This is a genomic window from Streptomyces sp. NEAU-174 (assembly GCF_052665095.1).
The window spans coordinates 467,310-524,116 of record NZ_JBQTCE010000002.1 but is presented as its reverse complement, the minus strand read 5'-3'; the positions used below and the strand labels follow the sequence as shown (position 1 = coordinate 524,116).

51 protein-coding genes and 1 pseudogene (2 of these 52 cut by a window edge) are annotated in these 56,807 nt (G+C 72.6%); 29 read left to right on the top strand and 23 right to left on the bottom strand.

Annotated elements, in window-relative coordinates:
• Positions 1–2,085, bottom strand: partial view of an AfsR/SARP family transcriptional regulator gene (locus ACT2CW_RS07035; RefSeq protein ID WP_445515933.1) — the 5' portion only. 780 nt of this gene lie to the left of the window's left edge; the window shows 2,085 of its 2,865 coding nt (coding positions 1–2,085); it begins with the start codon at positions 2,083–2,085; its stop codon lies beyond the left edge, outside the window.
• Positions 2,086–2,225: 140 nt separating this feature from the next.
• Between ACT2CW_RS07035 and ACT2CW_RS07030 the strand changes: the two genes are divergently transcribed.
• From ACT2CW_RS07030 to ACT2CW_RS06995, 8 genes are all read left to right on the top strand, one after another.
• The gene (locus tag ACT2CW_RS07030) at positions 2,226–2,777 is read left to right on the top strand and encodes a sigma-70 family RNA polymerase sigma factor (protein ID WP_445515932.1); all 552 of its coding nucleotides are present in this window, start codon (positions 2,226–2,228) and stop codon (positions 2,775–2,777) included.
• 100 nt (positions 2,778–2,877) lie between these two features.
• Positions 2,878–3,960, top strand: a complete 1,083-nt coding sequence (locus ACT2CW_RS07025; protein WP_445515931.1) for a LacI family DNA-binding transcriptional regulator — start codon at positions 2,878–2,880, stop codon at positions 3,958–3,960.
• A 131-nt stretch (positions 3,961–4,091) separates the two neighbouring features.
• Positions 4,092–5,411 (top strand): ABC transporter substrate-binding protein, encoded by a 1,320-nt coding sequence (locus ACT2CW_RS07020; RefSeq protein WP_233361470.1) that lies wholly within the window; start codon positions 4,092–4,094, stop codon positions 5,409–5,411.
• Between the two features lie 67 nt (positions 5,412–5,478).
• Complete coding sequence (locus ACT2CW_RS07015; protein WP_086885743.1) at positions 5,479–6,438, top strand: carbohydrate ABC transporter permease; 960 nt, start codon at positions 5,479–5,481, stop codon at positions 6,436–6,438.
• Positions 6,438–7,349: a carbohydrate ABC transporter permease gene (locus ACT2CW_RS07010; protein WP_164428299.1), complete on the top strand. Its 912-nt coding sequence runs from the start codon at positions 6,438–6,440 to the stop codon at positions 7,347–7,349. The genes ACT2CW_RS07015 and ACT2CW_RS07010 overlap by 1 nt, the downstream gene beginning before the upstream one ends.
• A 47-nt stretch (positions 7,350–7,396) precedes the next feature.
• Positions 7,397–8,377 carry a hydroxyacid dehydrogenase gene (locus ACT2CW_RS07005; protein ID WP_445516223.1) on the top strand — a complete coding sequence of 327 codons (981 nt, stop codon included), beginning with the start codon at positions 7,397–7,399 and terminating at the stop codon, positions 8,375–8,377.
• Positions 8,378–8,452: 75 nt separating this feature from the next.
• On the top strand, positions 8,453–10,408 hold the full coding sequence (locus ACT2CW_RS07000) for a DUF2264 domain-containing protein (RefSeq protein ID WP_445515930.1): 1,956 nt from the start codon (positions 8,453–8,455) through the stop codon (positions 10,406–10,408).
• Entirely contained in the window at positions 10,405–11,181 is a 777-nt protein-coding gene (locus ACT2CW_RS06995) for a sugar phosphate isomerase/epimerase family protein (RefSeq protein ID WP_445515929.1), read from the top strand. Before ACT2CW_RS07000 ends, ACT2CW_RS06995 begins: the two co-directional genes overlap by 4 nt.
• Before the next feature lie 489 nt (positions 11,182–11,670).
• Here the strand turns inward: ACT2CW_RS06995 and ACT2CW_RS06990 are convergent, their stop codons facing one another.
• Entirely contained in the window at positions 11,671–12,210 is a 540-nt protein-coding gene (locus tag ACT2CW_RS06990) for a hypothetical protein (RefSeq protein ID WP_445515928.1), read from the bottom strand.
• 243 nt (positions 12,211–12,453) lie between these two features.
• On the opposite strand from ACT2CW_RS06990, the gene paaK reads away from it, so the two are divergent.
• Complete coding sequence (gene paaK, locus ACT2CW_RS06985) at positions 12,454–13,761, top strand: phenylacetate--CoA ligase PaaK (protein WP_445515927.1); 1,308 nt, start codon at positions 12,454–12,456, stop codon at positions 13,759–13,761.
• Between the two features lie 178 nt (positions 13,762–13,939).
• Here paaK and ACT2CW_RS06980 read toward each other — a convergent pair whose 3' ends face one another.
• The 5 genes from ACT2CW_RS06980 to ACT2CW_RS06960 form a co-directional block, all read right to left on the bottom strand.
• The gene (locus ACT2CW_RS06980) at positions 13,940–14,797 is read right to left on the bottom strand and encodes a lysophospholipid acyltransferase family protein (protein WP_445515926.1); all 858 of its coding nucleotides are present in this window, start codon (positions 14,795–14,797) and stop codon (positions 13,940–13,942) included.
• Positions 14,794–15,549, bottom strand: coding sequence for a GNAT family N-acetyltransferase (locus tag ACT2CW_RS06975; RefSeq protein WP_164428311.1), 756 nt, complete (start codon positions 15,547–15,549; stop codon positions 14,794–14,796). The genes ACT2CW_RS06980 and ACT2CW_RS06975 overlap by 4 nt, the downstream gene beginning before the upstream one ends.
• 202 nt (positions 15,550–15,751) lie before the next feature.
• Positions 15,752–16,462 carry a peptide deformylase gene (locus ACT2CW_RS06970; RefSeq protein ID WP_445515925.1) on the bottom strand — a complete coding sequence of 237 codons (711 nt, stop codon included), beginning with the start codon at positions 16,460–16,462 and terminating at the stop codon, positions 15,752–15,754.
• A gap of 421 nt (positions 16,463–16,883) precedes the next feature.
• Complete coding sequence (locus ACT2CW_RS06965) at positions 16,884–17,330, bottom strand: DUF2267 domain-containing protein (RefSeq protein WP_182469305.1); 447 nt, start codon at positions 17,328–17,330, stop codon at positions 16,884–16,886.
• A gap of 60 nt (positions 17,331–17,390) precedes the next feature.
• Positions 17,391–17,939 carry a winged helix-turn-helix transcriptional regulator gene (locus ACT2CW_RS06960; RefSeq protein WP_445515924.1) on the bottom strand — a complete coding sequence of 183 codons (549 nt, stop codon included), beginning with the start codon at positions 17,937–17,939 and terminating at the stop codon, positions 17,391–17,393.
• A gap of 143 nt (positions 17,940–18,082) precedes the next feature.
• Between ACT2CW_RS06960 and ACT2CW_RS06955 the strand changes: the two genes are divergently transcribed.
• A complete protein-coding gene (locus ACT2CW_RS06955; protein WP_445515923.1) occupies positions 18,083–18,853 on the top strand; it encodes a class I SAM-dependent methyltransferase in 771 nt (256 codons plus the stop codon).
• A 50-nt stretch (positions 18,854–18,903) separates the two neighbouring features.
• Complete coding sequence (locus ACT2CW_RS06950) at positions 18,904–19,455, top strand: NUDIX domain-containing protein (RefSeq protein ID WP_445515922.1); 552 nt, start codon at positions 18,904–18,906, stop codon at positions 19,453–19,455.
• A 28-nt stretch (positions 19,456–19,483) separates the two neighbouring features.
• Here ACT2CW_RS06950 and ACT2CW_RS06945 read toward each other — a convergent pair.
• Positions 19,484–23,793 (bottom strand): annotated as a pseudogene (locus ACT2CW_RS06945) (glycoside hydrolase family 2 TIM barrel-domain containing protein).
• A gap of 492 nt (positions 23,794–24,285) precedes the next feature.
• Here ACT2CW_RS06945 and ACT2CW_RS06940 point away from each other — a divergent pair.
• Positions 24,286–25,998: a GAF domain-containing protein gene (locus tag ACT2CW_RS06940; protein ID WP_445515921.1), complete on the top strand. Its 1,713-nt coding sequence runs from the start codon at positions 24,286–24,288 to the stop codon at positions 25,996–25,998.
• 95 nt (positions 25,999–26,093) lie between these two features.
• On the opposite strand, the gene ACT2CW_RS06935 is transcribed toward ACT2CW_RS06940, so the two are convergent.
• Together ACT2CW_RS06935 and ACT2CW_RS06930 are read right to left on the bottom strand one after the other, a co-directional pair.
• A complete protein-coding gene (locus ACT2CW_RS06935) occupies positions 26,094–27,098 on the bottom strand; it encodes an Acg family FMN-binding oxidoreductase (protein ID WP_445515920.1) in 1,005 nt (334 codons plus the stop codon).
• A gap of 56 nt (positions 27,099–27,154) precedes the next feature.
• Positions 27,155–27,850: a response regulator gene (locus ACT2CW_RS06930; RefSeq protein ID WP_445515919.1), complete on the bottom strand. Its 696-nt coding sequence runs from the start codon at positions 27,848–27,850 to the stop codon at positions 27,155–27,157.
• Positions 27,851–27,997: 147 nt separating this feature from the next.
• Here ACT2CW_RS06930 and ACT2CW_RS06925 point away from each other — a divergent pair, with 147 nt between their 5' ends.
• A complete protein-coding gene (locus ACT2CW_RS06925) occupies positions 27,998–28,579 on the top strand; it encodes an Rv1733c family protein (RefSeq protein ID WP_445515918.1) in 582 nt (193 codons plus the stop codon).
• Between the two features lie 506 nt (positions 28,580–29,085).
• Here ACT2CW_RS06925 and ACT2CW_RS06920 read toward each other — a convergent pair.
• The 7 genes from ACT2CW_RS06920 to ACT2CW_RS06890 all read right to left on the bottom strand — a co-directional run bounded on the left by ACT2CW_RS06920 (position 29,086) and on the right by ACT2CW_RS06890 (position 35,942).
• Positions 29,086–29,751: a CBS domain-containing protein gene (locus tag ACT2CW_RS06920; RefSeq protein WP_164428332.1), complete on the bottom strand. Its 666-nt coding sequence runs from the start codon at positions 29,749–29,751 to the stop codon at positions 29,086–29,088.
• Positions 29,752–29,790: 39 nt separating this feature from the next.
• Entirely contained in the window at positions 29,791–31,164 is a 1,374-nt protein-coding gene (locus tag ACT2CW_RS06915) for a nicotinate phosphoribosyltransferase (RefSeq protein WP_445515917.1), read from the bottom strand.
• Positions 31,165–31,188: 24 nt separating this feature from the next.
• On the bottom strand, positions 31,189–32,076 hold the full coding sequence (locus tag ACT2CW_RS06910) for a universal stress protein (RefSeq protein ID WP_445515916.1): 888 nt from the start codon (positions 32,074–32,076) through the stop codon (positions 31,189–31,191).
• A gap of 18 nt (positions 32,077–32,094) precedes the next feature.
• Positions 32,095–33,180, bottom strand: a complete 1,086-nt coding sequence (locus tag ACT2CW_RS06905; RefSeq protein WP_445515915.1) for an alcohol dehydrogenase catalytic domain-containing protein — start codon at positions 33,178–33,180, stop codon at positions 32,095–32,097.
• A gap of 62 nt (positions 33,181–33,242) precedes the next feature.
• Positions 33,243–34,109 (bottom strand): universal stress protein, encoded by an 867-nt coding sequence (locus tag ACT2CW_RS06900; RefSeq protein WP_445515914.1) that lies wholly within the window; start codon positions 34,107–34,109, stop codon positions 33,243–33,245.
• A gap of 328 nt (positions 34,110–34,437) precedes the next feature.
• A complete protein-coding gene (locus tag ACT2CW_RS06895) occupies positions 34,438–35,343 on the bottom strand; it encodes a universal stress protein (RefSeq protein ID WP_445515913.1) in 906 nt (301 codons plus the stop codon).
• Positions 35,340–35,942 (bottom strand): CBS domain-containing protein, encoded by a 603-nt coding sequence (locus ACT2CW_RS06890; RefSeq protein WP_164428342.1) that lies wholly within the window; start codon positions 35,940–35,942, stop codon positions 35,340–35,342. The genes ACT2CW_RS06895 and ACT2CW_RS06890 overlap by 4 nt, the downstream gene beginning before the upstream one ends.
• A gap of 193 nt (positions 35,943–36,135) precedes the next feature.
• Here ACT2CW_RS06890 and ACT2CW_RS06885 point away from each other — a divergent pair, with 193 nt between their 5' ends.
• Entirely contained in the window at positions 36,136–37,068 is a 933-nt protein-coding gene (locus tag ACT2CW_RS06885; protein ID WP_445515912.1) for a universal stress protein, read from the top strand.
• 176 nt (positions 37,069–37,244) lie between these two features.
• Entirely contained in the window at positions 37,245–39,638 is a 2,394-nt protein-coding gene (locus ACT2CW_RS06880; RefSeq protein WP_445515911.1) for a phosphoketolase family protein, read from the top strand.
• A 19-nt stretch (positions 39,639–39,657) separates the two neighbouring features.
• Here ACT2CW_RS06880 and ACT2CW_RS06875 read toward each other — a convergent pair whose 3' ends face one another.
• Entirely contained in the window at positions 39,658–40,929 is a 1,272-nt protein-coding gene (locus tag ACT2CW_RS06875) for an FAD-binding protein (RefSeq protein WP_445515910.1), read from the bottom strand.
• Between the two features lie 228 nt (positions 40,930–41,157).
• Between ACT2CW_RS06875 and ACT2CW_RS06870 the strand changes: the two genes are divergently transcribed.
• The 14 genes from ACT2CW_RS06870 to ACT2CW_RS06805 all read left to right on the top strand — a co-directional run bounded on the left by ACT2CW_RS06870 (position 41,158) and on the right by ACT2CW_RS06805 (position 51,501).
• Complete coding sequence (locus ACT2CW_RS06870) at positions 41,158–42,000, top strand: MIP/aquaporin family protein (RefSeq protein ID WP_445515909.1); 843 nt, start codon at positions 41,158–41,160, stop codon at positions 41,998–42,000.
• 38 nt (positions 42,001–42,038) lie between these two features.
• The gene (glpK, locus tag ACT2CW_RS06865) at positions 42,039–43,556 is read left to right on the top strand and encodes a glycerol kinase GlpK (protein ID WP_164428350.1); all 1,518 of its coding nucleotides are present in this window, start codon (positions 42,039–42,041) and stop codon (positions 43,554–43,556) included.
• Positions 43,557–43,719: 163 nt separating this feature from the next.
• The gene (locus tag ACT2CW_RS06860; RefSeq protein ID WP_164428467.1) at positions 43,720–44,865 is read left to right on the top strand and encodes a glutathione-independent formaldehyde dehydrogenase; all 1,146 of its coding nucleotides are present in this window, start codon (positions 43,720–43,722) and stop codon (positions 44,863–44,865) included.
• Positions 44,866–45,007: 142 nt separating this feature from the next.
• On the top strand, positions 45,008–45,538 hold the full coding sequence (locus ACT2CW_RS06855) for a hypothetical protein (RefSeq protein WP_164428352.1): 531 nt from the start codon (positions 45,008–45,010) through the stop codon (positions 45,536–45,538).
• Between the two features lie 5 nt (positions 45,539–45,543).
• Complete coding sequence (locus ACT2CW_RS06850; RefSeq protein WP_445515908.1) at positions 45,544–46,611, top strand: SRPBCC family protein; 1,068 nt, start codon at positions 45,544–45,546, stop codon at positions 46,609–46,611.
• Between the two features lie 30 nt (positions 46,612–46,641).
• Positions 46,642–47,085 carry a gas vesicle protein GvpJ gene (gene gvpJ, locus ACT2CW_RS06845; protein WP_182469284.1) on the top strand — a complete coding sequence of 148 codons (444 nt, stop codon included), beginning with the start codon at positions 46,642–46,644 and terminating at the stop codon, positions 47,083–47,085.
• Complete coding sequence (locus ACT2CW_RS06840; RefSeq protein WP_445515907.1) at positions 47,085–47,888, top strand: GvpL/GvpF family gas vesicle protein; 804 nt, start codon at positions 47,085–47,087, stop codon at positions 47,886–47,888. Before gvpJ ends, ACT2CW_RS06840 begins: the two co-directional genes overlap by 1 nt.
• Positions 47,889–47,890: 2 nt before the next feature.
• Positions 47,891–48,142, top strand: a complete 252-nt coding sequence (locus tag ACT2CW_RS06835; RefSeq protein ID WP_037952520.1) for a gas vesicle protein GvpG — start codon at positions 47,891–47,893, stop codon at positions 48,140–48,142.
• A gap of 3 nt (positions 48,143–48,145) precedes the next feature.
• Entirely contained in the window at positions 48,146–48,586 is a 441-nt protein-coding gene (locus ACT2CW_RS06830) for a gas vesicle protein GvpO (RefSeq protein ID WP_445515906.1), read from the top strand.
• Positions 48,583–48,975 (top strand): gas vesicle protein, encoded by a 393-nt coding sequence (locus ACT2CW_RS06825; protein WP_182469281.1) that lies wholly within the window; start codon positions 48,583–48,585, stop codon positions 48,973–48,975. Before ACT2CW_RS06830 ends, ACT2CW_RS06825 begins: the two co-directional genes overlap by 4 nt.
• Positions 48,972–49,781, top strand: coding sequence for a GvpL/GvpF family gas vesicle protein (locus ACT2CW_RS06820; RefSeq protein ID WP_445515905.1), 810 nt, complete (start codon positions 48,972–48,974; stop codon positions 49,779–49,781). The genes ACT2CW_RS06825 and ACT2CW_RS06820 overlap by 4 nt, the downstream gene beginning before the upstream one ends.
• On the top strand, positions 49,778–49,996 hold the full coding sequence (locus ACT2CW_RS06815) for a gas vesicle protein (protein ID WP_138916177.1): 219 nt from the start codon (positions 49,778–49,780) through the stop codon (positions 49,994–49,996). The genes ACT2CW_RS06820 and ACT2CW_RS06815 overlap by 4 nt, the downstream gene beginning before the upstream one ends.
• Positions 49,993–50,298, top strand: coding sequence for a gas vesicle protein K (locus ACT2CW_RS06810; RefSeq protein ID WP_020866465.1), 306 nt, complete (start codon positions 49,993–49,995; stop codon positions 50,296–50,298). The genes ACT2CW_RS06815 and ACT2CW_RS06810 overlap by 4 nt, the downstream gene beginning before the upstream one ends.
• Positions 50,299–50,409: 111 nt before the next feature.
• Positions 50,410–51,501 (top strand): DUF5937 family protein, encoded by a 1,092-nt coding sequence (locus tag ACT2CW_RS06805; RefSeq protein WP_445515904.1) that lies wholly within the window; start codon positions 50,410–50,412, stop codon positions 51,499–51,501.
• Positions 51,502–51,534: 33 nt separating this feature from the next.
• Here ACT2CW_RS06805 and ACT2CW_RS06800 read toward each other — a convergent pair whose 3' ends face one another.
• The 5 genes in view from ACT2CW_RS06800 to ACT2CW_RS06780 are tightly spaced (at most 53 nt apart) and all read right to left on the bottom strand, a layout consistent with a single transcriptional unit that may run on beyond the window.
• On the bottom strand, positions 51,535–53,436 hold the full coding sequence (locus tag ACT2CW_RS06800; protein WP_445515903.1) for a CocE/NonD family hydrolase: 1,902 nt from the start codon (positions 53,434–53,436) through the stop codon (positions 51,535–51,537).
• A gap of 8 nt (positions 53,437–53,444) precedes the next feature.
• Positions 53,445–54,389: a transporter substrate-binding domain-containing protein gene (locus tag ACT2CW_RS06795; RefSeq protein ID WP_445515902.1), complete on the bottom strand. Its 945-nt coding sequence runs from the start codon at positions 54,387–54,389 to the stop codon at positions 53,445–53,447.
• A 53-nt stretch (positions 54,390–54,442) separates the two neighbouring features.
• Positions 54,443–55,696 (bottom strand): dipeptidase, encoded by a 1,254-nt coding sequence (locus ACT2CW_RS06790; RefSeq protein ID WP_445515901.1) that lies wholly within the window; start codon positions 55,694–55,696, stop codon positions 54,443–54,445.
• Complete coding sequence (locus ACT2CW_RS06785) at positions 55,693–56,481, bottom strand: amino acid ABC transporter ATP-binding protein (protein WP_445515900.1); 789 nt, start codon at positions 56,479–56,481, stop codon at positions 55,693–55,695. Before ACT2CW_RS06785 ends, ACT2CW_RS06790 begins: the two co-directional genes overlap by 4 nt.
• Positions 56,478–56,807: the 3' portion of an amino acid ABC transporter permease gene (locus tag ACT2CW_RS06780; RefSeq protein ID WP_164428373.1), read on the bottom strand. The gene runs 579 nt beyond the window's last position; only the last 330 of its 909 coding nucleotides appear in the window; its start codon lies beyond the right edge, outside the window; the stop codon is at positions 56,478–56,480. The genes ACT2CW_RS06785 and ACT2CW_RS06780 overlap by 4 nt, the downstream gene beginning before the upstream one ends.

Below are 56,807 nucleotides of genomic sequence, written 5' to 3'. Positions count from 1 at the left end.
CTGCCAGGCGTGGGTCGGGAATCCGTGGTCCCGCGCGTGCTCGACGACCGACAGCAGTACGCGGCGCTCGGCCGAGAGCCATGCCCCGGCGCGCTCCTGGCCGGCCAGGTGCTCGGGCGCCGCGTCGGGTCGGGCCGGGGACACGGGCAGCGGTTCGGTCCGGTGCGGGGTGAGCCGCGTGGCGGCGGTGCGCGCGGTGTGCAGATAGTGGTCGAACATCCGGTGCCGGGCGTCCTGGCGGATCTCCTCCGCCTCATGGTCCTGGACCAGCTCCATCGCGTAGGCCCGCAGCAGATCGTGGAAGGTGTAGCGGCCCGGGTCGTGCTCCACCAGCAGATGGGCCCGGGTGAGCGCGGCCAGCAGGGCCCGGGTGACCCGGAGCGGCAGTCCGGCCAGGCTCGCGGCCGCCGCGGTGGAGACCTCGGGCCCCGGATGCAGGGCGAGCAGCCGGAACAGCCGGGCGGCCTCCGGCTCCAGCGCCCGGTAGGACCAGGAGAAGACGCACCGCGCGTCGGTGCTCGGATCGGCGCCCGCGAACGCGTCGAGGTTGCCCTGGCTCTCGCGCAACTCCGCGGCGACAGAAGAAAGGGGAAAGGAGGGACGGGTCGCGGCGCGGGCGGCCACCACCGCCAGTGCGAGCGGCAGCCGCCCGCACAGCCGGATGATGGTCGCCACCGCCTGCGGCTCCGCGGCGACCCGGTCCGTGCCCAGCCGCCGGACGAGTGCCTCATGGGACTCGGCCGGGGACAGCGGCCCCAGAGTAAGAGGACGGGCCCCTTCGCCGGCTATCAGACCGTGCAGCTGATTGCGGCTGGTGACGATGGTCAGACAGCCGGGGGAGCCGGGCAGCAGCGGCCGTACGTGCTGGGAGTCCACCACATTGTCCAGCAGGACCAGCATCCGCCGCCCCGCCAGCAGACTGCGGTACAGCGCGGTCTTGGCGTCCAGACCCGTGGGCACCCGGCTGGGCGGGATCCCCAGCGCGTGGAGGAATCCGCGCAGCGCCTCGTTCGGCGACATCATCGAGCCGGTCGGATCGAAGCCGCGCAGATTGGCGTAGAGCTGTCCGTCCGGAAACCGGTGGGCGATCCGGTGCGCCCAGTGCACGGCCAGCGCGGTCTTGCCGATCCCGGCCATCCCGTCGATCGCGCTGATCACCAGCGGGGCCGGTGAGGCGATCCCGGAGCCCTCGGGCAGCAGGGCCTGGATACCGGCGAGTTCGCTGTGGCGTCCGCTGAACGCGGGCAGGTCGGGCGGCAGTTGCGCCGGGCGGACCGCCGGGGTGGGCGGCGTCTCCGGAGGGGGCGGCTGGACCGGCTCGGCGGGGGCCGGGGTCGACCGGGGCACCACCTCGCGGTGGGCGGCGCGCAATTCCGGGCCGGGTGCCACGCCGAGCTGGTCCGCCAGCCGGTTCCGCGCGGAGGAGAAGACCTCCAGCGCCTCGGCCCGCCGTCCGGTGGTGGCGAGCACCCGGATCAGCTGGGCCTGGAGGGTTTCGTCCAGCGTGTGATGGGCGGCGAACTGCTGGAGCACGGTGGGCAGTTGCTCCGGCACCGTAGAGGCCAGCGCCGTGGTGGCGGCCTCCTTGGCGATGGCCAGAAGTTCACGGTCGACACCGGAGAAGACGGGATGGGCCTGGATGTCGGAGGGGACCCCGGTGGCGGTCGGCCCCTGCCACAGGGCGAGCGCCTGGGCGAAGAGCTCGGCCCCCCGCTCCGGCTCCCCCTCGGCGGCGGTGCGCCGGGCCGACTCGCTCAGATGCCGGAAGCGCAGCAGATCCAGCGCGTCCGGGTCGGTGTTCAGCCGGTAGCCGCCGGAGCTGCGCACCAGCCGGCTGCCCTCCGCCCGCGCCGCCAGCCCCGGTTCCAGCAGCCGGCGCACCGAGCCCACATGGCGGTGCACCACGTTCACCGCGGTGCTCGGCGGATCCTGTGCCCAGAGGACGTCGACGATCTCGCTGAGCGCCACCGGCTGCCCCGCCCGCACCAGCAACAGCGCGAGCAGCGCTCGCTGTTTGGGCGGGCCAAGCTCCAGTTCGGCGCCCGAACGCCACGCCCTGACCGGGCCTAACACCGTAAATCGCACAACTGGGGATCTTAGTCGAGCCCGTTTCGGGCACCGTGCTCTTCCGGCCGACGTGTGGCGTCAGACTTTCGTCACTCAATCGGCGTCCCCTTCTTTTACGCTCCCGCCATTCACACATTCGCCTCGGGGGGAACGGGACGATGGACTTCAACGCGGCGGCCGTCATGACCGACGCCGACGCCTTCTTGACGACGCTGTACCGGCGCCACGGTTCGGCGCTGCACCGGCTGGCCGCCCGGCTGCTGGGTGGGGACTGGCACCGGGCCCAGGACATCGTGCAGGAGGTGGCGATCCGGGCCTGGCTGCGGCCGATGGACATCGGCCCCATGGACGCCTCCGCCCGCCATCGGCTGTTCACGGTGGTCGGCGATCTGGTCGGCGATCTCGTCGGCGACGCCCACCAGGACCAGGTGGAGCCGCGGATGGAGCCGGCCGGTGAGGCCGACCTGGCGGTTCCGGCCGCGCCGGACCCGGTCGATCAGGCGCTCACCGCCCGGGTGGTGTGGGACGCCCTGGCGGACCTGGCGCCCCCGCAGCGGGAGGTGCTGCTGCATCTGCACTATCTGGACCGCAGTGTGAGCCAGGCGGCCCGGGCACTCGGGGTGCCTCCCGGAACCGTCAAGTCGCGTACGTACTACGCGACCCGGGCGCTGCGGACGGCCCTGCGGGCGCGGGGGATCACCGACTGCTGACCGCCCCGGCCACCCGACGACTGTTTTCTGATCGAATGATCGCTACTATGGCGGTGTTTCGATACGAAAACCAAAGCCGATCGCGTCGGAGGTGGGGAACATGCGGGAGCCGGCGCAGAAGCGGCAGGCACGGATCGCGGCCCTGGTGGAGGCCCGGGGCAGCGCCCGGATCACCGATCTCGCGGATGAGCTGGCGGTGTCCGTCGTCACCGTACGGCGGGACGTGGAGGAGCTGGCCCAGCGCGGCGAGCTGCGCCGCGGCCACGGGGTGGCGCGCTCGCTGCGGCCCATGGCCCAGGAGTCCACCGCCACCGGCGACACCATCGGCATGGTGGTCCCGGAGCGCAACACCTACCTCACCGAGGCCGTCCAGGCGGCGCGCGAGGCCGCCGAGAAGACCGGGCTGCGGCTCGCGCTGCACATCGCCGCGGACGAGCGCGGGACCGAGCGCGCGGTCCGCCAGGCGCTGGACGCGGGCGCGCGGGGGCTGCTGCTCGCCCCGCGCTGGCGCACCGAGGCGGAGGCGCGGGCGGACCACGCCTGGATCGCCGGCTTGGAGGTCCCCGTGGTGCTGGTGGAGCGCAGGCCCCACCGGGGCAGCGCGATCTACGGGCTGGACTGTGTGCGTTCGGACCACGCCTACGGGGTGCATCTGGCGCTGGAGCACCTCATCTCGCTGGGGCACCGGCGCATCGTGCTCGCGGCGCGCGACGACAGCCCCACCGCACGGGTGATCCGGTCGGAGTTCGCCGCGCAGACCGCCGCCCGCGGCATCGGCGAGGAGTGCCCGGTGATGCTCAGCTCGCGCACCGCGGGGCCCGATCCCCGCCCGCGCGACGAGCGGGAGGCCGACCTGGCCGCCGCGGTGCGCCGCGCCCGGGCCACCGCCGCCCTGATCCACGGCGACATGGACGCGCTGGTGCTGGTCCAGCGGCTGCGCGAGGCGGGCATCGAGGTGCCGCGCGACTGCTCGGTGGTGGCCTACAACGATGTGGTCGCCGACATGGGGCAGATCGCGCTGACGGCCGTGGCCCCGCCCAAGGGGGAGGTCGGGCAGGCGGCGCTGGAGCTGCTGACCCGTCAGCTGGAGCGGACCCGGACCGGGCGGTGGGCCGGTGCCGCCCGCCATCTGGAGCTGCTGCCCGACCTGGTGGTCCGGGACTCCACCGCCTCGCTCCACTGAGCGTTTGACCGATTCAGTTTCCTCTGTTCGATGTATTGACGGAATTTCAGTCAAGCGATCAGGATTCCCCCTGACTCCACCGTTGAATCAGGGGAGGGTCCATGCCTGGCCACAGACGCCCAGGACGCCCGATGCCCGGACACCGGGCTACGGCGGGCACCACCGCACTGCTCACGCTGCTCGTCCTCGTCCTGGCGGGCTGCTCCACCAGCCGCGGCTCCGACACCGCCGGTGACGGCCCCGTGCGCCTGACCTTCTGGTCGGCGCTGCGCGGCAGCCAGGAGGTCGTCGACGAGTTCAACCGCACCCACACCGACATCAAGGTCAACTTCCAGCAGGTCCCCTCCGGCGAACAGGGCGGCTGGGCCAAGCTCAGCAACGCCGCCCGCGCGGGCAACTCCCCCGATGTCGCCACCGTCGAATACCCCCAGCTGCCCAGCTTCACCATCGACGGCGTGCCCCGGGACATCTCCAAGCTGCTGCCCGACTCGGTACGCCGCAAGATCCTGCCGCAGGCGCTGGACCTCACCACCTTCGACGGGCGCACCTACGCCGTACCGGTGGACATCGAGCCGATGGTCTTCCTGTACCGCAAGGACATCTTCACCAAGAACCACATCCCCGTCCCCAAGACCTGGGCGGAGTTCGAGAGTTCGGCCCGCGAGCTCAAGAAGGCCCAGCCCCGCTCCCGGATCGCCAGCCTCTTCACCACCGGCGGCACCCTCTACATGGCCGGGTACGCCTGGCAGGCCGGGGCCCAGTGGTACCAGACCTCCCACGACACCTGGCGCGTCTCCATGGACGACGCCCCCACCCGCAAGGTCGCGGGCTACTGGCAGCGGCTGAAGGACGAGGACCTGGTGCGCGTCGAACCGGGCTCCAGCCAGCAGTGGCGGGCCCATCTGCGCAGCGGTGAGACGGCCGGATATCTGGCGGGCGCCTGGGCCGCGGGCTCGATGATGGCGTCCACGCCCGACGGCAAGGGCAAATGGGCCATCGCGCCGATGCCGCAGTGGGACCCGGCGAAGCCCAAGGTGAGCACCCAGGGCGGCTCGACCTTCATGGTCACCAAGGACAGCCGGCACCCCAAGGAGGCCATGGAGTTCATCTCCTGGATGGTGACCAGCCCCGACGCGCTGAAGGCCAAGCTCGCCAGTGGCGTCAGCAGCGCCTTCCCGTCCGTGCCCAGCCTCGTCCCGGTCGCCCGAAAGGAGATGGACACCAGCTACTTCTCCGGACAGGACATCTTCGGCCTCTTCGGGAAGCAGGCCGAGTTGATCACCTCCAGCTGGAAGTGGGGGCCGCGGATGGTGTCGACCACCACCTCGGGCGACGACGGGCTCGCCCGGGCCGGGGTCGGCAGCGGCACCGTCCTGGAGGCCCTGCGCGAAGCCCAGAGCAGAACCATGCCCGACCTGAAGAGCCTCGGCCTGTCGGTCACCACCGGCTGAGCCCGCCCCGCCACCTCACCCCGCACCTTCACAAGCCGTACTCACCACGCCTGAGCCGAGGTACCCCGTGAGCACAGTCACGTCCTCAAGACGGACGGCGCCGCCACCGGCGGCCGCCGCCGACCCGCCCCGCAGAACCGGACGGCGCCAGCAGCGGATCGCCGCCACCGTTCTGCTGACCCCCTTCACGGCGCTGCTCATCGCCGTCTTCCTCGTCCCCGTCGGCTACGCCATCTACCTCAGCCTCTTCGGCGAGGACCACAGCGGGCTCGGCTTCGGCGGCGGGGAGACCGTCTTCACCGGGCTGCGCAGCTATCTCGCGGTGTTGCAGGACCCCAGCTTCCTCTCCGGGTTCGGCACCATCGCCCTCTACTGCGTGATCTTCGTTCCCACCGTGGTCGTCAGCGCCCTCGCGCTCGCCCTGCTGCTCGACTCGGGCCTCATCCGGCTGCGGCGGACCTCGCAGATGCTGCTCTACCTGCCGCACGCCGTCCCCGGCATCATCGCGGCCGTCATCTGGCTGTACCTCTACACCCCGGGGCTCAGCCCGGTCATCAAACTCTTCGCCCAGGCCGACATCACCATCGACTTCCTCGGCCTGCACACCGTGCTCCCGTCGATCGTCAACATCGCCCTGTGGAGCGGCCTCGGCTACAACATGATCATCTTCTACGCCGCGCTCCAGGCGCTGCCGCGCGAGGTGATCGAGGCGGCGACCATCGACGGCGCCGGCGGCATCCGCACCGCGCTCCAGGTCAAGGTGCCCATCATCAGGGGCTCGGTGGTGATGGTGTGCATGTTCTCCCTGATCGGCGCGCTCCAGCTGTTCACCGAGCCCATGCTGATGAACCAGGCCACCCCGATGGTCAACTCCCGCTTCACCCCGAACATGTACATCTACGACGCGGCCTTCCGCCGCAACAACTACGGACTCGCCTCCGCGGCCTCCGTCATCCTCCTGATCGTCACCTGCGTCCTGTCGTACGCCGTGACGCGCTGGTCGGGCCGCCGGGAACGGAGAGCGTGATGACCACGACCACACCCACCACCCCGGTGACCCCCTCCCGGGGACCGTCCAAGCCGCTCGGCAAGCCCTTCGGCGGCTCCAAGCTGACCAGCCGCGGCATCGCCAACGCCGTGGTCCTGATCGCCGCCCTCTACACCATGCTGCCCGCGCTGTGGCTGCTGCTGGCGTCCACCAAGAACGCCGACGCCCTCTTCGGCAGCGACATCTTCTCGCTCGGCGACTTCTCCTTCGGCCGCAACCTCTCCGATCTGTTCTCCATGGACGGCGGGCTCTACGGCGAGTGGTACGTCAACAGCCTGCTGTACGCGGTCGTCGGGGCCCTGGTCGGCTCGCTCATCAGCGTCGCCGCGGGCTACGCCTTCGACAAGTACGAGTTCCGGCACAAGGAGAAGTTCTTCGGGCTCGTCCTCACCGGCGTCATGGTGCCGCCGACCGTGCTGGCCCTTCCGCTCTATCTGGTGGCCTCCGAGATCGGGATGGTCAACACCTTCTGGGCGGTCTTCATCCCGGTGCTCTTCAACCCCTTCGGCGTCTATCTCGCCCGCCTGCTCAGCAGCGGCTATGTGCCCAACGAGGTGCTGGAGGCGTCCCGGGTCGACGGCGCGGGCGAGCTCCAGACCTATGTACGGGTCAGCCTGCGGATGCTCGGGCCCGGATTCGTGACCGTCTTCCTCTTTCAGCTCACGGCCATCTGGAACAACTTCTTCCTTCCGATGGTGATGCTCTCCGACCAGCACCTGTATCCGCTCAGCCTCGGCCTCTACACCTGGAACAGCGCCGCCACCGTCTCGCCCGAGTACTACCCCCTCGTGGTCATCGGCTCACTGCTCGCCGTCGTGCCGCTGATCGTGGCGTTCGTCCTGTTGCAGCGCTACTGGAAGTCCGGACTGACCGCAGGGAGCGTCAAGTGACCGCAAGCCACCTCTCCGCCCGCCGCCGCCCCCGCGCCGCCCTGGCCATGGCCGAGCGGTCGGCCCGGCAGGTGCTCGGGGCCGCGAGCCTGGACCGGCTCATCGACCTCCTCGACCTCGACCCCGGCCTCGTCATCGACGACTTCACCACCCCGGCCGCCCGCCGCGCACTCGCCGACACCGAACTGCTGGTCACCGGCTGGGGCTGCCCGCCCCTGGACCGCCGCACGCTCGACGCCGCGCCCCGGCTGCGCGCCGTGGTGCACACCGCGGGCACCGTGCGCCACCACATCACCGACGCCTGCTGGGAGCGCGGCATCGCGGTCTCCTCGGCGGCCGCGGCCAACGCCCTGCCCGTCGCCGAGTACACCGTCGCCATGATCCTGCTGTCCAACAAGCGCGTCCTGGACATCGCCCGGGACTACCGCGCCGAGCGGCGCACGATCGACTGGAACGAGCGCTATCCGGACGCGGGCAACTACCGCCGGACGGTGGGCATCCTCAGCGCCTCCGCCATCGGCCGCCGGGTGATCGAGCTGCTGCGCCCGTACGACCTCGACCTGCTGCTCTACGACCCGTATGTCACCGCTCAGGAGGCGAAGGAACTCGGGGCGCGCCCGGTGCCGTTGCGGGAGCTCTTCGCCGGCAGCGATGTCATCAGCGTCCACACCCCCCTGCTGCCCGCCACCGAGGGCCTGGTCAGCCGGGAGCTGCTGGCCGCCATGCCGGACGGCGCCACGCTCATCAACACCGCGCGCGGGGCGGTGGTGGACCAGGAGGCGCTCACCGAGGAGGTGGTGGCCGGGCGGATCCGCGCCGTCCTCGACGTCACCGTGCCGGAGCTGCTGCCCGCCACCTCCCCGCTCTACGACTGCGACAACGCGCTCATCACCCCGCACATCGCCGGATCCAAGAGCGGTGAGCTGCGCCGGCTGGCCGACCTCGCCATCGGCGAGATCGAGCACTACGTCACCGGCCGCCCCTTCGCCCACCCCGTACGACCGGAGATCCTCGACCGCTCGGCATAAAGGGGCGCGCCACCCCACCTGTACCTGTGCGCGCGCCCTCTCATGCCCCGCGACCCCCAGGAGGCCCACCCCGCCATGCCCGAGCTCCCCTTCCTCCTCCCCGCCGACGACCGCGCCCTCAGCCCCCACACCGGCTACACCCGCGCCCACTGGGAGGCCGCCGCGGACGGCATGCTGCACGCCGCCCTCCGCTACGCCACCCCCGGCCAGGCCCTGATCGACCTGCCCGGCCCGCCGTCCCAGTCCGGGGTGCGCTCCGACGGGCTCGAAGGGTTCGCCCGTACCTTCCTCCTCGCCGCCTTCCGCGCCGCCGGGGCCTCGGGCAAGGACCAGCACGGCATCCTGGAGCGCTACACCGCGGGGATCGCCCGCGGCACCCTCACCCCCGGGCGCGGGGACGCCGAGTCCTGGCCGGTGATCGGCCATCACGGGGCCCAGGGCCAGCCCATGGTGGAGTCCGCGTCCGTGGCCCTCGGCCTGCGGCTGACCGCGCCGTGGACCTGGGAGGCGCTGCCGCCCGACGCCCAGGACCGCACCGAGGAGTGGCTGCGCGGCGCGCTGCGCCACCAGCCCTCACCCAACAACTGGTACCTCTTCCCCCTCACCGTGGCCGGTTTCCTCGAGGCCGTCGGACGCGGCGACGCCGAGACGGCCCGCGCCATCGAGCGGGGGCTCGGCCTGCTGGAGGGCTGGTACCAGGGCCAGGGCTGGTACTCCGACGGCGACGGGCGGTCGTTCGACCACTACAACGGCTGGGCGCTGCACATGTACCCGCTGCTGCACGCCCATCTCGCGGGCGACGGGGAGCTCCTGGACCGGCTCGGCCCCCGGCTGCGCACCTTCCTCGAGGGCTTCTCGCTGCTCTTCGACGCCGACGGCGCCCCCATCCACCACGGACGCTCCCTCACCTACCGCTTCGCCGCCGGGGCCTCGGTGGCACTGGGCGCCCTCACCGGCCACACCCCCCTCGCCCCCGGCGCCACCCGACGCCTCCTCAGCGGAGCGCTGCGCCACTTCCTGGACCGCGGGGCGCTCACCGGGGACGGGGTGCTGAGCCTGGGCTGGTACGGGCCGCACGCCGCGACCCTCCAGCGCTACTCCGGGCCCGGCTCGCCCTACTGGGCCTCCAAGGGGTTCCTCGGCCTGCTGCTCCCGCCAGACCACCCGGTGTGGACCGCGACCGAGGAGGCCGCCCCCGCCGAGGGTCCCGACCGGGCGCTGGCGCTGCCCGCCGCCGGGTTCCTCGTCCAGACCACGGGCCGGGACGGGCTGGTGCGGCTGCACAACCACGGCAGCTACAAGCTCCGGCCCTGGGAGGCCGAGCACGCGCCCGCCGATCCGCTCTACGCCCGGCTCGCCTACTCCACCCGCACCGGCCCCACCAGCGCGGACAACACCCCCGACAACCACATCGCCCTCGAGGAGCGCGGTGTGCGCACCGCCCGGCTGCGCATCCACCCGCTGGCCGCGGGCCCCGACTGGCTCGCCTCCTCCCACACCCCCGCCTTCCCCGACGGCGGCCCCAAGGTGCCCTCGATCCGCATCGACAGCCTGACCCTCGTCCGCGGCCGGCTCGAAGTGCGTGTCCACCGCACCGTGGGCGTCCCCGCCGGAACCCGGATCCACCACAGCGGCTGGGCCGTCGCCCTGCCCCCGGGCACCCCCGCGGAGACCGAGGAGGGCGCCGAGATACGGCTGGACGGGGGAGAGGTGACCGGTCAGCTCCTCGGACTGCACGGCTGGCAGACCGCCACCGCGGTCCGGGCGCCGCAGGGCACCGCGTACGGGCCGTGGGCCCTGGTCCCCGAACTCACCGGCACCGTCGGCGAGGACCCCTCCGGCACCCTCTTCGTCGCGCTGGCCTCGCTCACCGGGGAGCGCGACCCGGCCCCGCTCGCCGATCTCGCCACCGCCGAGGTGAACGGGCTCGCGGTCACCGTACGGCCGGCGGACGGCGGGGCCTTCGTGGTGGACTTCGGCGCGGGCGACGCCCCCTCCGTCACGCCCACCGTCACGGAGGTGGGGGCGTGACGCGGCTCGGCATCTGCTCGGTGACCCTGCGCCGGCTCGCCCCGGACCGGGTGATCGCCGCCGTGGCCGGAGCGGGCCTGGAGTGCGTCGAATGGGGCGGTGACGTCCATGTGCCGCCCGGCGACGAGGACACCGCCCGGCGGGTCCGCGACGCCACCGTGGACGCCGGGCTCGCTGTCGCCTCATACGGCTCCTACTACCGCGCCGGGCACAGTGCCCCGGAGGAGTTCGACGCGGTGCTCCGCTCCGCCGTGGCGCTCGGCGCCCCGCGCATCCGGATCTGGGCGGGCGCCACCGGCACTGGTGAGACCCCGCCCGAGGGGCGCCGCGCGGTGGTCGAGGCCACCCGGCGCGCCGCCGCGCTCGCCGCGGACGCGGGGGTCGAACTCGCCTATGAGTTCCACCGCAACACCCTGACCGACGGCGCGGACCACACCCTCCGGCTGCTGGAGGAGGTGGACCGCGCCGATGTCGCCACCTACTGGCAGCCGCCCGTCGACATGCCCGACGCGGAGGCGCTGAAGGGGCTGGACGCGCTGGGGGACCGGATCGCCGCGGTGCACGCGTTCTCCTGGTGGCCCGGGACCACCCGGCTACCGCTGACCGCCCGCGCCCCGCTGTGGCGCAGCGTCTTCGAGCGCCTGCTCACGCACCGCACCGCGGTGTCGGGCGGCGGCCCGCCGCTCGATGTCCTGCTGGAGTTCGTCCCGGACGACGACGAGCGGCTGCTACCCCGGGAGGCCGCCACGCTGCGGGCCCTCGCCGCCGTCTAGCGCCTACGGCGAGCTGTTCCCCTACCCGCCCCTTCCCACAACTGGGGCTCCGCCCCAGACCCCGAACGGGGCTCCGCCCCAGGCCCTGGGCCGGGGTTCCGGTCCAGCCCCCAGACCGGGTGTGCGCCCCAGGCCCCGGAGGGCGTTCCGCTCCAGGCCCCGGAGGGGGTTTCGCCTCGGGCCCGGACGGGGGCTTCGCCCCAGGCCCCGGAGGGGTTCCGGGCCAGAGCCCGGACGGGGCTTAGCTCCAGGCCCTGGACGGGGGTTCCGCTCCAGGCCCCGGACGGGGCTTCGCCTCAGGCCTGGACCCGGGGGCCCGCCCTTTCCCGCGGGATTGATATGCGGCTCCGCCGCGTGGTGGGGCCGGGGTCCAGGGGCGGAGTCCCTGCCACGCGGCGGAGCCGCACATGCATGCCGCGGGAAGGGGCGGGGAGGGGAAAGACCCGCGGGCTGCGCATTACGGCTCGGCGTCGATCGATGGGCAGGTGGTCACTGGGGGGTGCGGGAGGCGCCGCCGTAGGAGGTGTCCTCCTCGATGGTGCCGCCGAACTTCTCCCGGAACTCCTCCATGTTCTTCCGGGGCGAGGACGACAGCACCCAGCGGTTGCCGACCAGATAGACGCCGCCGTACATCTGGGCCGTCTCCAGCCAGTCGCGCTGGTTCTTCGCGGTGACGAAGTCGAGGAAGAGGAACTTGCCCCTGGAGTTCTTGCAGACGGCCTGGCGGTAGTCGTCCACCTTGGTGGTGAACTCGGGTTTGCAGCCGGCGGCCGAGGCGAGTTGCTCCACCCGCGCGGCCTTGGGCGTGGGGCTGGCGCTCGCGCTCGGCCGGGTGGCGTTCCCTCCGGCCTCCGCCTTGGCGTCCGCCTTACCGTCCCCGCCCCCGCCGCCGCATCCCGCGAGGGCGAGCAGCGCGCCCACCGCCGCCGCGACCGCCACCGCGCGCGGACCCTGGCGGCGCGGGGCGCGGTCGGCGGCCCGGACCGGGTGCGGAGCGTCGGCGGCGGCGTCGGCGGCGTCGTCGTACATGAAAGGCCCTCTCGCATCGTCGGATCCGGGGTGCGGCTGCGCCCCTCGCGGCTACGGGTACGGGTACGGATGGAGGACGCCGATCGTTCACCGGCCTCGCGCCGGGCCGCGCCGTTCCCCACGCCGGGCCGGGCGCGCACAAGGTGCCCGGACCCTTGACAGCCAGGTCGGATGCTGGATTACTGGACCGCGCCCGAACGGTAACCGAATGTTCGGTCGGCATCCGGAGGTGGTGGACGGCCCATGGGGGAATCGCTGAGCGCGGCTCCGCTCGACGACGCCGAGCGGATGAGCCCAGAGGAGCTGAGGGCGCTTCAGCTCACCCGGCTGCGCACCACCTTGCGCCATGCGTACGACCACGTCGAGCTGTACCGCAAGAAGTTCCGCGCGGCCGGGGTCGGCCCCGAGGACTGCCGCACTCTGGAGGACCTGGCCCGGTTCCCGTTCACCACCAAGGCCGATCTGCGCGACAGCTACCCCTTCGGGATGTTCGCCGTCGAGCAGAGCGAGGTGCGGCGGCTGCACGCCTCCAGCGGCACCACCGGCCGCCCCACCCTCGTCGGCTACACCGACCACGACCTCGCGGTGTGGGCGGAGGTGATCGCCCGCTCGATCCGCGCGGCCGGCGGCCGCCCCGGCCACAAGGTGCATATCTCCTACGGCTACGGCCTGTTCACCGGCGGCCTCGGCGCCCACTACGGCGCCGAGCGGCTCGGCTGCACCGTCATCCCCGCCTCCGGGGGGATGACCGCCCGGCAGGTGCGGCTCATCCAGGACCTCAGGCCCGAGATCATCATGATCACGCCGTCCTATCTGCTGACGCTCCTGGACGAGTTCGAGCGGCAGGGCGTCGACCCCCGCTCCACCTCCCTCCAGGTCGGCATCTTCGGCGCCGAGCCCTGGACGGAGGAGATGCGCCGGGAGATAGAGGAGCGCATGGACATCCACGCGGTGGACATATACGGGCTCTCGGAGGTGGTGGGCCCGGGGGTGGCCCAGGAGTGCGTGGAGACCAAGGACGGGCTGCACGTCTGGGAGGACCACTTCTACCCCGAGATCGTGGACCCGCTCACCGACGAGGTGTTGCCGGGTGGCGAGGAGGGGGAGCTGACCTTCACCACCCTCACCAAGGAGGCGCTCCCCGTCATCCGTTACCGCACCCGGGATCTCACCCGGCTGCTGCCCGGCACCGCCCGCCCCGCCTTCCGGCGCATCCAGAAGATCACCGGCCGCTGCGACGACATGCTCATCGTGCGCGGGGTGAACGTCTTCCCCAGCCAGATCGAGGAGATCGTGCTGCGGGTCCCGTCGGTGGCCCCGCACTTCCAGCTCGAGCTGACCCGGCGCGGCCGGATGGACCATATGGCGGTGCGGATCGAGGCACGCCCCGGCGTCGGCCCCGAGCGGCGCGCGGACGCCGCCACGGCGATCGCGCGGGCCGTGAAGGACGGGGTGGGGCTCACGGTCGAGGTGGAGGTCGTGGACCCGGAGACGCTGGAGCGCTCCGTGGGCAAGATCCGCCGGGTCAAGGACCTGCGGACGGAGGGCTGAGCGGACCGGAGGGCTGAGCGGACACCAGGGCCGAGCCGACGCCAGGCCGAGCGGATACAGGCCCGAGCGGAGACCAACCCGAGCCGCCCCGGGGCGCCGTCCGTGGACAGGACAGGACGGGACCCGGGGCGCATGGGATCGGCCGGTGACCCCGAGGGCTTCTCGGCGTGCCAGTCGCTCAGCGTGCCAACCCGAGGGCGGTGACCTCGTGATGCAGCGGCAGCCGCGCCCCGCACACGGTCGCCTGCGCCTGCGCCGCGACCCGGCGCCGGTCGTCGACGTCGCGCATCGGCCGCAGCGGCCGGTGCACATTCACCCGCACCGTGAGTCCGTCGGCGCGGATCACCCGGCGCAGCGAGTGGCCGAAGTCGTCCTCGCCGACGAAGGCGGCCACCGTGGTCGGGGCGCCGTGCTGGACGTAGTCCAGGGTCACCGGGCGCACCGGCGCGCCCGCGTCCAGCGCGGCCTGGAAGGTGGCCCGGCGGAAGCTGCCGCCGGTGCCCGCACACCAGGTGATGCCCTGCGGGAAGGCCATCACCGACTGGCCGTCGCGCAGCCGGGCCGCCATCTCCCGTACGGTCGCGGGGAGTTCGCGCAGCGAGTCGCGGTCGATGTACAGGGTCCCCGCGCGGGTGACCATCGGGCCGATCAGCGGCCAGCCCGCGATCTCCCGCTTGGCCAGCATGACCACGGGCTCCATCGACAGCAGCGCGATGATGTCCAGCCAGGAGATGTGGTTCGCCACGATCAGCGTGCCGGTGGTCCCCGGGGCGCTGAGCGCGCTGTCGCCCGCCACCTCCAGCCGGACGCCGAGGGAGTCCAGCAGTGTCGCCGCCCGCGCCCGCAGCGTCTCGGGCTCGGCGATCCGCCGGCCGGAGGCCAGCGCGCCCAGCACCGCCCGGCCGAAGACCGTCGCCCGCCGGGCGACCCGCGTCGCCGGGACGCGGTCGGCGGCGTGGGCGACACAGCCGGTGGTGCACGGCGACCAGGCCGCCCAGGCGTGTGCGGGCAGACTCGTCGCGGCCGGGACGGTCACTGGGATTCACCCAGGAAGTAGCGGCGGTAGCGGTCGTTCATCCGCTCGGTGTCCAGCAGCACGAAGAAGTCGGCGTCGTTGAAGGCCCGGTCGTGCTGCGGCGAGCCGCACATCCAGGCGCCGACGCGCAGGTACCCGCGCAGCAGCGGCGGCAGATCGGCGTAGCCGGGCTCGCCGTCCAGCGGCCGCGAGGGTATCCAGGGGTCGAGCGGGTGGACCCGCATCTCCGGCGGGGCGGCGTGCTTGGTGGTGCCGAGCAGCCAGGCGTTGGCGGCGGCCTGCTCGCCCTCGGCCAGCGGCACCGAGGCGCAGCCCGCGAGATAGCGATGGCCGGACAGCAGTACGTAGCGGGCCAGACCGGCCCACATCAGGTTGATCACGGCGCCCGAGCGGTGGTCGGCGTGCACACAGGCGCGGCCGGCCTCGACCATGGACGAGCGGACCTCGGCCGGAAGCCCGCGCAGATTGAACTCGGTGTCCGAGTAGAGCCGCTCACTGCGCCCCGGGGGAAGCAGCCGGTAGGTGCCGACCACGGTGTCCGTCGCCGTGTCCGTGACGATCAGGTGGTCCATGACCTCGTCGAACTCGTCCACGTCTCGGCCGTCGACCGCCGCGTCCAGCCGGCCGCCCCTCTCCTCGCCGAACACCTGGTAGCGCAGCCGCTGCGCGGCGTGGATCTGCTCCCGGGTGTGGGCGATCGAGGTGACGTACGAGCTGGTGGGCGCCGTCGTGGACGTCGTGAGCACGGGCATTCCTGTTCTCCGTTCGAGGGAAGTCAGGAGCGGTGGGGACTGGGGAAGAGCGGAAGAAACGCCTCACTCGCCGTGCGGTACGCGGAGGCGGCGCGTACCGGGGCGTCCACCAGTCTTGCCGTGGCGACGTACGTCACAGTGTCCGTGCGGTGATTCGGCGACTGCCAGTCGATGACGAAAACATGCCGCAGGTCGGCCCCGGTTACGGAGCGGTAGCGCCGGTGCCGCCGCTGTCATCGGCGGCGTCGGTGACAGCGGCGGCGCCGGTGGCATCGGTGGCGCCCGGGAGCGGGAACCCCAGCGAATGGGCCGCGGTGGCGGGGGTGGGTTGGGACCAGTAGTCGCTTACCGCCTCGGCCGAGGACAGGGAGCGGGTTTCGGCCAGATCCAGATAGAGGACGCCGTCGAGGTGGTCGGTCTCGTGCTGGACGATCCGCGCGGGCCAGCCGGTGAACTCCTCGTCCAGCTCCCGCCCCGTCTCGTCCTGCCCGCGCAGCCGGATCCGGTCCGGGCGGCCGACCACGGCCTGCCAGCCGGGGATGCTCAGGCACCCCTCGAAGAACGCCGCCCGGCCGTCGCCGACCGGTTCGTAGCGGGGGTTGACCAGCACCCGGTACGGCTGCGGCACCCGGCCGCGCGCCTCGCGTACCTCGGCCGTCACCTCCGCCGGGTCCTCGATCACCGCCAGCCGCAGCGGCACACCGATCTGCGGGGCCGCGAGCCCCACTCCGGGCGCGGAGTGCATGGCCTCCCGCATCGCCGTCAGCAACTGGTCCAGCTGGTCCGCGGCCAGCTGGCCCTCGTACGGCAGGGCCGGTTGCCGCAGCACGGGGATGCCCGCGGAGAGGATCGGCAGCGGGCGGGTCCCGGAGAGCAGTTCGTCGACGAGCTCGGAGAGGGTGGTGGTCGGCATGGGGGACAGCCTGGCAAGACGATCACGCCACGGCAATTCGGGGGCGGGGGTTGGGGTTCTGGCGCCCTTGGGTGCGGGTGCTTCGGGTGCTCACCATCGGACAAAGGTGAACAGGGCACCGATGGGGTCCGTAGCACCTGAGGAGCCGCCGGGGAACATCCCACGCCCCCGCGGCTCGGCCGAGTCTCCCGGCTCGGCCGCTGCCGCCCCGCGGTGCTCCCCCGTTTTGCACGCGGGGCGGCAGCTTTCCCCGGCCCCCCGGCCGGGGCTTCGCCCCTTTGTGTGGCGTCGATATGCGGCTCCGCCGCGTGGCGGGGCTTCGCCCCTTGATCCGGGGTGCAGGGGCGGAGCCCCTGGTATCGGGAAGGGGCGGGGTGGGGAAAGACCCGTCGCCCACCCCGTAGGCGTGCCATGAGCAGCCCTACTCGCTCCGCGCGTTCTGCTCGGCCCGGGACTCCGGCAGCAGTTCCCGGATGTCGTTCGGGAGCACGCCGTACAGCTTCTCCATCAGCTCCGGGTCCACGGCCGAGTCCAGCACCTCGAAGAAGGCGGCAGCCTCGCGCAGGGCCTCCTCCTCGGTGTGCTCGGTGCGCCAGGCGATCCGGCCCGCGAAACCGGTGAGGTCGAATCGCTCGCCGTGGTCCCGCCGGTACGCCCGCTCCTCGGGCGAGCCCTCGTGGGAGGCGGCGACGCGCCGCAGTGGCTCCGCCGCCTCCTGGGGCAGCTGGGCCGCCATATGGTTCGCCAGCCCGTCCGGGATGCGTTCGGCGAGCGTTTCGAGCGTCGCCCGTACCGCCCGCTCGGCGGACTGCCGGTCGGGGAGCTGGGCCCGGGCCTGGACCAGGCCCGTCATTTCTTCGTAGCGCATGGTCGGCGCTCCTCGTGGTCGGGTGCCCGGCTGCTGTGCCGAGTGCCCCGTGCCCTTCGCTCAAACCGCCGCCGGGCGCCCGCCGGGCTCCGGGGCGTTCTCCCGCCGGTCCTCCCGCGCGGTGAGCAGCGGGCCCAGCACCCGGGTGCCGGGCCCGGTGTGCCCGCCGGGGCCCGGGAGCTGGGTGGTGTTGCCGACCGTCAGGGGCTCCCCGCAGTGCGCGCACGTGGTCACCGGCGTGGTGTCCCGCCCGCAGCCGAGATGGCGGATCCGGGCCGGGGGCCCGGCGGGGCCCGCGTACCAGCGGTCGCCCCACTCCATCAGCGCCAGCAGCACCGGATAGAGCTCCTCGCCCTTGGGAGTGGCGCGATAGTGCTCACGCGGCGGCCGCTCCTGGTATCGCTCCCGGACCAGTACCCCCTCCTCGACCAGCCGGGACAGCCGGGCGGCCAGGACCTTACGCGATATGCCCAGGTCATGGGCGAGATCGTCGAAGCGGGTGACCCCGGTGAGCACATCCCGCATGATCAGCGCCGTCCAGGCGTCGCCGAACAGATCGGTGGCGCGGGCAATCGAACAGGCCACATCGGCGAGCGGCGTACGGGTCATGACACGACCCTACCCGAGTTCCCCGAGGGAACTTAAGGGTGTTAGGTTTCCTCGGGGAACCCGGCGCGCCCCCCCCGGGCCGCCAGGGCCGCCCCAGGCACCGGTGAATCCGCGAATCCGCGCACCCCGTGAGGGAGAAGACGATGGCCGCCGCCCCGCACATCGAACTGGACTCACGGTCGCCCGAGGCCGTCGACGGCCGTCAGATCAGGGCCGTCACCTTCCAGGACAGCCGTCTGGAGTACGTCCGCACCACGCTCAAGAGCGTGGACCTCTCCGCGTCCGGAAGCCGCGCCGTGGTCGTGGGCAGCGGCCGCGGGCTGCTGTCCCGCGGGCTGGCCGGTCTCGGCTTCGACGTCGTCGCCGTCGACCCCTCCGCCACCGCGACCGAGATGGCGCGCGAGGCGGGCGAGCGCGAGCACCCCGGGATCGACTACCGCACCGCGCCCGCCGAGCGACTCGGCCTCGCCGACGGCGCGTTCGACCTCGCCTACTACGCGGACACCTTCGAGATCACCCCGGATCTCGACCGGGTGCTGGCCGAGGCCGCCCGGGTGCTGCGGCCCGGCGGGGTGCTGATCTACGACACTGTCAACCGCACCTTCCTCTCCCGGCTGATCTACCTCGGCGCCTTCCAGCGCTTCCCGATGACCCGGATCATGCCCGCCGGCCGCTACACGGCGGCCCGGCTGCGCACCCCCGCCGAGCTGACCGCCGCCCTGGAGCGGCAGGGGCTGCGCAACGAGGACATCTGCGACTTCAAGCCCAAGGACCCGCGCAGCCTGGTCAAGGCCACCATGGCGCGCCGCCGGGGGCGGATCACCGATGAGCAGATCCCGCCGATCGTCGACTTCGTGCTCGCGCCGGACGCCCGGCCGCTGGTCACCTACCTCGGCTACGCCCGCAAGGGCTGAACGGTGCGCCCGGCGCCCCGCCCCGGCCGCGTGGGCGCACACTGGGCACCGTGACGCGTAAGCGCAGCGCCGGACTCCTGCTGTACCGGGGTGGTCCGGGCCCTGCCGTTGAGGTTCTGCTCGCCCATATGGGAGGCCCGTTCTGGGCCACCAAGGACGCGGGCGCCTGGACGGTGCCCAAGGGGGAGTACGACGAGGATGAGACCCCGGAGGCCGCCGCGCGCCGGGAGTTCCAGGAGGAGCTCGGTGTGCCCCCGCCCGGCGGGGAGCCGGTTCCGCTGGGCTCGGTGACCCAGACCGGGGGCAAGCTGGTCACCGCCTGGGCGCTGGAGGGCGATCTCGACCCGGCGGGCATCACCCCCGGGACGTTCGCCATGGAGTGGCCGAAGGGCTCCGGCCGGATGCGGGAGTTCCCCGAGATCGACCGGGTCGCCTGGTTCGGCCTGGACGAGGCCCGCCGGAAGATGGTGACGAAGCAGCGGGCCTTCCTGGACCGGCTGGAGGAGCTGCTCCGGAGCGCGGAGGGTGCGGAGAGCGCGGGGGATGCGGGGGACGCGGAGGGTACGGAAGGCGCGGAGGGCGCGGGCCCCGGCGGCGCATGACCGGGACCCGCGCCCACCAGCCGTCAGGTCATGCGGAGCCACCTCCGCAGTGCACCGTGGCCGCTCCCCAGTCCGCGTGGTCATGCGCGTTGCCGTCGCCGCCGTCGGTGACCCGCAGCCGTAGCCGCCGCGCGCCCTCGACCCGGGCCTCCACCGGTACGGCCGCGTCCGGGCCGCGCACCGTCTCACCCCGGTACACCCGCTCGCCGTCGGCGTAGACCTCGAAGACGACGCTGCCGTCGGACCCCACCTCGTCGTCCAGACCAGTCTTCGCGGTGAACGTCGAGCAGTTGCCGCCCAGGAAGACCTCGACCGTGGAGTCGGCGTGAGTGCCGAGGCCGCGCTCGTAGGCCGTGCCGTCGATGGTGAGGGTCTTGCCGTCGCCCGGCGCGGACTCGCCGTTGCTGCGGTCGCGTTCGACCGGGCCCCAGCCGTTGTCCGCGGTGATGAAGTCGAGCGCGGACACCGCCGCCTCGCCACGCGGCGGGGGTGGTGTGCCGTCGAGCTCGGCCGACGCCGAGCCGCTCACCCGCGCGCCACCGGCCGAGGTCGCGCGGACATCGGCCACGGCGGGCCGCGGACCGTCCGGGCTGCCCTCACCACGGCTGATCGTGGTCCGTACGGTCGCGGTCCGGCCCGCCGCGAGGTCGCCGAGGTCGAGGGTGCCGGGCTCGGCGGTCCACCCCTCGGCCAGGCCGAAGGCGGCCGAGACATCCCGCAGCGGGGTGTCACAGGGGTTGGTGACGGTCAGCTCGGCCGAAGTGGAGCCGCCCGCCGGCACCGTGGTGTCGGCGGCGGTGAGCTTCGCCCCGGGGGCGCAGACCACCGGGCCGCGCGGGGTGCCGGTGCGGGCCTCGGCGCCGGTCAGCGGGCGCAGCCGCAGGGTGTAGGCGTACTCCTTGGCGGGCCGCACCTGGTACTCGGGCAGCACGGTGTGGAACGTCTCGCTCACCCCGCTCACCGCGTGGTCCAGGTGCAGGGTGTTGCCTCCCGGGTCCTGGCGGAGGGCGAACGGGTAGGCGGCGCGGTCGATCCCGGTGTAGGGGGTCACCCCGGCCGAGAAGTCCCCGGACACCAGGAGTCCGCCGCTGCCGTCGGACAGCGAGGCCCAGCGGACGTCCTCGTGGTTCCCGTAGTCCTGTGGCTTGGTGTATCCGGCGAACTGCTCGTCCACGTCGGTGGAGTAGACCCCCACGGGGGCGCCGTCCGCACGGTCGTTGTAGTTCTCCTGCGGCCCGCGCCCGTACCAGCTGAACCGGTCGTAGCGGTCGGGTATGCGCAGCGAGAGCCGATACGGGGGAGGTACGGCACCTTGCGCGCCGCGCCCCGGGCCTCCACCCGGTGGTCGAGGCGCAGCTCCCCGGTGCCGCTGACGGTGTACCGCAGGGTCTGGGCGAACGAGGAGTCCTTGACGCCGGGCGCGGCGGCCGAGGAGGGCACGGTGACGACGACCTCGCCGTTCCGCTCGTCCACCGTGACCTTGCCCGGCTTCGTGCGCAGCCGGTCCAGGCCCGCCTCGCGCCAGGGCCCCTCCTCGGAGCCGATCTCATTGCTGACCGGGGCGCGCCAGGCGTCCAGCTCGGGGCCGGAGCCGAGGAGTTCCCGGCCGCCGGACTTCATGGAGACGAGCTCGCCACTGGCCCGGTCGAAGCCGTAACGGAAGCCGTCCCCGGTGACGGTGAGGCGGTCGCCGGAGGTGGTGGCCCGCACCTTCCCCGGCGGCCGCGCGGGCGTCGTGCCCGCGAGCTGGTGGCCGCCGATGTCGAACTGCTCGACCGCCACCCGGTGTCCGGCCTTCGCCCAGGCCGTGTCCGCCGCCTGCACCGCCTCCACGGTCAGCTGCCGGTCGGCGTCCCTAGGGTTGGCGGTCGGCTTGGGCAGCTGGAGGGTGCTCCGCTCACCGGCGGCGAGGTCGAGGCTCCGGCTGCCCCGGGCCAGGGTGCGGGCGCCCTCGGTGACGCGCCAGCGCAGCCGGAGGTCGCCGGTGCCGGTGAAGGACCGCTCGTTGCGCACCTCGACCCGGCCCGCGCGGGCCTCCTCGCCCGAGATCCGGATCGGGGCGTGGACGGCCGCCATGGTGCGGGCCTCCGGCTGGACGGTGCGGTCGGAGGAGACCACCCCGTCGACCCCGCCGGTCCCGGCGCCGTAGGACAGGAAGTCCCCCTTGCGGTCGAGCCGGTCGAAGTCGAGCGCGAGCACCGCGTCCGCGCTGGGGTCGGCGGCGAGCTGATCGGGGCTCAGCGCCTTGTGGTAGACGCGGACCTGGTCGACGGTGCCGTGTGCCATCCGGGTGCGGATGTTCTCCTGGTCGGTCTCCGGGTTGCGGCCGATGTTCACCGGCTGCGCGGAGTAGCCGACCGAGCCGGTCCAGTCGGCCGACGCGGTCTGCTTCCCGTCGATGAGCAGCCGGAGCGTCCGGCCGTCGAAGGTGGCGGAGACGCGATGCCAGGAGCCGTACCAGCCGGCGGGGACATCGGCCGCGACGGTGTGCCAGTCCCCGTCGCCGTAGACAGAGAACTCCAGGGTGTCCTTGTCGCGCATCTTGAGCGCATAGCTGTGGTCGCCCTTGGCGATCATGGTGAAGGAGCCGGTCCAGTCGGCGGGTTTCACCCAGGCGTCCAGGGTGAGCGCGTCCGACACCGCGTCCAGCTTCGGATCGCGGTAGACCTCCACGAAGTCGTCGAGACCGGACAGCTCCAGCGCCTTGCCCCGGTGTCCCGCCACCAGGGCGGGCTTTCCGGAGACGTACGACAGGATGTCGTTGCCGGAGGTGTCGGGGGTGGTGAGCAGCGGCTGGGTGATGTTCTGCTCCGCCCAGTCCCAGATGTAGCCGCCCTGGACCTGGGGATACTTCCGCACCACATCCCAGAACTCCCGGAAGTTGCCGAGCGAGTTGCCCATGGCGTGGGCGTACTCACCCATGATGATCGGCTTGGTGGTGGCCTTCGCCTTCTCCTCCAGGCCCGAGGGGGAGGGGTAGCGCGGGCCCCAGACATCGGCGAACGGGGCGTCGCCGTCCGGGACGTTGGGCTGGTGGTAGACCGGCCGGGCCGGGTCCTCGCGGTCGAGGAAGTCGGCCATCGCGTAGTGGGCCTTGCCCAGTCCGGCCTCGTTGCCGGTGTCCCACATCAGCACGCTGGGATGGTTCTTGTCCCGTTCGTACATCGCGGTGAGGCGGTCCATGAACGCCGCCTGCCACTCGGGCCGTTCGGCCAGGCAGTCGTCCGGGCAGGCGTCGTGGTGATGGGTCTCGATGTCCACCTCGTCGTCGATCCACAGACCGCGCGCGTCGGCCAGCTCGTAGAGGTACGGATCCGAGGGGTAGTGCGAGGTGCGCACGGAGTTGATGTTGAGCTGCTTCATCAGCGAGACGTCGGAGGCGGTGCGCTCACGGGTGGCGTGGCGGCCGGTGTCGGGGTCGGTCTCGGAGCGGTTGACGCCCTTGACGAGGATGCGTTTCCCGTTGACGAGGAGCTGTCTGTCCTTGATCTCTATCTCGCGGAACCCCACGGGCTGGGCGGTGGTGTGGCTGACCGAGCCGTCGGCGCCGGTGAGCCGGACGACGAGGGTGTAGAGGTGGGGCGTCTCATCGGTCCACTTGGCCGGGTCGGCCACATCGGCGGTGAGGGTGGTGGAGCCACCGCCGCCGCCCACCGTTCCCGACATCGTTGTCACCTTGCGTCCGCGCTCGTCGTAGAGGGTGCCGAGTACCTTGCGGTCGCCGAGTGCCTCGCGGTCGTCCGAGGCGCGCTCCGGGCCCTTGGCGGCCACATCGACCTCGGCGGTCAGCCGGGCGTCGCGGTACCGGGCGTCCAGATCGGTCTTGACGGTGATGTCCCGCAGATATGCGGCCGGGGTGGAGTACAGCCCGACCGAGCGGAAGATGCCCGAGAACCGCCACTGGTCGTAGTCCTCCATATGCGACCCCGAACCCCAGCGGTGGACCTGCACCGCGATGGTGTTGCGGCCCGGGTGCAGCCGGTCGCTGATGTCGAACTCGGCGGGGGTGTAACCGCCCTGGTCATAGCCCGCGTAGGAGCCGTTCACCCACACCAGATAGCCGCTGGTGACGCCCTCGAAGCGGAGGACGGTCCGCCGCTCCTCCCAGCTCTTCGGCAGCTCGAAGGTCTTGACGTAGGCACCGGTCGGATTGACGTCGTGCGGGACCTTCGGGGGGTCGTCGGGATACATCTCGGTGGGGATGTTCCGGAACACCGGATGGTCCAGGCCGTCCGTCTGCCAGGTGTGCGGCACGCTCACGCTGCGCCAGCCGCTCCCGGAGGTGTCGTAGCCCTCGGTGAAGAAGTCCTTCGGCACCTCCTCGGGGCGGTCGGACATATGGAGCTTCCAGGTGCCGTCGAGCGAGGCGGTCCAGCGGGTTTTGGCGCCGCCTTCGAGGGCCTCGGCGGCGTCGGCGTACGGGGTCAGCCGGGCGTGGGCGGGCTCCTGGCCGACCGCGGTGACCTCGGGGTCCTCCAGCAGCTTGTAGACATCCGAGGGAGGTTCGGGGGTGTCCGCCGCCGCCGGGGCGGCGGGGACGGCGAGCGCGAGGGCCAGGGCGACGGCGGCGAGCCGGGGAAACCGGGAGAGCGCGGGGAAACGGGGGAGAGGGAGGCGACGTCGGGGGCGTCGGGGCATCTGGTGGTCCACCCTTCTGTGGGGTGTGGAAACGCTCCAGAACGAACAGGCCCGCACATTAGCCAACGCACCCCCTCGCGCCAAGATGTCCCGCAGCACTCACCGTCGGCCCGGCGCGGCTACCGTGAAAGGAGTGAGGGCCGTGCGGAATGCCGTGCCGAGCACGGTGGGGCCGACGGAGGCACCGTGGGTATGGAGAGCACGAGGAGTACGGAGTACCTGCCCCGGCTGCGCCTGGACGAGCTGCTGGAAGAGCTCCAGGTGCGCATCGACGGGGTGCGTGGCACCCAGGACCGGGTGCACAGCCTGCTGGAAGCGGTGCTCTCGGTCGGCCGGGAGCTGGATCTGTCGCATGTGCTGCGGAGGATCGTCGAGGCCGCGGTGGTGCTGGTGGACGCCGAATACGGGGCGCTGGGCGTGATCGGCGAGGACGAGCGGCTGGCCGAGTTCCTGCCGGTGGGCGTCGGCAAGGAGCGGGCCGAGGCGATCGGGCGGCTGCCGTCGGGCCACGGGCTGCTCGGCGAGCTGATCCGCCACCCCCAGCCGCTGCGGCTGGCCGAGCTCTCGGAGCACCCGGCCTCCTACGGCTTTCCGCCGAACCACCCGCCGATGCACTCCTTCCTCGGAGTCCCCATCCGGGTGCGCGACGAGGTCTTCGGCAACCTCTACCTCACCGAGAAGCGCGGCGGTAAGGAGTTCGACGGCCAGGACGAGACGGTGCTGTCGACCCTCGCCGTGGCCGCCGGGGTGGCCATCGAGAACGCCCGGCTGTACGAGGAGGCCCAGCACCGCCAGCGCTGGCTGGAGGCGAACGCCGAGGTCACCCGCAGCCTGCTGTCCGGAGTGGACGAGACCAGGGTCCTGGAGCTGATCGTCGAGCACGCCCGCCGGATCCTCTCCGCCGACCTCGGTGTGCTGATGCTGCCGATGGCCGGTACCGACGAGCTCCAGGTCGCGCTGGCGGCGGGCACCGACGCCGAGGCCCACCGTGGTCTGGTGCTGCCCCGCCGGGGCACCTTCGGCGGTGCGGCCTTCACCGCCTCCGAGCCGGTCACCAGCACCGACGTCCAGAACGACCCGCGGATCACGGTCGGTCCGCAGCGCTGGGAGGGGCTCGGCCCGGCCGTCGCGGTGCCGATGCGGACGCGGGACGGGGTGGGCGGGGTGCTCGCGCTGGCCCGGGTGGTGGACAGCCCCGTCTTCACCCAGATCGAGACCGACACCCTGCTGGGTTTCGCGGGCCAGGCGGCGATCGCGATGAAACTGGCCGAGCGGCGGCGCGACGCCGAGCAGCTCGCCCTGCTCGAGGACCGCGACCGGATCGCCCGCGATCTGCACGACCTGGCCATCCAGCGGCTCTTCGCCGCCGGGATGACGCTCCAGTCCACGCTGCGGTTCGTCCAGCACCCGGAGGGCTCGGAGCGGCTGCTGCGGGTGGTGGACGACCTGGACGACACCATCAAGATCATCCGCTCGACGATCTTCGGGCTGCGCTCGCACGAGGCGGGCCCCGCGGTCCAGGGGCTGCGGGTCCGTACCGCCAAGACCATCGAGGAGGCCGTGCCCGCGCTCGGCTTCACCCCCTCGCTGCGCACCGAGGGCCTGGTCGACACCGATGTGCCGCGCTCGGTCGCGGACGACATGGTCGCCGTGCTGGCCGAGGCGCTGTCGAACATCGCCCGGCACGCGGAGGCCGGCGCCGCAGAGATCTCGCTGATCGTGGCGTCCGGACGGCTGACCCTCACGGTCACGGACGACGGGGTGGGCATCCCCGAGGGCGGCCGTCGCAGCGGACTGCGGAACATGGCCGAGCGCGCCGAGAAGCTCGGCGGTGAGCTGGAACTCGCCGAGCCCCCGGGCGGCGGCACCCGCCTGGTGTGGTCGGTACCGCTGCCGGAGCGGTAGGCGGTGGCCTTTTGCGCGACGGTCGGCGGTGGCCCGTGGCGCGGCGACAAGCGCCGACCGTGGCGCCGCTGTGTAGGTGATGGCCTGTGCCGCGTTCAGCGGCCGCCGTCCAGGGCCTCGGCCGCGTCGTTGCGCGGGGTGGCCGGGCCCACCGGTCCGTAACCCAGCCGGATCAGCATCTGCACATGGCCGGGGGCCGGGTGGGCGTCGCCCAGCGACCACCGCAGATCGGACCACTCCAGCGCCTGGTGCAGCAGGGACGCCCGGACCGCGTGCGAGGTCGCCAGCAGCAGGACGTGTTCCAGCGCCTGCCCGGCCCGCAGCCAGTCGGTGCGCCGGTCCTGGTCCGTGGTCAGCACGGCGATGGTCGGATGGGACTCGAACGGGGCGGCGGCGGGCCGGTCGTCGCCCCAGCGGCCGTCGGGCCGCGGCCCGAGGAAGTCGCGCAGCGGCAGCCGTCCGGTGGCGTCCCGTGGTCCGAGGGCGGCCGGGGGAATTCCGTACGGCCCGGTGTCGCGGATCCAGGTACGGCTCTCGGCGAGCCGGCGTGGGTCCCCGGAGAGGCGCCGCTCCGCCTCGGCGGTCAGCCGCAGCAGCCATGCGGTCTCCTCGGGGTCCGCCAGCCACAGCGTGGCCCCGTTCGCGCGCGCGGCCTCCGTCAGGTCGCACAGCACCCGTGCGGGCAGCCGGCGCGCGGAGTAGGGCGAGCGGCTGCTGTGCCGCCGCCAGATCACGTCGTACAGGTCGTCGTGCCCGCCGTCACGCCGCCCGGCACCGTCGGTGGGTGACGCGGCCAGGCGCACCGTGGCCAGCAGATCCGGCTGCGACCGGTACGGCAGCAGCCGGACCACCGGATCCCAGCCGAAGTGGGCCACGGCGACCCGCAGATTGAACACGGCGGCCCCGGCGGAGACGCTCAGCGCCCGGCCCATCGGATCGGCGTACCGCAGCGCCCGCTCGGGGGCGGCCCGGACCTCCAGCGTGACGGTGTCGGGGTTCAGCCGGTAGCGCCAGGGCTGGGTGTTGTGGATCGAGGGAGCGGCCACGGCCGCGGAGATGAGCTTCTCCAGGATCGCCGCGTCGAGCATTGCGGGCTGCATGGGGTCCTCTCCTCGCCGGTGGGCCGTCAGTGGTGGTGCGCCGTCCGTCAGGGTGGTCATCGCGGATGGCCGTCGTCGGGGCGCGGGGCCGAGTGGGTCGCCAGCACGGCCGCCTGGATGCGGCGCTCCACGCCCAGCTTGGCCAGCAGCCGGGAGATGTGGTTCTTGACCGTCTTCTCGGACAGGAAGAGCCGCTTGCCGATCTGCCGGTTGGTGAGCCCGTCGCCGATCAGCACCAGGATCTCCCGCTCGCGCGGGGACAGCCCGGCCAGCACCTCGTCCCGGGGCTCCTGCGGGGCGGTGTCGCCCCGCAGGGTGCTCATCAGCCGGGCGGTGGTGGCCGGGTCCAGCATCGACTGGCCGGACGCCACGGTGCGCACCGCCGAGACCAGGTCCGACCCCTTGATCTGCTTGAGTACATAGCCCGCCGCCCCGGCCATGATCGCGTCCAGCAGGGCATCGTCGTCGTCGAACGAGGTCAGCATCAGACAGGCCAGACCCGGCATACGGGAGCGCAGCTCACGGCAGACCGTGATGCCGTCCCCGTCCGGCAGCCGGACGTCCAGGATGGCCACGTCGGGCCGCAGCGCCGGACCCCGGGCCATCGCGTGGTCCACGGTCCCGGCGTCGCCGACCACCTCGATGTCCGGTTCGGCGTCCAGCAGATCGTGCAGTCCGCGCCGGACGACCTCATGGTCGTCGAGGACGAACACCCTGATGGGCGTCGCTCGTGTCGCTTCGGTCTCCGTCATGGGCTCTCGCACCGTTCGTCCGCCGTCCGCCCGGCCCCCGGTGGGAATCGTGGCGCAGCAGGTCAGCGCGGTACCAGGGCCGAACGGGCCCCCAAGGGGGCTGCCCGGCCCTCGTCCCGCCCGCCCCGCGCGTGCGACGGTCACGACATGGGCACGCAAGTGCGGGGGCGGCGGTTGTGGCGGTGGCGGCGCAATCCGCTCAGACGCCGCTCGGACGTGATCGAGGCGTGGGTCGTGCTCGTGACCGGCCTGGTGATGGCGGTCGGCGGCCCGGCGGCCGGGGTGGCCGCGGGCACCGCCGTGGACGCGTCACTGCGGCAGGAGCGGGCGGACCGGCACCGGGTGCCCGCGGTGCTGAAGGAGGACGCCCCCGTCGCACAGCCCGCCGCCGACGGCTCCACCACCGGCCTGGTGCGCGCGATCGTCCGGTGGACCGGCCCGGACGGCACCGTCCACACCGGTACGGCACGGGTCCACGAGGGGAGCAAGGCGGGCTCCGCCACCCAGATCTGGACCGACAGCCGGGGCCGCCTGGCCCAGCGGCCGCCCACCCCCGAGCAGATCGCCACCCGCGCGGTGCTCGCCGGGACCTCCGCGGCGGCGGGCGTGGGCGCGGTGTCGCTGGCCGGACGCGGCGTGGCGCGCTGGCGCCTGGACCGCGCCCGCACCCAGGAGTGGGGCCGCGCCTGGGCCGAGGTCGGCCCCCGCTGGAGCCGCCACATCCGCTGACGCGGTGGCCGTGCCCGGACGCCCAGGACCCGACGCGGCGGGCCCGGCGGGCCCCTGGACATCGCTTGATGGGATAGTTGCGTCAGATCAAGCATTTTTCGGAAGGGGGTCCGTACCCCCGCCGACCCGCAGTCCGGAGGGGCTCCGGCCACCGAGCACGGAAGCCGCCACCGCCCCTGCCCCCACCGGCCCGGCGGTCGGCGGCGAGGCCCGCGCTCCCCGCCCCCTGCCCCGCTGCTCAATGGCGCCGAAGGCGCGAAACGAAACCCGCACTCAACAACCGATCGATGCCCGTGCGCGGTTGATCGAGCGGGCCCGCCGCCCAGGGCCCGGGCCCGGGCCCTGGCCGCGTGGCCCGCTAAGCGCTCCGCCGGAAGTGCCCTGACCTGTCGTCGATCGTCCGCGGCGCCGTCGTGGCTGGTCGCGCAGTTCCCCGCGCCCCTTCGGGGCGCACCCAAACGCACCGGACTTCAATGAGGCCGCTTAGGGACCGCCGGACGGCGCTGCTACCGCCGCTGGGTCGTATGCGGCACGGCCGTGAGCTGATTGTCGAAGTCGACCACACCCTCGATCGCGCGGATGAGGCGAGCCGCCGCCGGGATGAGAACGGCCTCCTTGACCCGTCCGGCCAGGGTGACCACGCCCTCGTTCACGCTCACGCGGACGGTTTCGCCCTGCGCCGGGAAGAGGTGGGTCACCACCTCACGGCGTACCTCGTCCTCGATGTCGTCGTCCGGCCGCAAGAACACCTTCAGCAGGTCGGCGCGGCTGACGATGCCCTCGAGCCTCCCCTCCTCGTCCACCACCGGGAGCCTCTTGACCCGCTTGTGGGTCATGATCCGCGCGGCCTCCGCGAGCGTGGCGCCCGCGTGCACGGTGATGGCGGGAGACGTCATCAGCTCATCGGCCGTCACCGCGCCCGCCTTGGCGACACCGGGAAGGTCGCGCAGCTGCGTCACCCGCGCGGGATCGCTGTCGCGGAACTCCTCCTTGGGCAGCAGATCCGCCTCGGAGACCACGCCGATGACCCGGCCCTCGCCCTCCAGCACCGGCAGGGCGCTCACCCGCCACTGCTCCAGCGTTCTGACGATCTCCTTGAACGGCGCTTCGCGGCCGACGGCGACGACGGTATGGGTCATCACATCGCTCACGATGTGCGCACTCCGGGGCACGGCATCCTCCTTCGTCACGCTGCCTGTCTTCCGCCTACGTCACGCTGCCTGTCTTCCGCCCACCTTGCCCCCGCCCATCTCGCCCCCGGCCGCCAGCCGGACCTCGATCCGGCGGCGCACCCGCCCCGCGAGCCGGGCCAGCCCGGCGGAGGTGGCGGGCCGGGGCGGGGCCGGGTGGCGGATTCGCCGGGCGTGCGGCGGCAGCCCCGCGAGATCGGTGTCGAACCGCCGCCGGGCACGGTCGAGGGTGTCGGGGGCCGCGGTCCGTACGCCCTCCCGCATCACGGTCTCCAGCAGCGGCGCGCCGCCGCGGGGCGGAAGTTCGTCGCGCTCGCCGATCACATCGGCGAAGCCGGGGCGCCGCCACACCTGCTTGCCGCCCGGGGCCGTGGCCTTGGCCGAGGACAGTTTCATCACCGGCCGCCCGTCGTAGGCGACCAGCTTGTACGCGGTGTCGAGGGAGGCGGCGTCGGCTGACACGCCCATCCGGGTACCCACGGCGTAGACATCGATCGGCGCGCCCGAGTGGATCAGCTCCTCGATGGCGTACTCGTCGAGCCCGCCGCTCGCCACGATCCGCACCTCCGGCAGACCGGCCGCGTCGAGGATCTTCCGGGCCCGCACCGCCTCTTCGCCCAGGTCACCGCTGTCCAGCCGGATCGCGCCCAGGGGCCCGGACTCCAGCTCGCGCAGCACCCGCGCCGCGGTGGCCACGCCGGTCGCCGTGTCGTAGGTGTCCACCAGGAAGGTGACCGGGCCGGAGTGGGTACGGGCGAACGCGCGGAACGCGGTCTCCTCGTCCGGGAACGTCTCGATGTACGAGTGCGCCATCGTCCCGGTGGCCTCGATCCCGTAGGCCGTGGCCGCCGCCACATTGCTGGTCGCCGTGAACCCGGTCATCGCGCCCAGCCGCGCCGACTGGAGCCCGGACCAGGGGCCGTGGGTGCGGCGCAGCGAGAAGTCCACCACCGGGCGCCCCTCCGCGGCCACCACGCACCGGGCCGCCTTGGAGGCGATGGTGGTCTGGTGGCTCAGCTGCCCCAGCAGATACGTCTCGACCAGCTGGGCCTGTGGCAGCGGCGCGGTCAGCTCGAGCAGCGGCTCCCCGGCGAGGACGATCCGCCCCTCGGGCACCGCCCGCACCTCGCCGTCGAAGCCGAGCCCCAGCAGCGGTTCGAGGTCCTCGTACGGACGGCCCATCGCCGCGGCGTACGCCGCCACGTCCTCGGGCCCGACGCGGAAGCCGGACAGGAAGTCCAGCGCCGGTTCCAGGCCCGCGGCGACCAGGAAGCCCCGCTCGGGCGGCAGATCGCGGACGTAGAGGTCGAAGGTGGCGGGGGCCGTCATGCCCTCGCGCACATACGACAGGGCCATCGTCACCTCGTAGAGGTCGGTGGTCATCGCCTCCGACACGTCACTCTCGCCTCCCTCCGGACATCAGCCGCGCGGGACGACCGCCACCGGGCACGGCGCGTGGTGCACCGCCGCGTGGATCACCGAGCCGAGGTGGGGGACGGGGCCCGGCTCCGTCTCGTCGCGGCCCAGCACGAGCAGTCCCGAGCCCGGCGCGGTGTGCACCACGCCGAGCGCCGGGCGCTCCGAGGTGAGGGCCTCCGCCACCGGCACCCCGGGGTACCGCTCCCGCCAGGGCCGCAACGCCGCCTCCAGCGCGTCCTCCGCCCCCGGCCCCTCCTCGTCCGCCGCTGCCTCCACGTGCCCCACTGCCTCCCCGTGCCCCGCTCCCCCCTCGTGCCTCACTGCCTCCCTGTGCCCCGGCCCGCTCGTGCCCGCGTGCACGGCGCGCAGCACACCGCCGCGCCGGGCGGCGGCGTCGAAGGCGAACCGCAGCGCCTCCTCGTTCGGCTGCCGCAGGGACACCCCGACGGTCACGTCGGCGGTCAGCGGCTGGTCGTCGGCGTGCACCATGATCACCGGGTGCACCCCGTGCGCGAGGATCTGGCGGCCGGTCGACCCGAGGAGGAAGCCGCCGGGGGTGTCGCGCCCGCTCGAGCCGAGCACCAGCATTTCGGCGTCCCGGGCCGCGTCCAGCAGGGCGGGCACGGTTTCGCGCGGCACCAGTTCCGCCGAGACCCGCAGCCCCGGGTGGGTGTCGCGCAACTCGTCCACCAGGTCGGCCAGCAGCCGCTGCGACCAGTAGCTCGGGTCGTCCTCGTGGGGGAGGGCCGGGGCCGGGGGCGACGGCGGGTTCCAGGCGTGGATCAGACGCAGCCGCAGATCGCGCAGCAACGCCTCACGCGCCGCCCAGTGCGCGGCCGGCGGGCTCTCGGCGAAACCGTCGACCCCGACGGTGATGGGTGCTCCCATGCGCATCGGCCTCCCCGCTCATGTCTCCCGGGCCACCAGCGGACGGGCGGCCACCAGCGGACGGGCGACCTCGCCGAGCGCGATCTTGATCGCGCCGGTGTCGGCGGCGCGGGCGAAGACGTCGTACGCCTCCTCCATCTGGTCCAGCTGGAACAGATGGGTGATCAGCGTGGACGTGGGCAGCCGCCCGGCGCACAGCAGGGAGAGCAGGGTGGGGGTCGAGTAGGTGTCGACCAGCCCGGTGGTGATCGTCACGTTCTTGATCCACAGCTCTTCGAGATGCAGCGTCGCGGGCTGGGCGTGCACCCCCACGTTGGCGATCCGGCCGCCCGGCCGCACCATCCGGGTGCAGGTCTCGAAGGACCGCGGGCTCCCCACGGCCTCGATCACCACATCGGCGCCGAGCCCCTCGGTGAGATCGTCGACCAGCCGCTCCGGGTCCTCGGCGGAGTCCGCCACCGCGTCGGCGCCGACCCGCTTGGCGGCGTCCAGCCGGGCCGTGTCCGGATCGACGGCGATGATCCGGCCGGGGGAGAAGAACTGCGCCGTGGCGACGGAGGCCAGCCCGACGGGCCCGGCGCCCACCACGACGACCGTGTCGCCCGGCCCCACCCGGCCGTTGAGCACGCCCACCTCGTACGCGGTGGGGAAGACATCCGCCAGCAGCACGGCGTCATGGCCCTCGACCGACCCCGTCAGCGGATGCGTGGACAGATCGGCGAAGGGCACCCGCACATACTCGGCCTGGGTGCCGTCGACCGTACGGCCCAGGATCCAGCCCCCGCCGTCACGGCACTGCCCGTAGCCGCGCTCCCGGCAGAAGCGGCAGTGGCCGCAGGCCGAGATGCAGGAGATCAGCACCCGGTCGCCGGGACGGATCCCGCGGACGTCGGCACCGGTCTCGACGACCTCGCCGACCCCCTCGTGGCCGAGCACCCGGCCGGGCTCGATGTCCGGCACCTCGCCGCGGAGGATGTGCAGATCGGTGCCGCAGATGGTCGTGGTGTCGATCCGGACGATCGCGTCGGTGGCGGCCACGAGTTCGGGGTCGGGCACCTCCTGCCAGGAGGACCGCTCCGGCCCGTGGAAGACGAGTGCTTTCATGGCCGTTTACCTCTCCTCCGGTTTCCTTTCTTCCGGATTCCTCTCCTCCGGTTTCCTCCGATTCATCGCTGGGGCACGACCGCGACCGGGCAGGCGGCGTGGTGCGCCACGGCCTGGGTGACCGGTCCCAGCCGGGGGCCGAACCCCACCCGGCGCGGACCGCGGCCCACGACCATCAGCGCCGTCCCCGCCGCCGAGGCCACCAGCCGCCGGGCCGGGCTGTCCGACGCGACCTCCTCGAAGACCCGCAGTTCGGAGAACTTGTCCCGCCACGGCGCCAGCACCTCGCCCAGCGCGTGCTCGGCCTCCTTGCGCGCGTCGCTCAGCCCCACGTCCACCACCCAGGGGGCGTCGCCCCGGATGGCGGGGACCCGGCTGGCGTGGACGGCCCGCAGCACACCGTCGCGCCGCGCCGCGGCGTCGAAGGCGAACTCCAGGATGTCGTCGCACGGCTCGTGCGGCTCCACCCCGACCACCACATCGCCGTGCCGCTCGCCGTGCCGCTCCTCGTGCCCGTCCGCCCGTACCAGGACCACGGGGGTCATGGAGCGCGCGGCGAGCTCCAGGCCGACGGAACCGAGGAAGAAGCCCGCGACCACGCCGATCGAGCGGGACCCCACCACCAGCAGCTGGGCCCGCTCCGCCTCGGCCAGCAGCACGGGCGCGGGCAGGCCGGAGACCTGGGCGGTGACGATCGTCGTCTCGGGCTGGTCGGCGTCCAGCTCGGCGCGCGCCGAACGCAGGGCGCGCTCGGACCAGTACTGCCAGGCGGCCTCCCGGCCCGGGGTCAGATCCGTCTGCTCGGGCCCCGGCCACGCGTTCACCAGCCGCAGGGGCGCTCCGCGCGAACCGGCCTCATGGGCCGCCCAGCCGGCGGCGGCCAGACTCTCGTCGGAACCGTCCAGTCCGACGGTGACGGGGCGCGCCATAGCTGCCTCCTTCCCGGCAGGCCCACTCGGCACCTCGGTTCGCCATCGGCGCGTACGGGCCGCCGCGCCGCGCGGGCTCGCGGGGAGGGTGCCCGGCCCGAGGCGCGGCGCCGGGGGCGCCCACTTCTCGCGGGCCCTGATTGCGCGGTGCGCGGTAGTGGGACGTCCGCTTCTCCGCGTCTACCGGTTGCCCCCGGTGCCATCTCCAGCGGACCATGGCCAGGCCCCGGCCGACAGGGCCGACCGGTCCCGGGGAGGCCCCGGGGACCAGGCCTTACGGCCCTTTCCGCCGCCCGGAGGCGGGCATGGCGTCCATTCCGCCCGGCGGCTATTCCACCGGCACCAGCACTACCGGACAGTGCGCATGGTGCAGCGCCGCATGCGTCACGGGGCCGAGCTGCATCCCGAGCCGGGGTGTCCGCCGGTGGACGGCCAGCACCAGGACGTCCGCCGCCCGCGACGCCTCCACCAGGGCCTGCGCGGGGGCGCTGTGAGTGGTGTGCTCCCGCACCCGGATGTGCCCGAACTCCTCGCGCAGCCCGGCCACCATCCCGTGCGCCACCGTCTGCTCCCGCTCGGCGCGCAGCGCCACCACCTCGCGCGCGGGCAGGGCATGATCGCCCGCGAAGACCCGCGGCTTCGGCCAGGCGTAGAGCACCCGCAGCCGGGCCCGGCGCCGGGCGGCCTCCTCGAAGGCGAAGCGGGCCGCCGCCGCGTCCGCGCCGCTCTCCACCCCGACCAGCACCTTGCCGTGGCCCTCCGGCCCGTACGCCCTCGTGGACCCGCCGCGCACCACCAGCAGCGGGCGCCGGGTGTGGGCGGCCAGCCGCAGCCCGACCGAGCCGAGCAGCAGCCCGGTGAAACCGCCAAGGCCCCGGGTGCCGATGACGATCAGCGAGGCGTCCTCACCGATCCGCAGCAGCTCGGGCACCGCGTCCTGGGCCGTCAGGGTGGGCACGATCCGCAGGTGCGGATCCTGCTCCTGGGCCCGCGACATGGCCAGCCGCAGCACGGTCCTGGCGATCTCCACCGCGGGCCGCCGCGGTTCGCTGTCCGGGTCGAAGGCGAGCGGGTCGGTGCGGGCCCACGGCCAGGCGTGCACGATCTCCAGCGTGGCGTCACGGCGATGCGCCTCGGCGACCGCACGGTCCAGCGCGGCCCAGGCGCTGTCGGAGCCGTCCAGGCCCACCACCACCCGGCCGTCCCGCAGCGGCTTGCCCGCCGGGCGGGTCATGGCCGCGCACCTCCCCGGCCCGCGGAGTCGTCGACCCGGTAGCTGAGCCGGTCGACCACGGCGACCACGCCGTCCACCTGCCCGGTCATCCGGACCGCGATGGGGATCTCGCTGTGCCGGTCCAGCTGCCCCTCCAGCCGTACGACCCCGTCGGTCACGGTGACCGCGACGGACTGCGGGCCGAGCCACAGCGAGCGGACCAGCACCTCGTCGATCACCTCGGCGCGGATCTCGTCGTCCGGGCGGAGGAAGACCCGCAGCAGATCCCGGCGAGTGACGATGCCGATCAACCGGTCCTCCTCGTCGACGACGGGCAGCCGCTCGACGCGATGGCGGTCCATCGCGCGGGCCGCGTCCACGATGCTGTCCTGGGGGCGCACGGTGACCGCGGGGCGCGACATCAGCTCTCCGGCCGTCGGGGCGGGTTCGCTGAGATCGGTTCCAGTGATCATGCCGACCACCTTGTCGTCCCCGTCCACCACGGGCAGTCCGTTGAAGCGGTGCCGGGAGAGCAGCGCACCGACCTCGTCGAAAGAGGTCCTGGAGCTCACCCGGACGACGTCGTCGGTCATCACGTTGCCGATCTTGCGGTGCTTCATCCATGCCTCCCCGGTCCGCTCCCAGCGTGGGACGGCGCTCCGGCGCCCTTCTTGGGCTGCCCGGGGTCCGCTCGGGACCGTTCGGCCCGCACGGGTGCCCTGGGCCGAACGACCCCCGGCGGGGCCGAATCGCCCCTCGCGCGGGATCCCGGACGGGCGCGAGGGTGAAGGCGTCGGGACGGGGGGCGGAGGCATGCGTCGGAAGGTGGTGGACACGGTGGAGCTCCCCCTCGTGGTGGGCGTCGACGGCTCGCACCACAGCCTCCAGGCGGTGGACTGGGCGGTGGACGCGGCGGCCCGGCACGCGGTGCCGCTGCGGCTGGTCCACGCCTCGCTGTGGGAGCGGTACGAGGGCATCGCGCCCGCCGCCGACCCCGAGCGCCCCTGGGAGCAGATCAGGGACGAGGAGATCGCCGCGTCCGCCGCGGAGCGCGCCCGCCGCCGCGGCCCCGATGTGAAGGTCGCCGCCGAGGTCCTGCCGGAGGACCCGGTGGACGCGCTGCTGCGCGCCGGGCGGGAGGCGTCCGGCGTGGTCGTCGGCTCCCGCGGCCGCGGTGAACTCGCCGGGCTGCTGCTCGGTTCGGTGAGCCTCGCGGTCGCCGCCCGCGCCGGCTGCCCGGTGACCGTCGTACGCGGCGGCGAGCCCAACCGGGGCGGCGCCTTCGGCCGGATCGTGCTCGGCGTGGGCGAGCCCGGCGGGACGGGCGGTCCGTCGGCCGCGGCCCGGTTCGCCTTCCAGGAGGCCGAGGCGGGCGGCCGCACGCTGGAGGCCGTACGGGCCTGGCGCGCGCCCGCCGGTGAGGTGACGGATGATCTGCTGCTGGAGGGGGATCCGGTACGGGCCCACTGGGCACGGGCGGAGCGGACGCTGGAGGACGCCCTGCGGACCCCCGTACGGGACCACCCCGAGGTCACCGTGCACCGCGCGACGGTCGAGGGCACGGCCCGCAAGGCGCTCCTCCACGCGGCCGCCACCGCCGATCTGCTGGTCCTCGGCGCTCACCGCGGCCACGGACACATCGCCGGGCTGCAACTCGGCCGCATCGCCCACGCGGCCCTGCACCACGCGCCCTGCCCGGTGGTGATCGTGCCGGAGCGGGACCGCATCGTGCCGGAGCGGGACTGAACGGCAGGCGGCACGACCGGCGCGTACACAACAGGCGGTACGCAACAGGCAGCACGACCGGCCGTACGCAACAGGCCGTACGACCAACCGTACGCAACAGACCGTACGACCGGCGGGTACACAACCGCACACCACGAGACCGGCAGGTCACAGGAGACCATGAGGGAGAGAGGTCCATGCCAGACGCACCGACCATGACGGGCTCGCCGGGCGGCGGGCTCGCCGACGACCGGATCCGCGCCCTGGACGCCCACTGGCGCGCCGCCAACTACCTCGCGGCGGGCCAGATCTATCTGCTGGCCAACCCGCTGCTGACCGAGCCGCTGCGCCCGGACCACATCAAGCCCCGGCTGCTGGGCCACTGGGGCACCTCACCCGGGCTCAACCTCGTCCACACCCATCTCAACCGCGTCATCAAGGACCGCGACCTGGACGCCATCTGCGTCTGGGGCCCCGGCCACGGCGGCCCCGCGGTGCTCGCGGGCTCCTGGCTGGACGGCAGCTACTCCGAGGTCTACCCGGACGTGAGCCGGGACGCGGCGGGCATGGCCCGGCTCTTCCGGCAGTTCTCCTTCCCCGGCGGGGTGCCCAGCCATGTGGCCCCGGAGACCCCCGGCTCGATCCACGAGGGCGGTGAGCTCGGCTACTCCCTCGCCCACGCCTACGGGGCCGCGCTGGACAACCCCGGGCTGCTGGTCGCCTGCGTCATCGGCGACGGCGAGGCCGAGACCGGCCCGCTGGCCGGCTCCTGGCACGCCAACAAGTTCCTGGACCCGGTCCACGACGGCGCCGTGCTGCCGATCCTCCATCTCAACGGGTACAAGATCGCCAACCCCACGGTGCTCGCCCGGCTGCCCGAGCCCGAACTCGACGACCTGCTGCGGGGGTACGGCCACGAGCCGATCCACGTCGCCGGCGACGAACCGCTTCAGGTGCACCGGTCCATGGCGCACGCCCTGGACGAGGCGCTGGACCGGATCGCCCTGCTCCAGCGCACCGCCCGCGAGGAGGACATCGCGGAGCGGCCGCGCTGGCCCGTCATCGTGCTCCGTACGCCCAAGGGCTGGACCGGGCCCGAGGAGGTCGACGGGCTCCCGGTGGAGGGCACCTGGCGCGCCCATCAGGTCCCCCTGCCGGGCGTCCGGGAGAACCCGGAGCATCTGCGGCAGCTGGAGCGCTGGCTGCGCTCGTACCGCCCCGAGGAGCTCTTCGACGCCGACGGGCGGCCCCGGCCGCACCTGCTGGCCGAGGTGCCGGAGGGCGACCGCCGCCTGGGCGCCAATCCGCACGCCAACGGCGGACTGCTGCTGCGCTCGCTGCCCGTGCCGGACCTGGAGCGGTACGCGGTCCCCGTGGACAAGCCCGGCGCGACCCTGCACGAGCCGACCCGGGTGCTCGGCGGGCTGCTGGAGAAGGTCATGGAGGACACCGCCGACCGCCGCGACTTCAGGGTGGTCGGCCCCGACGAGACCGCCTCCAATCGGCTGGAGGCCCTCTACCGCGCCACCGGCAAGGCGTGGCAGGAGTCCGTCGCGCCCACCGACGAGCACCTCAGCCGGGGCGGCCGGGTCATGGAGATCCTCTCCGAGCACCTCTGCCAGGGCTGGCTGGAGGGCTATCTGCTGACCGGGCGGCACGGCCTCTTCTCCTGCTACGAGGCGTTCGTGCACATCGTGGACTCCATGGTCAACCAGCACATCAAATGGCTGAAGGTGTCCCGCTCACTGCCCTGGCGGCGCCCGGTGGCCTCCCTCAACTACCTGCTGACCTCCCATGTGTGGCGCCAGGACCACAACGGCTTCTCGCACCAGGACCCCGGCTTCGTCGACCATGTGCTCAACAAGAGCCCGGAGGTGGTGCGCGTCTATCTGCCGCCGGACGCCAACACCCTGCTCAGCGTGGCCGACCACGTCCTGCGCAGCCGCGACTACGTGAATGTGGTCGTCGCGGGCAAACAGCCCTGCTTCGACTGGCTCGATCTCGACCAGGCGCGTGCCCACTGCGCCCGCGGCGCCGGGACCTGGGACTGGGCCGGTACCGAGAACGGCGCGGGGGAGCCGGACGTGGTGCTGGCCGCCGCGGGCGACGTGCCCACCCAGGAGGTCATCGCGGCCGCCGGGATCCTCCGCCGCCACCTGCCCGATGTGGCCGTGCGGGTGGTCAACGTGGTCGACATGACCCGGCTGCTGCCGAAGGAGGAGCACCCGCACGGGATGACGGACCACGAGTTCGACGCCCTGTTCACCCGCGACCGGCCGGTCATCTTCGCCTACCACGGCTATCCGTGGCTGGTGCACCGGCTGTCCTACCGCCGGGCCGTCCACCCCAACCTCCATGTGCGCGGCTACAAGGAGATGGGCACCACGACCACGCCGTTCGACATGGTGGTCCGCAACGACATGGACCGCTACCGGCTGGTGATGGACGTCATCGACCGGACCCCCGGGCTCGCGGTGCGCGCCACGGCCGTACGGCAGCGGATGCAGGACGCCCGCACCCGCCACCAGGCCTGGATCCGTGAGCACGGCACCGATATGCCCGAGGTCGCCGAATGGTCCTGGACCGGCTGACCACCGGCCGGTGCCGCTCTCACCCGGTGGGGAAGTAACCCTCGAGATAGGCGTTGCGGAACTTCCCCGCCGGGTCCTGCTCGGCCAGCAGCCGCGCGAAGTCGCCGGCCCGGTCGTACGAGGAGAGGATCCGCTCCGGCGCGGCCGTCGTCAGCTTGCCCCAGTGCGGCCGCGCCCCCAGCGGCAGCAGCGCCTCCTCCACCGCGGCCACCACCTCGATCACCGCGTCGTGGTCCGGGACCCAGGTGAAGTGGAAGGCCACGCTGTCCCGGCCGTACGCGGGGCTCAGCCACAGCTCGTCCGCCGCGACCGTACGGACCTCGGACACCTGCACCACGGGCGCGATCCGGTCGCCGAGGCCGCGCAGCGCCGCGAACGCCGCCGAGGCGGACTCGCGGGGCAGCAGCAGCTCCGACTGGAGCTCATCGCCGTTGCTCGGGGTGAAGTCCGGGCGGAAGTGCGGCAGCCGCTCATGCCACGGCCCGGGCGCGCCCAGCTGCTCGGTGCAGTGCAGCGGCGGCATCGCGGGCACCGGGTGGTGGTGGCGGTTGGCCGGGCGGGCCCCCAGCCACGGCTGTCCGGGTTCCGGGGGATCGGGCAGGTCGGTGCGGCACTTCAGCCACACCACGCCCTCGCCCGAGCGCCAGTCGGTGAAGACGCTGACGCTGTAGGCGGCGCCGAAGATCTCCTCGAAGCTGTCGTCCAGCCGGTCCAGCGGCAGCCCGGTCCACACCCACTGGGCCACGTCGAAGGTGGGCTCGATGTCCAGCGTCATGGCGGTGACCACGCCGAGACCGCCGAGCCCGACCACGGCCCCGTTCAGCCGGTCCCGGTCCTCGTCCCGGCCGAACCGGGTCAGCTCCCCGTCGGGGCCGACGATCTCCAGTCCCGCGACCGCCGCCGCCAGACAGCGCTGGTCGCTCCCCGAGCCATGGGTGGCGGTGGCGCAGGCCCCCGCGACCGTGATGTGCGGCAGCGAGGCGAGGTTGGCCAGTGCGAACCCCTCGGCGTGCAGGGCCTGGGCCACATGGGCGTACCGCATGCCCGCCGCGATGGTCGCGGTGCCCTTCCCGGGGTCTATCTCCACCCGGTGCGGCAGCCGGTCCAGGTTCACCAGATCGCCCTCGGTGTCGGCGATGCGGTTGAAGGAGTGGCCCGTGCCCAGTACCCGTACCCGGTCGGCGGAGCTGACGATCCGCCGCAGCTCGTCGACGCTGTCCGGATGGTGCAGCCGGGCGGCGGAGAAGGTGATGTTCCCGGCCCAGTTCGTCGGGGCTTGGGTGGTCGGCATCCGTGTCGTCCTGTTTCGGCTGGAGGGCGAGGGGCGAGGGGCGAGGTGAGGGCGATGGGTAATGGGTGGTGGGTGATGTTGTCAGCACCTTCGTACAGGTCCGCACCCTGATCCGTACAGACCCGGATGCGCCGTCCATGACCCGCCCTGACTCGTCCATGATCCGTCCATGACCCGGACGGCCCAGCAGGACGGGCCGCCGCGCCGAAGCGCCCCCACGATGGGCCCATGACCGCCCCGAAGCCACAGCGCCCGAGGCCGGCACTGGCCGGCGAGCTCTGCGCGGAGTTCGCGGGCACCATGGTGCTGATCCTCTTCGGCTGCGGTGTGGTGGCGCAGGTCGTGGCGGGCGGCGCTCTCACCAAGCCCCAGGGCACGCTCGGCGACCACGACTCCATCTCCTGGGCGTGGGGGCTGGGCGTCACCTTCGGTGTGTATGTGGCGGCGCGGCTCAGCGGGGCCCATATCAACCCGGCGGTCACCCTCTCCCTGGCGGCCTTCAAGGGCTTCCCCTGGAGCAAGGTCCTGCCGTACACCGTGGCCCAGACGCTCGGCGCGTTCGTCGGGGCCCTGCTGGTGCGCTGGAACTACACCGAGGCGCTGGGCCACGCCGACCCGGGCCACACCTTCAAGACCCAGTTCGTCTTCTCCACCCTCCCCGGCAACGGGGTCCTTCCGGTCAGCGAGTGGGGCGCGCTGCGCGACCAGATCATCGGCACCGCGATCCTGGTGCTGCTCATCTTCGCCGTCACCGATGTGCTGAACTCGGCCCCGAAGGCCAATCTGGGACCCTTCGTCATCGGGCTGATCGTGGTCGCGATCGGCATGGCGTGGGGCGCCGACGCGGGGTACGCCATCAACCCGGCCCGTGACTTCGGCCCCCGGCTGGCCAGCTTCATCACCGGCTATCGCAGCGCCTGGCGGGACCAGTACGGGGATCTGTACTTCTGGGTGCCGATCGTGGGCCCGCTGATCGGCGGGCTCGTCGGCGCCGCCCTCTACAAGGCGCTGATCAGCCGCTTCCTCCCGGCGGCGGAACCGGAGGTGGGCCGCACCCCGACCCCCGAGTAGCCGATCCGGGCCGTACCCCACCCACGAGAGGCGGCAGCATGCCGGAGTTCATCGGTGCGGTGGACCAGGGAACCACCAGCACCCGCTTCATGATCTTCAACCACGACGGTGACGAGGTGGCGCGGTACCAGCTGGAGCACCGCCAGATCCTGCCGCGTGCGGGGTGGGTCGAGCACGACCCGGTGGAGATCTACGAGCGCACCAACTCGGTGATGCAGAACGCCCTCCGCGCGGGCGGGCTCTCCGCCTCCGACCTGGCCGCGATCGGCATCACCAATCAGCGCGAGACCACGGTGATCTGGGATCCGCGCAACGGCCGCCCGTACTACAACGCCATCGTCTGGCAGGACACCCGCACCGACGCCATCGCGGCCGCGCTGGAACGCAACGGCAAGGGCGAGGTCATCCGCCGCAAGGCGGGGCTGCCGCCCGCCACCTACTTCTCCGGCGGCAAGATCAAGTGGATTCTGGACAACGTCGAGGGCGTGCGCGAGGCCGCGGAAGCCGGCCACGCGCTCTTCGGCAACACCGACGCCTGGGTGCTGTGGAACCTCACCGGCGGACCCGGCGCCGGTATCCACGCCACCGATGTCACCAACGCCAGCCGCACCATGCTGATGGACCTGGAGACGCTGGACTGGGACGACGAGCTGCTGGAGATCTTCGGCATTCCACGGGCGATGCTGCCGACGATCAGCCCCTCCTCCCACCCCGAGGCGTACGGCCAGGCCCGCACCTCCCGTCCCCTGCGCACCGCCACCCCCATCACCGGCGTCCTCGGCGACCAGCAGGCGGCCACGGTCGGCCAGGTCTGCTTCGCCCCCGGCGAGGCCAAGAACACCTATGGCACCGGTAACTTCCTGCTGCTCAACACCGGAACGGAGCTGATCCGCTCGACCAGCGGACTGCTCACCACCGTGGCGTACCAGTTCGGCGACAGCCCTCCCGCCTACGCCCTGGAGGGCTCGATCGCCGTCACCGGCTCGGCCGTCCAGTGGCTGCGCGACCAGATGAAGATGATCGACGACGCCCCGGGCAGCGAACGGCTCGCCCGCACCGTCGAGGACAACGGCGGGGTGTACTTCGTGCCCGCCTTCTCCGGGCTCTTCGCCCCGTACTGGCGCTCCGACGCCCGTGGCGCGATCGTCGGCCTCACCCGCTTCAACACCAACGGCCACATCGCCCGCGCCACCCTGGAGGCCATCTGCTACCAGAGCCGGGACGTGGTCGAGGCCATGGAGCGGGACGCCGACATCCACATGGACGTCCTGCGGGTGGACGGCGGGGTCACCGACAACGATCTGTGCATGCAGATCCAGGCCGATGTGCTGGGCGTACCGGTCAGCCGCCCGGTCATCGCCGAGACCACCGCCCTGGGCGCCGCCTACGCCGCGGGGCTGGCCACGGGGTTCTGGCGGGACACCGATGAGCTGCGCTCCCACTGGAGCGAGTCCAGGCGGTGGGAGCCCCAGTGGGACGAGAGGACCAGGAAGGAGGGGTACACGGGCTGGAAGAAGGCCGTCCAGCGCACCCTGGACTGGGTCACGGTCGAGTAGGCCCGGCGGGGCCCGGGGCGGGATGACCGCGGCGGACCCGCTTGCGCCGGGCGTCCCGCGGCGGTTCGCTGGAAGTACCCGGTGGTGGCCGAGACACCCTGGGATCGTGTGCCGTGTCCGCCACCACCGCCGCTTGTCAGTGATCGACGCGGAGGTGATCCAGGTGAAAGCCGTCGTCTACGAGAAGCCCTACTCGGTGGCGGTGAGGGACGTCGACGATCCTCGGATCGAGCATCCGAACGATGTGATCGTGCGCGTCACCTCCAGCGCGATCTGCGGCTCCGATCTGCATATGTACGAGGGCCGGACGGCGGCCGAGCCCGGCATCGTCTTCGGGCACGAGAACCTCGGCGTGATCGAGGAGACCGGCTCCGGCGTCGTCTCGCTGTCCAAGGGCGACCGTGTGGTCATGCCGTTCAACGTGGCCTGCGGATTCTGCAAGAACTGCCTCGCCGGCGACACCGGCTTCTGCCTCACCGTCAACCCCGGTTTCGCGGGCGGCGCCTATGGCTACGTGGCGATGGGCCCGTACAAGGGCGGCCAGGCCGATCGGCTGCGGGTGCCCTTCGCCGACTTCAACTGCCTGAAGCTGCCCCAGGGCGATGAGCTCGAGACCGACTTCATCCTGCTCGCCGACATCTTCCCGACCGGCTACCACGGCTGTGAGCTGGCCCAGGTCTCCCCGGGCGAGAGCGTGGCCGTCTACGGCGCGGGCCCGGTGGGGCTGATGGCCGCCTACTCCGCGTTGCTGCGCGGGGCCGCCACGGTGTTCGTCGTGGACCGGGTGCCCGAGCGGCTGGAGAAGGCCAGGGAGATCGGCGCCGTCCCCATCGACTTCAGCAAGGGCGACCCGGTGCCGCAGATCATGGACCGCACCGGCGGCGAGGGCACCGACAAGGGCATCGACGCGGTGGGCTACCAGGCCCAGGCGCACGACGCCAGTCATGAGGAGCCCGCGTCGGTGCTCAACTCGCTGGTCGACACGGTGCGGCCGACCGGACGGCTCGGCGTGCCGGGGCTGTACGTCCCCTCCGACCCCGGCGGCCCGGATGAGCACGCCAAACACGGTCAGCTGCTGGTCTCCATCGGCCGGATGTTCGAGAAGGGCCAGCGCATGGGCACGGGCCAGTGCAACGTCAAGCGCTACAACCGCCAGCTGCGCGACCTGATCATCGCCGGGCGCGCCCGGCCCAGCTTCGTGGTCTCCCACGAACTGCCGCTGGACCAGGCCCCGCAGGCGTACGAGAAGTTCGACAAGCGGGTCGAGGGCTACACCAAAGTGGTGCTGCATCCGGCGCTCGCCGCCTGACGGCCCCTCGGTCTGAGCCGAGCTCCAGTGGTCCCCAAGGCCCCAGGCGACCCAAAAGGTCACTAAATGGGGTGATATGCACCATAATTGGTTTTGTGCACCCGAACGGCTGTCTCGTTCAGCTCCGGGAGGAGGAGCGATCATGAAGAACTCCCGGGTGGCACTGGCCTTCGTCAGTGGCTATCTCTACGGGCGCGGCCACAGGGGGACCCTGGTCCTCGGCCTCGCCGGTCTCGCCGCGGGCAAGCGCATCACCTCCGGTATCAGCCCACCGGGCGCCCAGCAGCTGAAGTCCTCCGAGCTCGGCAAGCTCGGCCAGGACATCGGCAGCCGGCTGGTCTCCGCCGGCCGGGAGGCCGCCATGTCGGCGGCCAGTCACCGCATGGACGCCCTGAGCGACCGGCTGGAGCGGCGCGCCGAAACCCTGCGCACCGGCGGCGCCGGGCGGCAGAAGCCGGAGACCGGAGAGCACGAGGAGCCGGAAGAGCACGAGGAGCACGAGGAGCACGAGGAGCGCGGCGAGCGCGGCGAGCGCGAGCGCGGGAGCGCCGCACGGACGCGCGAGGACGGGCCGCGTGAGCGCACCGGCGGACAGCGCAGGCCGACCGACCGTCCGGCGCAGGCCAGGAAGCGGACCGGCTCCGAAGGGTCCGCGCGGCGAAGCCAGAGGTGAGGGCCATGGCTGAGGAAATCAAGGGGCGGACCGGCGGGCGCTCGCTCGCCCAGGAACTGCCCACCGACCGCCTGCTGAAGGAGGCGCAGAGCCTGCTGGCGGCGTTGGGCGAAAGAGCCCTGGAATCGGCCACCCACCTGGGCGAGAACCCCGGGAAGGGCGCGCTGAAGGGCGGTCTTGAGGAGGTGAAGGACAAGGTCGTCGACACGGCCAAGGAGCAGATGAAGGACCAGGTCAAGGAGAAGGTCAAGGACCAGGTCAAGGAGAAGGTCGTCGACAAGGCCAAGAGCATCATCCCGGGCCTCGGCGGCGGCGGTGACGGCGGCAAGGGCGGCAAGAAGCTCAAGGTCACCAACATCGTGGAGCAGATGGACGTGGGCGCGCCCCTCTCCCTCACCTACAACCTCTGGACGGAGTGGGAGAACTTCCCCTCGTACATGAAGAAGGTCGAGGACGTCCGGAACGAGGAGGGGGACGGGGACGAGGACGGAGCCGGTACGGAATCCGAGTGGAAGGCCCAGGTCTTCTGGTCGCACCGCAAGTGGCGGGCCGAGGTCGTCGAGCAGATCCCCGACAAGCGCATCATCTGGACGTCGCGGGCCGACAAGGGCCATGTGGACGGCACGATCACCTTCCATGAGCTGGCCCCCGAGCTCACCCGCATCCTGTTCGTCCTGGAGTACTACCCGCAGGGCTTCATGGAGCGCACCGGCAACCTCTGGCGCGCCCAGGGCCGCCGGGTGCGCCTGGAGATGAAGCACTTCCGCCGCCACCTCATGCGCGAGGTGCTGCTGGAACCCGACGAGGTCGTGGGCTGGCGCGGCGTGGTGCGCGACGGCGAGATCGTCGAGGACGACGAGCGGGGGCGGGAGCGCGAGGAGGAGCCCGAGGAGGGCGAGGAGCCGGAGGAGGGCGAGGAGCCGGAGGAGGGCGAGGAGCCGGAGGAGGGCGAGGAGCCGAAGGGCGAGTACGAGGACGAGGAGCCCGAGGAGTACGAGGACGAAGAGCCCCGGGACGCATACGAGGAGGAGTACGAGGACGAGGAGCCCGCACGGCGCCGCGCGCGCCGCTGACGGACCCCGCCCCCGGAACGGGTGAGCGCGGTGACCGTAGCACGGCAGCAGCAGAGCCAGTATCTGGACCGGGCGAGTTCCAGCGCCCTGGTCGACGTGGTCGACCTCATCCTGGACAAGGGCCTGGTCATCGACGTGTATGTGCGGGTGTCCCTGGTGGGCATCGAGATCCTGACCATCGACGCCCGTATCGTCGTCGCCAGCGTGGACACGTATCTGCGGTTCGCGGAGGCGACCAACCGACTCGACCTCGCCCGCAGCGGCACCGAAACGCATGGTCTGCCCGGTCTCATGGACGAGATCCAGGAGAGCGGCGGCAAGAAGAAGACCAAGGGCGCGCTGGAAGGCGTCAAGGAATCGGTCTCGGATCTGCTGCGGGACGATGACGACGAGGACCGGGAACCCGAGCCCGAGGAGCGCGAGCGGCCCCGGCGCACCAGGGGTTCCCCCAGCCACAGGGAGCGCGAGCGGTGATGGCCGAGGACGGACGTGCCTGCTATGTCTACGGGGTCGTCACGGACGACCGGCCCGATGAGTCGGTCAAGGACCTGCCCGCCGTCGGGGACCCGGAGGCCCCGGTGACCCTGGTCCGCCAGGGCGGCCAGGCCGCGGTGGTCAGCGAGGTGCCCGTCGACAAGCCGCTGGGCACCCCCGAGGATCTGCGCACCCACGCCAGGGTGCTGGACCACCTGGCCGCGCAGGGCTCACCGGTGCTGCCGTTCCGCTTCGGCACCGTGGTGCGCGACACCGCGGCGGTGGCGGACGAGCTGCTGGTCGAGGGGCATGACGACTTCGCCCGTGGCCTCGACCGGCTCCGCGGCCGTACGCAGCTCACCGTGCGGGCCCGCTATGACGAGGACGCGGTGCTGCGCGAGGTGGTGACCGAACAGCCGGAGGCCAGACGGCTCCGCGACGAGCTGCGGGGGCTGCCCGAGGACGCGGGCTACGAGCAGCGGATCGAGCTCGGCCAACTGGTCATGGACAGCATCGCCGCGAAGCGGAGCGTGGACGCGCTGGAGCTCGACCGGCGGCTGGCGCCGTACGCGCTGGGCTCGGTGTCCGAGGAGCCGGCGTCCCCCGAAGGGCTGATCAACGCCTCGTTCCTGGTGGAGGACGCGAAACGGCAGGCGTTCGAGGAGGCGGCCGAGGAGCTCGCCGCGCACTGGCACGGCCGGGTCCGGATGCGTCTGCTCGGCCCGCTGGCGCCGTACGACTTCGTGGCCGACGCGACGTTCGAGGGGGACGCGACGCTCGAAGGGAAGGAAGGCGACGAGTAGCCATGGGACTGTTCACCGGCCTGGCCACGCTGCCGCTGGCCCCGGTGCGGGGCGTCGTCTGGATCGCCGAGCGGATCCATGACGAGGCCCATCGGCAGCTGTACGACCCCGAGGTGATCAAGCAGCGGCTTGAGGAGGTCGCGGAGGCCCGGGAGAGCGGGGAGCTCACCGAGGAGGAGGCGGCCCGGGAGGAGGACGAGCTGGTCCGCAGGCTGATGTCCCAGGGGCCGCCCGACGGGGGCCTGGAGGTATGAGCCGTGCCCCGCGAACGGCCCCGCGAGGAACGCCACCGCGAGGAGAGGCCACGCGCCCGGCCCCGTGCGGAGCGGGAGCGCCGCGAGCATGAGCCGGAGCGGGAGCGGCGCGAGCATGAGCCCGAGCGGGAGCGGCACGAGCCCGAGCCCGAGCCCGAGCGGGAGCGCCGCCCCCGGCGTCCCGCGCTCGTGGCCCGTGACGCCGCGCGCAGCGCGGCCCGCCATGTGCGGGGGCTGACCGGGCGGGCCCCGGAGGGCGTCACCTCGCTGGAGCGCACCGAGGACGGCTGGACCGTCGGCATCGAGGTGGTCGAGACCCACCGGATCCCCGACTCCACCGACATCCTCGCCGAGTACCGGGTCGAGCTGGACGACCGCGGCGAACTCGTCTCCTACCGCCGCGCCGAGCGCTACTACCGGGGCAGGGCGGAGAACCGGACATGAACCAGAGCTCCGACTGGAACCCGCCGGTCCGGCGCACCGGCGCCGCACGCGAACCCGCCCGCCGGGGCGCCGAGCCGTCCAGCCTGGCCGACATCCTGGAGCGGGTGCTGGACAAGGGCATCGTCATCGCGGGCGACATCCAGATCAATCTGCTGGACATCGAACTGCTGACGATCAAGATCCGGCTGCTGGTCGCCTCCGTGGACCGGGCCAAGGAGATGGGCATCGACTGGTGGGAGCACGACCCCTCGCTCTCCTCCGGCGCCCGGGACGTCCTGGAGGAGAACGAGCGGCTGCGGCGGCGCGTCGGCGAGCTGGAGGACGGCCGCGGCGCGCGCCGGGAGGACGACCACGGGACCCACGGCGCGGAGCGGGAGGACGAACGGTGAACGGCTCCCTCGCCACCTGGCTGTACGCGGTGACGGCCGCCCCGGAGGACGGCACCCCGCCACGGGGGCTCACCGGCGTGGCGGACGAACCGGTGCGCCTGGTGGAGAGCGCGGGGCTGGCCGCCGTCGTGGGCTCCGTACCGCTGGAGGACTTCGGCGAGGACGCGCTGCGCGACCATCTGGAGGACCTGGAGTGGCTGGAGCGCACCGCCCGCGCCCACCACCGGGTGATCAACGGCGCGGCCGGCCACGGCCAGGTCATCCCGCTGCGCTTCGCCACGCTCTACCACGACGACGACCGGGTCCGCGCGATGCTCCAGGAGCGCCGGGACGACTTCACGGCCACGCTGCGGCGGGTGGCGGGCCGCACCGAGTGGGGCGTCAAGGCGTATGTGGACCCCAGGTCCTTCCTGCCCGACCCGGAGGAGCCCACCGGCGGCGAGGAGAGCCCGGGAACCGCCTATCTGCTGCGGCGCCGCGCCCAGCGGCAGGACCAGGAGACCGCGCATCTGCGCGCGACCGAGCGGGCGGAGGAGATCCACGCCTCGCTCGCCGCGCTGGCGGTGGCCACGGCCGCCCATCCACCGCAGGACACCGCGCTGGCCGCGTACGAGGGGTGGATGGTGCTGAACAACTCCTATCTGGTGCCCGACGCCCTCGGTGAGGAGTTCACCGCCCTGGTGACCGACCTGGGGCAGCGCTACCCCGCCATCACCCTGGAGGTCAGCGGCCCCTGGCCGCCGTACTCCTTCACCGCCCCGCCGAAGCGGGCGGAGGAGGCCCAGCCGGAGGAGACGCCGCCGTGACCCGGGCGATCGAGCGGCGGGAGGTGGCCCTGGTCGACCTGCTCGACCGGGTGCTCGCCGGAGGCGTGGTGATCGCGGGGGAGATCACCCTGAGCATCGCCGACATCGACCTGGTGCGGATCTCGCTGCGCGCCCTGATCGCCTCCGTACGGGTGGAGAACGAGGAGGGGCGGGAGGGGGATCGCCATGATCGCCGTGAAGGGGGACCGCCATGACGGACGACCGCGCTCCCCGGCGGCCCGGGCGGCGGATCGAGGTGGACGAGGAGTCGGTCCGCAGGAGCCTGGCCGGGCTGGTGCTCACCATCGTCGAGCTGCTGCGGCAGCTCATGGAGCGGCAGGCGCTGCGCCGCGTCGAGCAGGGCGGCATCAGCGATGAGCAGATCGAGGAGCTCGGGCTGACGCTGATGGCCCTGGAGCGGAACATGGCCGAGCTGCGGGAGCACTTCGGGCTGACCGAGGACGACCTCAATCTGGACCTGGGCCCGCTCGGCCCGCTGCTGCCCCGCGACCGCTGACCGGCCCGCAGCCCCTCGGAGAGCCTCCTGCCCCGCCCCTGACCAGGCAGTCCGGCGCCGATTCGCGAGACACATGGGCCGGGCCCCGCGGTCGCCGAGTAATGTGCGGGTGTGGGGATCACGCTCAACCTCCAGCGCGCCCAGCCGGCCGACGTGCACGTCGGCCGGTCACCGCTGGCCGAGCTCATGTCGGCGCTGCACATCATGGCCGAGCCCGACCACCACCCCGAGGCCCAGCGCTGGACGCGGCGGCTCGGGACGGCGCTCGCCCCCTCCCTCGCCCATGAGATGAGCGCCCTGTCCCCGCTGTGGGCCCGGCTCCGCTGCCGGCTGCTGTTCCCGCTGGAGCTCCCGCTGGACCAGCCCTTCGAGGACGAGCTGCGCCATCTGGAGAAGCTGCCGCTCGAGGAGTTCGTGGGCCTGTGCTCCCAGGGGGTGCTCGGCTTCCGTGAGGCCGTACCCCCGGCCAGTAGCCTGCTCACCGACCCCGAGGCCGCCGAGCGCTATGTGGCGCAGTGCGAGCGGCGCTCCTTCCGGCGGGGCGAGCTGGCCCACGACCTGGTGGCCTCGCCCGAGGGGCTGCGCGACCGGCTCCTGTGCTTCCTGGAATCCTGCGCCGAGGCGTTCTTCGCCTCCGAGTGGCGCTCGGTCCGCGACGGGCTGGAGTCGGCCGCCGCCCGGGTCCGTGCCGACATCCGGCGGCGCGGTCTGGCCGAGGTGCTGGCCGGGCTCAGCCCCACCGCGGTGGTCTCCCGGGGCGGCTCGCGGGTGCGCTACGACAAGCTGGCGGTCGCCGAGATCGAGATCGGCCCGCGGCCGCTCTTCCTGCTCCCCTCCGTCCATGTCTGGCCGCATCTGACCGTCAAGGACGAGGAGTGCCACCCCGTGGTGCTCCAGTTCGCCGCCCGGGAGGGCGGCACGGCCGATCAGCTGACCCAGGCCGAGCTGCGGGCCCGGATGTCCGCACTGGCGTCCCTGGGCCGGATGGAGCTGTGCCGCCATCTGCTGGGCGAGCCCATCACCACCACCGAGCTGGCCCAGCGGCTGGGGCTCGCCGATACGCAGGTCTCCCGCACCCTGCGCCAGCTCAGGGACGCGGGGCTGATCGAGTCCGAGCGCGAGGGCAAGTACGTCTACCACCGGCTGGCCACCAGCACCCTGCTCCGGCTGGGGCAGGACGTGCTGACGACCATCATGCGGTGACGGCGGTTACGCCGACGATCCGTCAGCCCGGCGTCAGCCCGGCTGGGTCCACAGCAGCACCGCCGAGGGGTGGTCCGCGTCCATGTGGACGCGGTTGGTCGCCACCACCTTGCGGCGGCTCACCGCCTCCGGCACCCCCGTGTTGGAGTTGACGTCGAACCGGGGGAAGTCGCTCGAGGAGATGTCCACCCGCAACCGGTGCCCGGCCTCGAAGCGGTTGGCCGTGTCCGGCGCCGGGATCTCGATCTCGTAGACCTCGCCCGGCTCCAGCGGCTCCGGGCGCTCGAAGGACTTGTGGAAGCGGCAGCGGAAGATGCCCTCGGTGAGGTTCATCGCGAAGCCGTGCGGATAGTCCTCGTTCGGCGGGTGCACATCGACCAGCTTCACCGTGAAGTCGGTGTCCGGCGCGGACGAGGAGATGAACAGCCGCGCGGTGACCGGTCCGGCCACCACCAGCGGCTCCTCGAGCGGCGGGGTGGCCAGCGAGATCACATCGGGCCGGGAGTTCAGCGGCAGATACGGCGGCCGGGCGCCGTAGAACCGCTCGTCCGGCACCTGGTCGAAGGCGCCGCCGACCATCACCGGCTCGCCCGAGGTGACCTGGCCGCCGAGCGTGGGCACCGGGTCGTTCGGGTCGAAGTCGTACTCCACCCAGGACCGTGCCGCCGTCGGCCGCTCCCGGCTCAGCTCGCCCGAGGCGTGGCAGTAGTACGCGGTCTCCCGGGCCCCGGCCGGGGGCCACTGGGTGTCGGTGTGCCACCGGCCGCCGTGCCGCATCCGCCCGGCCTCGTCACGCCGGCCGTCCCCGCCGCCCATCAGGAAATACTGGACCCGCGGGATCGACTCCGGGTCGCCGCCCCCCAGCACCGCGTCGAACCACCGCTGCCGGAAGGACAGATACGAGGTGTCCACATTGCCGCTGAGGGTGGCGGCGGGCCCGAAGTCCACATCACCGGCGAAGGTGACACAGCGCAGCCCGTGTTTCCACGGCCCCATCACCAGATACGCCGGGGACCGCTTGAGCCGGCCCATGGCGGTGAAGTTCTCGATGGTGGAGCGGACATACGGGTCGTACCAGCTCGACATGTGCAGGGTCGGCACATCCGGGAAGCGGTCGTAGTGGCCGCGCCCGTAGATGGCCGGCTGGCGCCAGTACGCCCCGAAGGCGTCATGCCGCCACTGGTCCAGCAGATAGCGCTCGTAACTGCCCACCTGGCGCAGCGGTGAGACACCGGTCCGCCACGGCAGCACGGTGAACCAGTCGCGCAGATCCGTGCCCGCGAACGCCTTGCGCACCAGCGGGTCCCGCTCCGCCTCCGGGCTCTCCTCACCGTGCCGGAAGGCCCAGGTGATCTGCTTGAGCTCGAAGGCGCCGCCCATCCGCATCCCGGCCTCGTAGGCGCTGGCGAAGCCGCCGGAGTCCATGAACATCGCGGACAGCCCGGCGGGGGACTCGGCCGCGGCGGCCGTCTGGGCGTGGGCCGAGTAGGACACGCCCATCATGGCCACCCGGCCGTCGCACCAGGGCTGGGCGGCGATCCAGTCGATGGTGTCCGCCCCGTCAGGACCCTCGCCGAGGTACTTCACGAAGGTGCCCTCGGAGTCCCCGCGGCCCCGGCAGTCCTGCCGCACCACGTGATATCCGGCGCGCACGAAGAACGCCGAGGTCTCCTCGGGCGTGGGCACCGGCTCGTCGTGGCGGCTGCGGTCGGAGTCGCGCATCTGCCGGCGGCCGTACGGGGTCCGCTCCAGGATGACCGGGCGGGGGCCCGGCCGCTCCTGGTCGGTGAAGAGATCGGCGGCCAGGACGATCCCGTCCCGCATCGGGACGCGCAGGGTGCGTCGCCACACCCGCTCGTCCAGCGGGCGGGCGGGCTCCTCCCGGGCCGCCCGCCCTCTGTCGCCGGCCGTTTCGGTCTGACTGGTTCGTGCCATGGAAGATCTCACTGGGTCTGGGATTGCTTGGATCCATTGAGGGCGATCTGGTCCCGGGTGACGGTGGACAGCGGCAGCCCCCACTGGCCGAAGAGCTTGGCGTAGGTGCCCGATTCGTACAGCTTCCGCAGCCCCTTGACGATCACGGGCGCGAGCCCGGCGTCCTTCTTGGCCTGGATGCCGTAGATGGCCGTAGCGGCGGGCAGGTCCAGCATGTCCTTCAGTTCGAGCGTCTCGAAGCGGTCGTGCGAGTTCTGGCTCACCGAGGTGTTGGAGGCGCTGGGCGCGGCCACCGCCTCCACGCGCTTGCTCTGGAGCGCCAGCGAGGCGGCGGGCAGATCGGTGTAGAGCTTCACGTCCACCGACGGCTTGCCCTTCGCGGCACACCGCTTGTTCTGCGCCGCGAGCACGTTCTGCGTTCCGGCGCCCTTCTCGACGCCGACCTTGTGGCCGCAGACCTCGAGGCCGTTCTTGGGGCGGAAGGAGCCGTCCGCGAGCACCATCATCGTCACACTGCTCTGCGCGAAGTCGGCGAAGTCCACCTCCTTCTGGCGCTCGATGAAGTCACCGGAGGGCGCGCTGAGGTCGATCCGGCCGGACTTCAGCCCCGGGATGACCGCGTCGAAGTTGGTCCGCTCCACCTTGATCTTTATGTCGAGCAGCGAGGAGAGCTGCGCGGCCAGGTCGGGGACCAGTCCGGTGATCTTCCCGTCGGACTCGAAGGTGACATACGGCGCGTACTCGCTGACGCCCATGACCAGCGTCTTCTTGGTGTAGGCCGGGGGCACCTCGGCGGCCAGCGCGCTGTCCCTGGGCTCGGGGGCGAGCGTGACCGCCGGACGGCTCTTGCTGTCCTTGCCGTCGTCGGGGGTGTCGTCCACCGAACAGGCCGACAGGCCGAGGGTCAGAGAGGTCAGCAGGGCGCATGCGGCGACATGGGGACGGTTGCGCATGGGTGCTCCATTCCGGGAGGTGGGGGGTGGCGGATGCGGTGCTACGGGGCCGGTCAGCGGCCCCAGACGGTCTCGGCGACGCGCCGTACGTTGCCTCCGGCCAGCTTGGCCACGTCCGCTTCGGAGTAGCCGCGGTCGAACAGCCACCGGATCATGTTGCCGACGGCCTCCGCGGGGTTCTCACAGCCCCGTACGTACTCGACCTCCTCGTGCGGCGGCAGTTCGGGGGCCTTGCCGTCGTGCGCGTCGTCCTTGCCGAAGAGCGGGGCGAACGTCCGGTGCCAGGCGGTGTGATCGCCGAAGTTGGTGTCCGGGCCGAAGGCCACGTGGTCGATGCCGACCAGATCGATACAGCGCTCGATGTGCTCCATCACCGAGTCCAGATCGTGCCGGGGGTGCCGGGCGGTGACGGTCGTGTGCGGGGCCGCCTCGACGCCGATGAACCCGCCGGACCCGGCGCAGGCCCGGATCACATCGTCGGGCTTCATCCGCGGGGTCGGCCACAGCGCCCGGGAACCGGCATGGGTGATCACCACGGGGGCGGTGGAGCGGCGCACGGCGTCCAGGGCCGTCGCGTCCCCGCTGTGCGAGACATCGACGATGATCCCGAGGTCGTTCATCCGGCGCAGCGCCCGGCGGCCGAGCAGGGTCAGACCGGTGTCCCCGGCGTCGGCGAGCCCCGAACCCAGCTGGTTGCTCTCGCTGTAGACCAGGCCGAGCAGCCGTACGCCCAGACCGTAGAGCAGATCCAGCCGGTCGATGTCATTGCCGATGGGGGAGGCGGACTCCAGGGTCAGCACCACCCCCACCTGGTGGCCGGCCCGCGCCCGGTCGGCGTCCTCGAGGGTGCGGACGGGCACCACCAGCCGCTGGTGGGCGAGGTCCGCCTGGCGCATGGCCAGATCGCTGACCGCGTCGTCCCAGTCCCAGGGGGCATGGGAGCGGATCATGCTCACCGCGGCCGGGCCGCCGTCGAAGAACAGGTCCACCCCCGAGTGGGCGATGCCCTCGTAGGGGATCGACTCCCGGCCCTGGCGGCGGTACGCGGCGAAGTCGCCCGGATCGGCGGGGCGCAGCGAGAGATGGTCATGGGCGGAGATCACCAGATGGCGCTCCTCGAAGTCCCGCGCGCGGGACTCGACGTCCTCGCTCCACGTCAGCGCGGCCCCGGGGACCCGTCCGAGCGCGGGCGCCAGCTCGAAGGCGTGGTAGTCCTCCCCGGCCGCCAGGTACTGGTACGAGCGGTAGGAGTCCCACAGCTTCAGGCGCCGGGCGGTCTTGGCGGGCAGGGGGAGTTCGGTGCTCATGGGCTGACCTTCGACAGGAACATGCGGGTGCGGTCGTGTTCGGGAGCGCGCAGCAGCGCCTCCGGGGTGCCCTGCTCGACGATCCGGCCGTCGTCCATGAAGACGATCCGGTCGGCCACGTCGGCGGCGAAGCGCATCTCATGGGTGACGACGACCAGCGTCATGCCGTCGCGGGCCAGGTCCTTGATGACGTTGAGCACCTCCTGCACCATCTCGGGGTCCAGGGCGGAGGTCGGCTCGTCGAAGAGCATCACCTTGGGGCGCATCGCCAGGGCGCGGGCGATGGCCACCCGCTGCTGCTGGCCGCCGGAGAGCTTGTCCGGATAGCTGTCCAGCTTGTGGGCGAGCCCCACCCGGGTCATCAGCTCCACGGCCCGTGCGTCGGCCGCGGCCTTGGAGAGCCCGAGCACCCGGCGCGGGGCCTCCACGATGTTCTCGCGGGCGGTGAGGTGCGGGAACAGATTGAAACTCTGGAACACCATGCCCATCGCCGAGCGCTGGGCGGCCAGCTCCCGGGCGCCGAGGTCATGCAGAGTGCGCCCGCGCAGCTGATAGCCGATCACGCTGCCGTCGACCACCACCACGCCCTGATCGGGCACTTCGAGGTGGTTCACACAGCGCAGCAGTGTGCTCTTTCCGGATCCGGAGGGACCGATCAGGCAGACCGTCTCACCTCGGTGGATATCCAGGGAGATGCCGTGCAGCACCTCGGTGCCGCGGAACGACTTGCGGATCCCGCGCAGGGAGACGATGGCCTGCGATTCCATTTGCGATGCCGCGGTCATACCGAGTGCTCGATCCTCTTCACTCTCCCGGCCTTGTCGGCCGAAATCAGGGTGTGTCGTCCCAGACGTCGCTCCAGGCGCTGCTGAAGAAGAGTAATGGCGCCAGTGATGATCATGTACCAAATTGCGGCCACGATCAACAGGGGAACGGTCTGGAAGTTCTTGGCGTAAATCAGCTGGACCGAGTACAGCAGGTCGGCCAGGGTGATCACGCTGACCAGAGAGGTGGCCTTGAGGAGAGATATCAGCTCATTTCCCATCGGAGGGACGATCACCCGCAGCGCCTGGGGGAGGGTGATGCGGAAGAAGATCTGAGCCGGCGTCAA

Coding starts and splice junctions, on each gene's coding strand:
- ACT2CW_RS07030 (WP_445515932.1), top strand. CDS start 2,226: ATGGACTTCAACGCGGCGGCCGTCATGACCGACGCCGACGCCTTCTTG.
- ACT2CW_RS07025 (WP_445515931.1), top strand. CDS start 2,878: ATGCGGGAGCCGGCGCAGAAGCGGCAGGCACGGATCGCGGCCCTGGTG.
- ACT2CW_RS07020 (WP_233361470.1), top strand. CDS start 4,092: ATGCCCGGACACCGGGCTACGGCGGGCACCACCGCACTGCTCACGCTG.
- ACT2CW_RS07010 (WP_164428299.1), top strand. CDS start 6,438: ATGACCACGACCACACCCACCACCCCGGTGACCCCCTCCCGGGGACCG.
- ACT2CW_RS07005 (WP_445516223.1), top strand. CDS start 7,397: ATGGCCGAGCGGTCGGCCCGGCAGGTGCTCGGGGCCGCGAGCCTGGAC.
- ACT2CW_RS07000 (WP_445515930.1), top strand. CDS start 8,453: ATGCCCGAGCTCCCCTTCCTCCTCCCCGCCGACGACCGCGCCCTCAGC.
- ACT2CW_RS06990 (WP_445515928.1), bottom strand. CDS start 12,210: ATGTACGACGACGCCGCCGACGCCGCCGCCGACGCTCCGCACCCGGTC.
- paaK (WP_445515927.1), top strand. CDS start 12,454: ATGGGGGAATCGCTGAGCGCGGCTCCGCTCGACGACGCCGAGCGGATG.
- ACT2CW_RS06975 (WP_164428311.1), bottom strand. CDS start 15,549: ATGCCCGTGCTCACGACGTCCACGACGGCGCCCACCAGCTCGTACGTC.
- ACT2CW_RS06970 (WP_445515925.1), bottom strand. CDS start 16,462: ATGCCGACCACCACCCTCTCCGAGCTCGTCGACGAACTGCTCTCCGGG.
- ACT2CW_RS06965 (WP_182469305.1), bottom strand. CDS start 17,330: ATGCGCTACGAAGAAATGACGGGCCTGGTCCAGGCCCGGGCCCAGCTC.
- ACT2CW_RS06960 (WP_445515924.1), bottom strand. CDS start 17,939: ATGACCCGTACGCCGCTCGCCGATGTGGCCTGTTCGATTGCCCGCGCC.
- ACT2CW_RS06955 (WP_445515923.1), top strand. CDS start 18,083: ATGGCCGCCGCCCCGCACATCGAACTGGACTCACGGTCGCCCGAGGCC.
- ACT2CW_RS06940 (WP_445515921.1), top strand. CDS start 24,286: ATGGAGAGCACGAGGAGTACGGAGTACCTGCCCCGGCTGCGCCTGGAC.
- ACT2CW_RS06935 (WP_445515920.1), bottom strand. CDS start 27,098: ATGCAGCCCGCAATGCTCGACGCGGCGATCCTGGAGAAGCTCATCTCC.
- ACT2CW_RS06930 (WP_445515919.1), bottom strand. CDS start 27,850: ATGACGGAGACCGAAGCGACACGAGCGACGCCCATCAGGGTGTTCGTC.
- ACT2CW_RS06925 (WP_445515918.1), top strand. CDS start 27,998: ATGGGCACGCAAGTGCGGGGGCGGCGGTTGTGGCGGTGGCGGCGCAAT.
- ACT2CW_RS06910 (WP_445515916.1), bottom strand. CDS start 32,076: ATGGGAGCACCCATCACCGTCGGGGTCGACGGTTTCGCCGAGAGCCCG.
- ACT2CW_RS06905 (WP_445515915.1), bottom strand. CDS start 33,180: ATGAAAGCACTCGTCTTCCACGGGCCGGAGCGGTCCTCCTGGCAGGAG.
- ACT2CW_RS06900 (WP_445515914.1), bottom strand. CDS start 34,109: ATGGCGCGCCCCGTCACCGTCGGACTGGACGGTTCCGACGAGAGTCTG.
- ACT2CW_RS06895 (WP_445515913.1), bottom strand. CDS start 35,343: ATGACCCGCCCGGCGGGCAAGCCGCTGCGGGACGGCCGGGTGGTGGTG.
- ACT2CW_RS06890 (WP_164428342.1), bottom strand. CDS start 35,942: ATGAAGCACCGCAAGATCGGCAACGTGATGACCGACGACGTCGTCCGG.
- ACT2CW_RS06885 (WP_445515912.1), top strand. CDS start 36,136: ATGCGTCGGAAGGTGGTGGACACGGTGGAGCTCCCCCTCGTGGTGGGC.
- ACT2CW_RS06880 (WP_445515911.1), top strand. CDS start 37,245: ATGCCAGACGCACCGACCATGACGGGCTCGCCGGGCGGCGGGCTCGCC.
- ACT2CW_RS06875 (WP_445515910.1), bottom strand. CDS start 40,929: ATGCCGACCACCCAAGCCCCGACGAACTGGGCCGGGAACATCACCTTC.
- ACT2CW_RS06870 (WP_445515909.1), top strand. CDS start 41,158: ATGACCGCCCCGAAGCCACAGCGCCCGAGGCCGGCACTGGCCGGCGAG.
- glpK (WP_164428350.1), top strand. CDS start 42,039: ATGCCGGAGTTCATCGGTGCGGTGGACCAGGGAACCACCAGCACCCGC.
- ACT2CW_RS06855 (WP_164428352.1), top strand. CDS start 45,008: ATGAAGAACTCCCGGGTGGCACTGGCCTTCGTCAGTGGCTATCTCTAC.
- ACT2CW_RS06850 (WP_445515908.1), top strand. CDS start 45,544: ATGGCTGAGGAAATCAAGGGGCGGACCGGCGGGCGCTCGCTCGCCCAG.
- ACT2CW_RS06840 (WP_445515907.1), top strand. CDS start 47,085: ATGGCCGAGGACGGACGTGCCTGCTATGTCTACGGGGTCGTCACGGAC.
- ACT2CW_RS06835 (WP_037952520.1), top strand. CDS start 47,891: ATGGGACTGTTCACCGGCCTGGCCACGCTGCCGCTGGCCCCGGTGCGG.
- ACT2CW_RS06825 (WP_182469281.1), top strand. CDS start 48,583: ATGAACCAGAGCTCCGACTGGAACCCGCCGGTCCGGCGCACCGGCGCC.
- ACT2CW_RS06810 (WP_020866465.1), top strand. CDS start 49,993: ATGACGGACGACCGCGCTCCCCGGCGGCCCGGGCGGCGGATCGAGGTG.
- ACT2CW_RS06800 (WP_445515903.1), bottom strand. CDS start 53,436: ATGGCACGAACCAGTCAGACCGAAACGGCCGGCGACAGAGGGCGGGCG.
- ACT2CW_RS06795 (WP_445515902.1), bottom strand. CDS start 54,389: ATGCGCAACCGTCCCCATGTCGCCGCATGCGCCCTGCTGACCTCTCTG.
- ACT2CW_RS06790 (WP_445515901.1), bottom strand. CDS start 55,696: ATGAGCACCGAACTCCCCCTGCCCGCCAAGACCGCCCGGCGCCTGAAG.
- ACT2CW_RS06785 (WP_445515900.1), bottom strand. CDS start 56,481: ATGACCGCGGCATCGCAAATGGAATCGCAGGCCATCGTCTCCCTGCGC.